We start from the raw sequence: 47,815 nt of genomic DNA, 5'->3' as shown, positions 1-47,815 counted from the left end.
GCTGTGAGTTCAATGGGTCGATGCAACGCTATCCTTAATCAAGGGGGACGTTGCCATGAAACGAAGAACTCGGATTAACTACACGCCAGAGCAGAAGGCGATTATCTGGGACAGATATAAGCAAGGCGATTCCCTGCATGATATCGCCAGAATGTTCGACAGATATCATTCATCTATTATGCCCACTATCCACCAGACAGGCGGCTACCGTCCTTCCGTGCGAAAGCGGCACCGATTAGCGCTTTCGCTTGATGAAAGAGAGGAGATATCCAGAGGACTGGTAGCAAAACTCAGTATCAGAGACATCGCTGCCAAATTATCAAGAGCGCCCTCAACGATTAGCCGCGAGGTCAGGAGGCACGGAGGTGCCAAACAATACCGTGCAGCAAAAGCCGATGCTGCTGCGTGGGGAAATGCGCTGAGACCAAAACCTTGCAAGCTAATTGAAAGCCCCACATTGTGTAAAATCATTGCAGAGAAGATGCATCAGGACTGGTCGCCGGAACAGATCGCCGGTTGGCTGAAACGCTGTTATCCGGATAATCAGGAAATGCATGTGTCACACGAAACGATATATAAAACGCTTTTTATACAAACCCGGGGGGCATTAAAAAAAGAACTGCAGCAATGTCTCAGAAGTGGAAGAGCGGTTCGTAGATCCAGAATGTCATCGCTTAAAGGGAAAGGGTTAGGATCAAAACACTGACATGGGATCGGGGGGCTGAAATGACCAGCCACACCCGATTTACTGTAGCGACAGACATTCAGATTTATTTCTGTGATCCTCAATCTCCCTGGCAACGCGGCTCAAATGAAAATACAAACAGATTACTCAGACAGTATTTTCCAAAAGGAACTGACTTATCAGTGCACAGCCAACAAAGACTAAACAGTGTCGCCAGACAGCTCAACGAGAGGCCGAGAAAAACGCTGGACTATGAATCACCCGCAGAGCGGTTCAATCAATGTGTTGCATCCATCGGTTGAACTCACAGCACAAAGCGGACAACCTGAGATGTTCAGGTTTAGAGTCAGAGGGTTTGGCTACATACTCACGATTGAACGGGGCTCTGCTACCCACTTATCCAGTTTATCAGCCCATTCCTGCATCATCACTTTACGCTCATCAAGATAGGTCGCATGGTTGTATGTGCGACGAACATTGTTGGTATCTGCGTGCGCAAGTTGGGCTTCAATAGCATCAGGCCGATAGTCCATCTCGTTTAAACGAGTACTTCCTGTGGTTCGGGTTGCATGTGGGCTATAAGTTCCACTCCAACCGAGGCTTTTAAGTAGCTGACGTAGAGAGTGGGATGTCATCGGGCCTAGCGGATTATCTCTGCCCGGGAAAAGGTGCTGCCGATGCCCGGTTAATCCTTGTAGCGTTTTGAGCATTTTGACAGCTTGAGAGGGAAGGGGAATAACATGTTCCCTACGAGCTTTCATGCGCGTTGCCGGAATGGTCCACAGTGCGTTACAAAGATCGAATTCCGCCCATTCTGCCTCGGTGACTTCGGCTGGTCGCGCCAGCGTCCACCACATTAGCCACATGCAATAGTTAACCTGGTATGAGCCACGACTATTGTCAAAACAGCTTAATAACTTCCCGATTTGCTGAGGATTTAATGCCTGTTTGTGCTGTGTCTTGTTGGCCGGAAGGGCCTTACGCACAGGCCAGACAGGATCGCTATCAGCTCTAAGCTTAGCTACTGCCAACTCGAAAACTGATGAAATGGTTCGACGGGCTTCAGCGGCAACTGTCGGTGCTCCTCGTTTAGCAGTTTCCTGAAGAATTTTAAGAATGTGGTGTGGGGTTATTTCCCTGATAGGAAGTTTGCCGATGGCGGGAAAGACGACTCGTTCCAGCATATCAAGGCGGCGCGCTTTGGTGATTTCTGCCCAGTCTTTCATCTGCAACCACTCTTTGGCGATCAGCTCAAAGGTGTTAGATGCGTCGTTGACCTTGCGGATCTTATCTAATTGCCTGGCCTGTGCCGGGTTTATCCCATCTGCAACTTGCTTACGTGCTTGCTCGCATTTCTCGCGCGCCTCAGCGAGTTTTACCGCAGGATACTCACCCAGTGCAAACATGCTCGATTTGCCGTTGAACTTAAATCGATAACGCCACGCTTTTTTGCCGTTGGGTTTTACCTCGAGATACAGCCCATTGAAATCATTGAGCCGGTAAAGCTTTTCTTTAGATTTTGCTGTGCGGCATTGAGTATCAGTGAGCATAACGATTCCTTGTATATTTCTTATACCGTTATTGTACTCACCTGGAATGAAGATGGAAGTTAATTGTACTCACATTTGTACTCACTTTTAACTGCGCTTCCACGATATCACCTGAGACGCCATGAAACGAAAAATCCACGTAATTACGTGGATTTTATAGTTTTTTTGTTTTTTCATGAGATTCAATGAAACCGCATGAGACAACAAAACTTATTTAGACGTTGAACAGGAAGTTCATCACGTCGCCATCTTTAACGATGTAATCTTTGCCTTCTGCACGCATCTTGCCCGCTTCTTTCGCACCTTGCTCACCTTTGTAGGTGATGAAGTCTTCGTAAGCGATGGTTTGTGCGCGGATAAAGCCTTTTTCGAAGTCGGTGTGGATTTTACCGGCAGCCTGTGGAGCGGTTGCGCCAACAGGGATAGTCCATGCGCGTACTTCCTTCACGCCTGCGGTGAAGTAAGTTTGCAGATTCAGCAGCTCATAACCGGCGCGAATAACGCGGTTCAGACCGGGTTCTTCCAGGCCCAACTCTGCCATAAATTCGTCACGATCCGCATCGTCGAGTTCAGCGATATCGGATTCAACCGCTGCGCATACGGCAACAACCACCGATCCTTCGCCAGCGGCGATTTCACGTACCTTGTCCAGGTATGGGTTGTTCTCAAAACCATCTTCGTTGACGTTGGCGATATACATGGTTGGCTTCAGCGTCAGGAAGCTCAGGTATTTGATGGCGGCCTTGTCTTCATCGCTCAGGGTTTTCAGCGCGCGCAGCATGCCCGCGTTTTCAAGCTGTGGCAGACATTTTTCCAGCGCGGCCAGTTCAGCCTTCGCATCTTTATCGCCGCCTTTGGCTTTTTTCTGCACGCGATGAATAGCGCGTTCGCAGGTGTCGAGGTCGGAAAGCGCAAGCTCGGTATTGATAACCTCGATATCGTCAGCCGGGTCCACTTTGTTATTCACGTGGATAATATTGTCGTTCTCGAAACAACGCACCACGTGGCCGATTGCTTCGGTCTCGCGGATATTGGTCAGGAACTGGTTGCCCAGGCCTTCGCCTTTAGACGCGCCTTTTACCAGGCCCGCGATATCCACAAATTCCATGGTGGTTGGCAGAATGCGCTGAGGTTTTACGATTTCGGCAAGCTTGTCCAGTCGCGGGTCCGGCATTGGCACCACGCCGGTGTTCGGCTCAATGGTACAAAACGGGAAGTTAGCGGCTTCGATTCCCGCTTTGGTGAGCGCGTTGAACAGGGTGGATTTACCGACGTTCGGCAAGCCGACGATACCGCATTTGAATCCCATGGTTTAAATCACCTTAATTGCTTGATAATCAATGAGTTGCTATTAACTCAATGAAAAAAGTAGATAACTTTGCCTATTATACACGTAAACCGTTTATAAGGGGCGTGGAAATAGGCTCAGGCGGCCCTTGCAGGCGTTACTGCGCCTTAAAAGCATGCAGGCGGTTAGTGGCTTTAGTCAGCCCTTCTTTAAGCCAGACTTCCGTGCAGCGTGCCGCTTCGTCTACTGCTTCATCGATCAGTTTTTGTTCGCTGGCCGGCGGCTTGCCGAGTACAAAGCCAACAACTTTACTTTTATCACCCGGATGACCAATGCCGACGCGTAAGCGGTGAAAGTTAGGGTTATTGCCCAGCTTGCTGATGATGTCTTTCAAACCGTTGTGTCCGCCGTGGCCGCCGCCGAGTTTAAACTTTGCCACTCCCGGCGGCAAATCAAGCTCGTCGTGCGCAACCAGCATCTCCTCCGGTGCGATACGGAAGAAGGTTGCCATGGCGCTTACGGCTTTGCCGCTCAGGTTCATAAACGTGGTCGGCACCAGCAGGCGAACATCCTCACCGGCAAGGTTAATGCGTGCGGTATAACCGAAGAATTTCGCTTCTTCTTTTAGCGACTGATTATGGCGTTCGGCCAGTAAGTCAACATACCAGGCCCCGGCGTTATGGCGAGTTGCCGCATATTCCGCACCCGGATTGGCCAGGCCGACGATCAATTTAATACTCACGTTTTCTTTCCTGAAAGCAGACTCAAGCCGCGTAGTTTACTGCGCTGCCGGCGTGATGACAAAGCGCAATGCGTCAGTAGTCAAACTATTGAATAATTCAATAGCGAGACCATTAGAATTTCATGGTATTCAGCGGGTTATTTGTAAACTTTTGTCATACTTTCATTCGTAATTGTGACCGCTGGCGCACATACTTGCGGATGGTGTTGTCTATACTTTACACACAAGGAGAGGGGGTATTCCCCGCTAACCCTGAACCATCCGGAGGTGACAGATGAAACGCAAAAACGCTTCGCTACTCGGTAATATGCTTATGGGGTTGGGGCTGATAGTCATGGTGGTTGGCGTGGGTTATTCCATTCTGAACCAGTTGCCGCAGTTCAATCTCCCGCAGTTTTTTGCTCACGGCGCCGTGCTGAGCATTTTTGTAGGTGCCGTGTTATGGCTTGCCGGAGCGCGTGTCGGCGGCCACGAGCAGGTTTGTGACCGCTACTGGTGGGTACGCCACTATGACAAACGCTGCCGTCGCGACGATCGCCATGGTCACAGTTAAACGGTAAACAAATCTATAAAAACTCCGTCATTTGATGGAGCTTTTTTGTTTCAGGCCGCAAGCGCGGCCTGAACATCAGGGAAAAAAGCCAGGCGGCCGGCTATCGGCTTTATGCCTGCACGAGCGAGCGTTCGCAACGGCTGGAACTCCAGATTCGTAACGCGTAGCTCACACCCTTGCGGTAGTTTTTCCACAAAGCGTCCAAACGCATCAAGCCCGCCGGCATCCAGCACCGGAACGGCATCCCATTGCAGAATAATGATGTGATTTTGCTCTATGCGCTGACATAAGTCGGTAAACAGCCCGTCCGCTGCGGCAAAGAATAGCGGGCCGGTAACGCGAAACGCCAGTACACCTTCCGGCGTGGTGATATTCAGCGGAGCTAGCCTTGTCATTCTTGCTATGCGGCGCATAAACAGCAGCGAAGCCAGCACGATCCCCACGCTAATGGCGATCACCATATCGAACAGCACGGTCAGCGACATACATATCAGCATCACGATGATGTCATCTTTCGGCGCGCGCCTGAGCAGATTGATAACTTTGTGCGCCTCGCTCATGTTCCACGCGACCATCAGCAGCAGCGCGGCCATGGCGGAAAGCGGCAGCCAGGAGAGCAACGGCGCCAGCACCAGCAGCGCCATGATCACCAGCAGGGAGTGAATAATGGCTGCCACCGGCGAGGTTGCGCCAGCACGCACGTTCGCCGCCGAGCGGGCAATGGCTGCCGTGGCGGTAATGCCGCCAAAGAAGGGCGCGATGAGATTACCCAGCCCCTGGCCGATAAGCTCGCCGTTAGCGTTGTGCCTGGTGCCGGTCATACCGTCAAGAACGACGGCGCAAAGCAGGGATTCAATCGCGCCAAGCATTGCCATGGAAAACGCGGCCGGCAGGAGGGCGGAGAGAGAATCCCAGCTCAGGGTAAAGCTTGCATCAGGAAGCTCCCAGGGCAGCATCAGTTGAGGCAGCAGTTGCGGAATGCCGTTGCCCTGGGTTCCATCCGCCAGCACGTAGTGAAAACGCGAGCCGATGGTGGCGACATCACCGCCGCTTAAATACACAACACCCATAACGGCACAGCCCGCAAGCAGCGCGGGTAAATGCCCCGGCAGGCGAATCCCCAGACGTGGCCAGAGAATCAAAACGGCAAGCGTCACGATGCCGATAACCGCATCGCCAAAATTCAGCGTCGGCATGGCCATCGCCAGCGCGGCAACCTTGTTCAGGTAGTGTTCCGGCACGTGCTCAAGCCGCAGGCCAAAGAAATCCTTCACCTGCATGGTGGCGATAGTGATCCCGATTCCCGAGGTAAAGCCGAGCGTCACGGGCAGCGGGATATATTCGATCAGACGGCCAAAACGCGCCAGACCAAAGAAGATAAGAAACAGGCCGGACATGAGCGTGGCGATCAGCAAACCGGCAAGGCCAAACTGTTGTGCAACGGGATAAAGGATGACCACAAAAGCCGCGGTTGGCCCGGAAACGCTGTAGCGCGAACCGCCGCTTAGCGCAATTACAATCCCTGCAACTGCTGCCGTGTAGAGCCCATATTGCGGCGCAACGCCGCTGCCGATAGCCAGAGCCATCGCCAGAGGAATGGCGATAATGCCTACGGTAATTCCCGCAATGGCGTCGCGGGTAAAACGGGAAAGGGTATATTTTTCGCGCCAGCAGGCGTCTGTCAGGGCACGAAAAGGCATAACGGTAGAAGAAGATACGTTTTTCACATTGATTCCATCCGTGAGCGCATCATCTGTCATTAATGGCAGGTGAAGGAGGCCGTGCTAAAAATAAATTCTGCAAACGAAAAAACCCGCCGCAGCGGGTCTTTTAAGCGAATTCGATTAATGCTCGAACATCGCAGAGATTGATTCTTCGTTACTGATACGGCGAATTGCTTCGGCCAGCATCCCGGACAGGGTCAGGGTGCGGACGTTTGGCAGCGCTTTAATTTCATCAGACAGCGGGATGGTATCGCAAACGATAACTTCGTCGATAACTGAGTTACGCAGGTTATGAACCGCGTTACCGGAGAAGATCGGGTGGGTTGCGTAGGCGAAGACACGTTTAGCACCGCGTTCTTTCAGCGCTTCCGCTGCTTTACACAGGGTGCCGCCGGTGTCGATCATATCGTCAACCAGCACGCAGTCACGGCCGGATACATCACCAATGATATGCATAACCTGAGAAACGTTAGCGCGTGGGCGACGTTTGTCGATGATGGCCATATCGGTGTCGTTCAGCAGCTTAGCAATAGCGCGGGCACGGACCACGCCGCCGATGTCCGGGGAAACCACGATTGGGTTTTCCAGGCCGATTTGCAGCATATCTTCCAGCAGGATTGGGCTACCGAAAACGTTGTCTACCGGCACATCGAAGAAGCCCTGAATCTGTTCTGCGTGCAGGTCCACGGTGAGAACACGGTCAACCCCAACGCTTGAGAGGAAGTCAGCAACTACTTTCGCGGTGATCGGCACACGGGCAGAACGCACACGACGGTCCTGACGAGCATAACCAAAGTAAGGGATAACAGCGGTAATACGACCTGCAGAAGCGCGGCGCAGGGCGTCGACCATAACAACGAGTTCCATCAGGTTGTCATTGGTTGGTGCACAGGTGGACTGGATGATGAAAATATCACCACCGCGTACGTTTTCGTTGATTTGTACGCTTACTTCACCGTCGCTAAAACGTCCGACGGCGGCGTCACCAAGAGAGGTGTACAGGCGGTTGGCAATACGTTGTGCTAGTTCCGGGGTGGCGTTACCAGCAAAAAGCTTCATATCAGGCACGAGAAAAACCTCAGGCATGCGTCCAGTGGCGGATGGCTGCTACCGCAACAGTGCGGATGGCGGGTGGGGCAACACCCATCCAGGCGGTGTTTAAAGAGCTTGATGCAACGTCTGAAACAAGGTGACGTTGTCACCAATGCTCAGCTTGCCCGGAAAGGGCCAGATGCAGCGGGGAGAGATTAACGCCTCGCGCTACAAAGCCATGCAACCATTCCGGGGCTTGCTCAAGCACCTGGCGGGCTTCGGACTCGGTGTTAAATTCAGCAAACACGCAAGCGCCGGTGCCGGTCAGGCGCGACGGCGCGTATTCTAACAGCCAGGAAAGCAGCTCATCAACCTTACGAAAACGTTTTCTTGCGATAACCTCACAATCATTTCTAAATTCACAATCCAGCAACGTCTGAATCGTGCGGGGCGGGGTATCCCTTTGTAGCTCAGGATCTTTAAAAATAACCGGCGTCGGAATGCTTATGCCCGGATGCGCAACCAGATACCATTTTTCTTCCGGTTCCACCGGCGTGAGAATTTCTCCTATCCCTTGCGCAAAGGCTGAGTGGCCGCGAACAAAAACCGGAACATCAGCGCCCAGCGTAACGCCAAGGGCGGCAAGCCGGTCTTCACTCAACCCGGTTTGCCAGAGGTGATTGAGCGCAACCAGCGCCGTCGCCGCGTTCGAAGAACCTCCGCCGAGCCCTCCGCCCATTGGTAAACGCTTTTCTACGCGTAAATCAGCGCCTGCGCCAGCTGGCAGCGTGCCCAGTCGCTGCGCTTCGTCCATCAGTAAACGCGCAGCCCGGACTATCAGATTTTCATCGTCTGGCACACCTTCAACCGGCGTCAGGAGCTGAAGCACGCCGTCCTGGCGCGGCGCAATAATGAGGGTGTCGCCATAATCAAGAAACTGAAACAACGTCTGTAGATTATGGTAGCCGTCTGCCCGACGGCCGGTGATATACAGAAAAAGGTTCAGTTTTGCGGGAGACGGCCAGCGGGTAATCATTATTTAACCGTCCAGTTATCCATTTTCAGCTTGATACGCTGGTCACCTTCGCGCAGTTCCATATTAGACGGCAGGGCGGGCTGCACTTTGTCGTTGTAGTCGCTGTACACCACTTTCCAGGTTTTGCCGTTCTGAGTGTAATTTACTTCGCTCAGGCGATACTGATTATCGAGCTTATAGTCGGTGGCTTCGCCCGGCAGGCCAAGTATCCACTGGCGCAGGCTGTTTAATGGAATAGGCATACCTGTCAGGCGGCCAATCATATCTTCTGCATCCTGCGCTTCGTAACGTTTACCGTTGCGATCGACCAGCTGCACTTTACCCGGCTGTGCGTTCAGCTCAAGCTCGGTACTGCCAAGGGGATTAGTCAGCAATAAACGGTATCTGTCCGGCGCGGTTTGTTGCCAGTTAAAACGCGCATATACTTTTTGACTATCGGAGAGATAAGCAAAAGCGCCACGCGTCTGGTACTGGGTGATTTTTTGCACTTGTTGCTGGTGTTGTAACCACTGCGGCGAGTCCGGACTTTTGCCAGGACCGGTCGGTTGATTGACAGCGCACCCGGCCAGAACCAGGCTTGCGAGTGGCAGAAGGCGCATCAGACGGGCTTTAGGCATGATCATAGCGGCAGTGAATCCTTAGAAATCGTTATAGTGGTTAACCGTTTATGCTAGCGGTGCCCCGGCAGGGCGTCTACGGTCAAGTTGTCTTAAATCACAAATTGACCTGATACTCTGTAAGAGGTGGCTCTCTTTTATTGACCGCGCGCATCCTGTATGATGCGCGCAGAAATCCTTATCAACATCGGTATTACTCAGACCGCTCAATGACCCTGTTAGCATTAGGCATCAACCACAAAACTGCTCCAGTATCGCTGCGAGAACGCGTAACGTTTTCGCCGGACACGCTCGACCAGGCTTTGGGTAGCCTGCTGGAACAGCCTATGGTGCAGGGCGGCGTAGTGCTTTCTACCTGCAACCGCACCGAACTGTACCTTAGCGTTGAAGAGCAGGACAACCTGCACGAACGGCTGGTGCGCTGGCTGTGCGACTACCACAACCTTAAAGAAGAGGAAGTGCGTAACAGCCTCTACTGGCATCATGATAACGACGCCGTAAGCCATTTAATGCGCGTTGCCAGCGGTCTGGATTCACTGGTGCTTGGCGAGCCGCAAATTCTGGGCCAGGTCAAGAAAGCGTTCGCCGACTCGCAAAAAGGGCATTCGCTTTCCAGCGAACTGGAACGCATGTTCCAGAAATCTTTCTCGGTGGCGAAACGGGTTCGTACGGAAACGGATATCGGTGCCAGCGCCGTCTCGGTGGCGTTTGCCGCCTGTACGCTGGCGCGCCAGATCTTTGAATCCCTCTCCGGTGTGACCGTGCTGCTCGTTGGCGCTGGCGAAACTATTGAACTCGTCGCCCGTCATTTGCGCGAACACAACGTGCAGAAAATGATTATTGCCAACCGTACCCGCGAGCGAGCGCAGGCGCTGGCTGATGAAGTCGGAGCCGAAGTCATCGGTCTTGGCGATATCGACAGCCGCCTGAAAGACGCCGATATCATCATCAGTTCCACCGCCAGCCCTTTGCCAATTATTGGAAAAGGCCTGGTAGAACGCGCCCTGAAAGCGCGTCGTAACCAACCTATGCTGCTGGTGGATATTGCCGTGCCGCGCGATGTGGAACCGGAAGTGGGTAAGCTCGCTAACGCCTATCTCTACAGCGTAGACGACCTGCAGGCCATCATTCAGAACAACCTCGCGCAGCGTAAAGCCGCAGCGGCGGAGGCTGAAACCATCGTGGCGCAGGAATGCAGCGAATTTATGGCCTGGATGCGCGCCCAAAGCGCAACCGAAACTATCCGCGATTATCGCAGCCAGGCGGAGCTTATTCGCGACGATCTGGCTGGCAAAGCACTCGCCGCGCTTTCTCAGGGTGCTGACGCCGAAACCGTCCTTCAGGATCTGGCCTGGAAATTAACCAATCGCCTGATCCATGCCCCAACCAAATCGCTTACGCAGGCTGCCCGTGACGGGGATGACGAACGCCTGCAGATCCTGCGCAACAGCCTCGGGCTGGATTAGCACAACAACTCTTATTACAAGGTGATACACCACCCATGAAGCCTTCTATTGTTGCCAAACTGGAAGCCTTGCAGGAGCGCCATGAAGAAGTTCAGGCCCTGCTTGGCGATGCAGCCACTATCGCCGATCAGGATCGTTTTCGCGCGCTTTCCCGCGAATATGCTCAGCTGAGCGATGTCTCACGCTGCTTCCTGCAGTGGCGCCAGGTGCAGGAAGATATTGAAACCGCACAGAGCATGCTCAACGATCCGGAAATGCGCGAAATGGCGCAGGAAGAGCTGAATCAGGCAAAAAGCGACAGCGAAGAATTAGAACAGCAGTTACAGGTTCTGCTGCTGCCTAAAGATCCGGATGACGAACGCAACGCCTTCGTTGAAGTACGCGCAGGAACAGGCGGTGACGAAGCGGCGCTGTTTGCCGGGGATTTGTTCCGCATGTACAGCCGCTATGCGGAATCCCGCCGCTGGAAGGTTGACATCATAAGCGCTAACGAAGGCGAACATGGTGGTTATAAGGAAGTGATTGCCAGGATCAGCGGCGACGGTGTCTATGGCCGCCTGAAGTTCGAGTCCGGCGGCCACCGCGTGCAGCGCGTCCCGGCGACCGAATCTCAGGGTCGCATTCACACCTCAGCCTGTACCGTCGCGGTGATGCCGGAAATTCCGGAAGCAGAGCTGCCGGATATCAACCCGGGCGATTTGCGCATCGATACCTTCCGCTCCTCCGGTGCGGGCGGTCAGCACGTTAACACCACCGACTCGGCTATTCGTATTACCCACCTGCCAACCGGCATCGTAGTGGAGTGTCAGGACGAGCGTTCGCAGCATAAAAACAAAGCGAAGGCGTTATCCGTACTGGGTTCGCGTATTCGTGCGGCCGAAATGGCGAAGCGCCAGCAGGAAGAGGCGTCCACTCGTCGCAACCTGCTGGGCAGCGGCGACCGTTCGGACCGTAACCGTACCTACAATTTCCCACAGGGCCGCGTCACCGATCATCGTATCAACATTACGCTGTATCGCCTCGACGAAGTAATGGAAGGCAAGATCGACGGGCTGATTGAGCCCATCGTGCAGGAATACCAGGCCGACCAGCTGGCGGCGCTGTCCGAGCAGGATTAATGGATTTCCAGCACTGGTTACAACAGGGAATAGCCCGACTTCAGGAGAGCGAAAGTCCGCGTCGCGATGTGGAGATCCTGCTGGCGTTTGTTACCGGCAAAGCGCGAACCTTTATCCTCGCGTTTGGTGAAACCGAACTTACGGCGCAGCAGTTGCAGCAGGCAGAAGCGCTGCTGGCTCGTCGTGTGCGCGGTGAACCGATTGCTCATCTTGTCGGCGAGCGCGAGTTCTGGTCGCTGCCGCTGCGCGTCTCTCCGGTAACGCTCATTCCGCGTCCTGATACCGAATGTCTGGTAGAACAGGCGCTGGCGCGCATGCCTGCCGCGCCGTGTTCCGTGCTGGATTTAGGCACCGGGACGGGCGCTATCGCGCTGGCTATTGCAAGCGAGCGCCCGGACTGCGAAATTACCGCGCTGGATCTTATTCCTGAAGCCGTAGAACTTGCCCGCAATAATGCCGATCGGCTTGGCATTACCAATGTTAGGGTCTTGCAAAGTCACTGGTTTAGTGTGCTCAATACTCAGCGTTTTTCGCTTATTGTCAGCAATCCGCCTTATATTGACCGCGAGGACCCGCATCTGGCTCAGGGTGACGTGCGTTTTGAGCCGCTGAGCGCGCTGGTTGCTGATAATGCCGGGCTGGCGGATATACGCACGCTGACTGAAACGGCGTGGCGGTTTCTTGAACCCGGCGGCTGGTTGCTTCTGGAGCACGGCTGGCAGCAGGCGCAGCAGGTGCAGCAGCTATTCATCGCAGCCGGTTTTAGTGAGGTTCAGACCTGTCAGGATTACGGCGGCAACGATCGTCTGACTCTGGGACGCTATTTCTAACGATAAGGAACGCAACGGTTGGCAACTTACTTTGCAGTCAAACACTTGCATATTTTGACAGTCTTCATTTCCGTGAGCCTGTTTATTTTACGTTACTGGTGGCAGTACCGTGATTCTGCCCTGTCACACAAGCGCTGGGTACGCATCGTACCGCATGTGAACGACACCCTTCTGCTGGGCAGCGGCATCGCACTGGTAATGATTACGCATTTTTATCCGTTTACGCCGCAGGGCGCATGGCTGACGGAAAAACTATTTGGCGTTATCATCTACATCGTTTTGGGTTTTATCGTGCTGGGCCGACGCCCGCGCAGCCAACAGGTACGGTGGTTTGCCTTTCTGTTGGCGCTGGTGGTGCTCTACATCATCATTAAACTCGCCACCACAAAAATACCGTTATTGGGGTTTGTATGAGGTCGTTAGCCGATTTCGAATTTAATCAGGCGCCGCTGTGCGAAGGCATGATTTTAGTTTCGCAGCTGATACGCGAAGATTTTCCGGAAGCGGAAGTGCGCGTGCAGCTTGAACGGCTGGTCAGCCAGGCTCGTGAAGATATCTGCGCAGCCGATTGTTCCGATCGGCAGTTAGAGAAGCTGCTTGAGCTGTTTTACGGCGAATGGGGATTTAAAGACGCCGGCGGCGTATATCGTCTGTCGGACGCTCTGTGGCTGGATAACGTGCTGAAAAAACGCCAGGGCAGCGCCGTTTCCCTGGGCGCGATTTTACTGTGGATTGCCGAACGCCTGGATATTCCTTTAATGCCGGTCATCTTCCCGACGCAGCTTATTCTGCGCGGCGACTGGATGGACGGGGAAATGTGGCTCATTAATCCCTTTAATGGCGACACCCTCGACGAGCATACGCTTGACGTATGGCTGAAGGGCAATATCAACCCAACCGCCGAGCTTTTTGAAGAAGACCTCGACGAGTCGGACAATGCCGAGGTTATCCGTAAACTGCTGGACACGCTAAAATCCGCATTGATGGAAGAGCGGCAGATGGAGCTGGCACTGCGCGCCAGCGAAGCCTTGCTCCAGTTTAATCCGGAAGATCCGTACGAAATCCGCGATCGTGGTCTTATCTATGCGCAGCTTGATTGCGAGCACGTGGCGCTCAACGATCTAAGCTATTTTGTTGAGCAGTGCCCGGAAGATCCGATTAGCGAAATGATTAAAGCGCAAATTAACTCGATTTCGCATAAGCAGATTATCCTGCATTAATGCATAATTTTTGATTCACACCCGATAAGGCGATCTGAAAGATGGAACAAAAAGTGGTTAGCATTGGCGATATCAACGTCGCAAACGACCTGCCGTTTGTGCTGTTTGGCGGCATGAACGTGCTGGAATCACGCGATCTCGCGATGCGTATCTGCGAGCATTACGTCACCGTTACGCAGAAGCTGGGCATCCCTTACGTGTTCAAGGCATCGTTTGATAAAGCCAACCGTTCATCCATTCACTCTTACCGCGGTCCAGGTCTTGAAGAAGGGATGAAGATTTTCCAGGAGCTGAAGCAAACCTTCGGCGTGAAAATCATCACCGACGTTCATGAAGCAAGCCAGGCGCAGCCTGTTGCCGACGTGGTAGACGTGATTCAGCTGCCAGCCTTCCTCGCCCGTCAGACCGATCTGGTTGAAGCGATGGCGAAAACAGGCGCTGTTATCAACGTGAAAAAACCGCAGTTCGTAAGCCCGGGCCAGATGGGTAACATCGTTGATAAATTCCATGAAGGCGGCAACGACCAGATTATTCTGTGCGACCGTGGGGCAAACTTCGGTTACGACAACCTGGTTGTCGACATGCTGGGCTTCAGCGTGATGAAACAGGTTTCTAACGGTGCGCCGGTCATCTTTGATGTAACCCACGCCCTGCAATGCCGCGACCCGTTTGGCGCTGCGTCCAGCGGTCGTCGTGCTCAGGTTACCGAGCTGGCTCGCGCCGGTATGGCGACCGGCCTTGCGGGTCTGTTTATTGAAGCGCACCCGGACCCGGACAACGCGCGCTGCGACGGCCCGTCCGCTTTACCGCTGGCAAAACTTGAGCCATTCCTGAAACAGATCAAAGCGATCGACGATCTGGTGAAAGGCTTCGAGCCGCTGGATACCAGCCACTAAGCTTTTTTATCCGTTCAATGCCAAAAGCCCTTATCCTGCGATAAGGGCTTTTTTACATCTGGTGGGCATCAGGCAAATATCGTCATCAGGTAAGCGGCGAACAGCGCGAGGTGCGCGGTGCCGTTAAGCACGTTGGTGCGCCCGGTTGAGAACGAAATCTGGCACAGCATCAGCGAGGTGAGCATGACCACCATTTCCGGTTTGCCAAGGCCGAAAATCAGCTCATTACCCGTCAGCATCGCAATCAGCGTCACCGCAGGAACCGTCAAAGAAATTGTCGCCAGCACCGAGCCGAAGAACAGGTTCATGGCGCGCTGCACCTGGTTGTTCAGCACCGCTTTCAGCGCGCCCAGTCCTTCCGGAGAGAGAATCAGCAGCGCGACAAGGAAGCCCGTAAACTGTGCCGGTGCATTAAGCGTGCTCAGCAACGACTCCAGCGGGCTGGCATTCATTTTCGTCACGACAATAACGGCAACCAGGTGCACAAGCAGCCAGATAGCATGCCATGTGCTGCTGTGTGCGGATGGCTTACCGTGATGCGGATTATCGTCATCCGCTTCATCTTCGTGCTCGTAGACGAACAGGCTCTGGTGCGTTTTGGTCTGGATCAACAGGAATACGCCATACATCGCAGCGGAAATGCCGGCCACCATCAGCGACTGGCCAACGCTGAAGTTGCCCCCCGGCAGGGCGGTAGGAAACACCAGGACAATCACCGCCAGCGGGAACAGCGCTATCAGATATTGTTTAATGCCAAACAGATTCATGTACTGGGTGGCGAATTTACGCCCGCCCAGCAGCAGCGAGAAACCTACCAGGCCGCCGGTAACAATCATAATAATGGAGTAAAGCGTATCGCGCATCAGCGTGGGCGCGGCATCGCCGGTAGCCATGAGCGCGGAGATTAAACTGACTTCAAGGATAACAACGGAAAGGCTGAGAATTAAAGACCCGTAAGGTTCACCTAAACGGTGTGCCAGCACATCGGCGTGGCGTACTACGCTAAAGGCGCTGCTTAAAATAGCCACTAACGCCAGAATGTTAATCCCGACTACCACCGGCAACGACTGGCTGGAACCCCATACCGCCAGTATGGCCAGCGCCAGCAGCGGGAAAATAAGAGAACTCTCCTTATGGCGGGTTTTCACCGCCTCATACTGTGTTTTTGGCATTACGATTCTCCATGTGCACAAGTGACAAGCTGTTTCATTGTGGTGATTGCAATTTTTAACCCTAACAAAATAGCAAAAAATGGCTTATTAACGGAAATATTTACTTACTTTTACGGCTTTTGCAGATTTACGACGTTAATGACGTAATAATAAAACTTACTGTTTTTTATAATCGTAAAAACAACTAGTTATGATTTTTTAAATTTAAACTTTACGAATTATTGGCGGCGCTGGACGCTTTGTTTCACACTTAAGAGTCATCTATTAAGGAGATTAATCTATGCCTTATAAAAGCAAAAGCGCCCTGCCGGACAGCGTGAAAAATGTTCTGCCTGCCCATGCGCAGGACATCTACAAAGAGGCGTTCAACAGCGCCTGGGATGAGTATAAGGATAAAGAGGAACGTAAAGGCGATGCCAGCCGGGAAGAGACGGCTCACAAGGTCGCCTGGGCCGCCGTGAAGCATCAGTACCAGAAGGGCGATGATGATAAATGGCATAAAAAATAGCCGCCGTAGCGCAACGCTATCCCACTAAACCTGGTTACCTTTGCCTGGTCTGGCAAGTGAAGTGACGTTTTACTTTTTTGTAATAGTCACCATACTTGCCAGCGCCTCGCTAATTGCTTATCGTCACCGGTATGCTGCTTTATAAGTGAGCAGTTAACAAGCCGGGAAGGCGCAGTTGGCGTAGTCACAAGGAAGTACGCGGTGGTGGAGGTGCAGGATGTTAACGCGCGATTTTTTAATGAGTGCGGATTGTAAAACGGCTTTTGGTTCTATCGAAGAATCTTTATTGTGGACGCCCGAACAGCGTTCAGCTTCTCTTGCGGCGACCCTTGCTTGTCGTCCCGATCCCAGCCCGGTCTGGCTATTTGGCTACGGCTCTTTGATGTGGAACCCGGCCTTCGAATTTGATGAATCAGCCCCAGGCACGCTGGTGGGCTGGCACCGGGCGTTCTGCCTGCGGCTTACCGCCGGGCGCGGCACGGCCTGTCAGCCCGGGAGAATGCTCGCGCTTAAAGAAGGCGGGCGCACAACCGGTCTTGCCTATCGCCTGCCCGAAGCGTTGCTTGAAGAAGAGCTGACGCTGGTGTGGAAGCGCGAAATGATAACCGGCTGCTACCTGCCCACCTGGTGCAGGCTGGAGCTCGACGATGGCCGCAGCGTTAACGCGTTAGTATTCATCATGGATCCCCGCCATCCGCTGTACGAGGCCGATACCCGCGCACAAACCATTGCGCCGCTTATCGCTGCCGCCAGCGGCCCGCTGGGCACCAACGCGCAGTATCTCTTCTCGCTCGAAACCGCGCTGAAAAAACACGGCATGCGTGACGACTGCCTTGATGAGCTGGTAAGCCATGTACGGGCCAGTCTGCAAAAGCCGGAAGAGGGCGGAAGCTTCCAGCCTGAATTTACATGATAAAAACAAACCCGCCTCGGCGGGTTTCAGGTTGCTGATAAAGAAGGAAAAAGCGTGGTTTTTCCTTCTTTGTGGTTCTTTACCGAAAATCAACTTATTGATTTTGCTGTTAATTTTAGGGTGACATTTTTCAGAACTTCGTAAGCTATGAGGTTTGTCATCAGTCTCAAACCCGCCGAGGCGGGTTTGCTCATTAAATACGAAAATGCCCCGCCGTTTCCGCCAGTTCGCCAGCCTGGCTTTGTAACGCCCCCGCTGCTGCGGCAGATTGCACCACCAGCTCCGCATTCTGCTGTACCATATTATCGAGATGCGTCACCGCGTGGTTAATCTCCTGAATACCTTTCATCTGCTCGCTGGTGGATATCGTGATTTCGCGCATGATGCCGGAAACGCTGCCCACGCTGGTGACGATTTCATGCATTGCCTCCCCAGCCTGACGGACATACTTCGAACCGTTCGACACGCTTTGCGTCGTGGAATCGATCAGCGTTTTGATCTCTTTCGCGGCCTGCGCGCTACGGCTTGCGAGGTTACGTACTTCTCCGGCAACCACGGCAAATCCACGGCCCTGTTCACCCGCGCGTGCGGCCTCAACCGACGCGTTCAGCGCCAGGATATTGGTCTGGAAAGCAATGCCGTCGATAACGCCAGTAATATCGCCAATTTTCCCCGAGGCGGTTTCGATGGCCTCCATGGTGGCGATAACCTGCGAAACCACGCGTCCACCGCGTTCTGCGGCTTCGCTGGCGCTGGTGGTCTGAATGTTAGCCTGTACCGCGGCGTCGGTAGAGTTAGCAACCGAGGCGGTAATCTGCTCCACGGCGCTGGCGGTTTCACGCAGGCTGGAAGCGGCTCGCTCGGTACGCCCTGACAGATCCTGATTTCCTGCGGCAATCTCATTAGCGGCGACTTTTACCGACGCGCTGGCATCACGCAGCTGCGCCATTACCACCGACAATTTATCGCTGAAGGCGTTAAAAGCATGGGCAATTTGCGCCACCTCATCGTTTCCCGCTTCCGGAAGACGCTGGGACAAATCGTTAGTGCCTGAGCTGATGGCGTGCATCGCATCACGAATGGTGCTCAGCCGTTTCAGTACGCTTGCCACCAGTAAATGCACCACCGCACCCGAGATAAGCACCAGCGCGACCAGCGCGATGGCCGACGCCTTCAGCAACGTATGCATAGCGGATGTGGCATCGTCATTATCCAGCGCGACAATCAGGAACCAGTGCGTGCCGGGAACAGGCGTGGCAAGCAGCTGTTTGGTTTTATTGTTCATGCTGCCCGCTGCCCGGTGGCTATCCGCCAGCAACTGGTCAAAGCTGGTGCCCGTGACAGCGTCACTAAAAGGTTTGCGGGTTAACGCCGGATCTAATGCCGCGATAACCGAGCCGTCGCCGTCAACCAGCATCCCGCTGCTGTTGGCCGTTGGGTGAATGCTGCGCACGTTAGCGACCACGCTGTCCATCGCCACATCCCCCGCGACAACCGCTTTCAGCTCACCGTTTTCGGACACCGGTACTGCAAAAGTCACTACCAGTTTCCCCGTTCCGGCGTCGACATACGGCGCGGTCACGATGGGAGCATTCTCTTTTAAAACCTGTTGATACCACGGGCGAACCGTTGGGTCATAGTCGGCGGGAACGCCGGTTGGGTCGGAAAACTTTGCCGTCTTGCTGGCATAGCCGACATAGACGTTGGTAAAGCCGCCTGCGGCAGCAAGCTGGCGGAAAACGGGCACCGGATCGTCCGTTAACGCCACGTTCTTCAAAGAACTAACGATCGCCATTTTGCCGTTCACCCAGTCGGTGATGGCAACAGCATGGCTTTCACTGGTGCTTTTCAGCGACGCCTCAATAGATTGCTGATTGTCTGCGTGCGTAACCCGATAGTTAATAATGGTGTTGAGAAGAAGGGCGACAGTCAAACAGCCTGCCGTCACACAAATAATGCGAGCGCGTATTGACCTGAACATGATGTTTTCCTGCTGTGTTATTTGCGGAAGCTATCGGCAAACACAGCAGGAAACTTGATAGGGCAGGGCAAGGTATAAGTAAAAGATATTACTGCGGGGCGATTATCAGAATGTTAAGACTTTATCGGCGTTCAGCGTCCACTCCGCCAGTTCGACCAGCGTGCCGATAGCAACGCCGTCAACCAGCGGCAGCGCCGTCATGCCGCGCCCGTCGGTGCAGGTTTTGCATAATTTCACCGCTACGTCCTGAGCGGTGAGAATCTCCAGCATCTGCTGAATGTTGTATCCCTCGGCCGGTTTCTGGCCGCGCAATCCCGCGGTGACCGCATCGGACATTAAAAAGAGTTTTAGCTCCGGCCGCTGCGGCTGCTCCAGCAGCGCAATGGCCAGGCGCAGGCTGTTGAACAGAGACTCGCTGCCGTAAGCAGCCCCGTTGGCAATAATCACTATTTTCTGCATTTTCTCTCCTTTGTGCCAGAAGGCACGACTTTTGCTTAAGCCAAAGATATCACTTTGCTGTTCAGGAGCGTTTTATGATCCCCACATCCCGCGACTTTCTGCTGGCCGCCCGCGCCCGTGGACGTGAACAGCTGCAGCACATCCTGCAAATCGGACAGCTTACCGAACGGGTAGCCAGGCTTGTCCATATGCTACAACGCGAGCGCGGGGCTTCCAACATCTGGCTTTGTTCTGCGGGCAGCCTGTTCGGGGACGAGAGGCAGGGCTGCGCACAGGATGTCGATCGCGAAACGGCGCTTTTCAGGCAGGCCATCGCCCGACCGGACTACCTGCCGGGCAGCGTGCTGTTCGTCAGCCTCGCCTGCGCGTTGCACTACCTTGAGCGTTTACCTGAGCTGCGCGAAAAAATCTCCGTGCGGAAAATTACCCCGCCTGAAGCGATGGAGCAGTTCAACTGTACGCTGCGCCATTTGCTCAGCATCGTACCCGAAACCAGCAATGCCGTGGATGACGCTGGCGTAGCCCGCTCGCTGGCAGCGCTGTTTAGTTTCATGCAGGGCAAGGAGTTCGCGGGCCAGGAGCGGGCGATTGGCGCGCTTGGCTTCACGCAGGGGACATTCAGCGACGCACTGCGTCAGCAGCTTGTGGATCGCATAGACAGCCAGCAACGTTGCTTTGAAACCTTTTGCTGCATGGTTGATGCGCCGCTGCGTCAGCACTATCAGTCCAGCGGTGAGCCTTGTCGTGAGACGGAACAGCTCAGGCGGCTGGCGTGTACGCGTTCGGACGTCGAAGGGATGCAGGCGGATCGTGCGCTGCGCTGGTTTACCTTATTGACTGCCAGAATCGATGCGCTAAGAGAGGTCGAAGAAAAGCTGATCGGGGCTGTAATAGCACAGACGCAGCAGGCGCTCGGGCAGTTATTACAAGCAACGCCGCTTAGTGAAACCGAAATAGTGAGCTGGGTGGCAGGGCATGCCAGCGACGACAACGAACGTTATCTCGATCGCCACCTCCTGCCGCTGGTACGTCAGCAGGCGCAACAGCTGGAAACGATGGCGCAGCAGCTGGCTTCGCTTCAGGCGACGCTTGAAGAGCGCAAGGTCATCGAGAAAGCCAAAGCGTTGCTGATTCGCCATCAGGGTTACAGCGAGGAACAGGCCTGGCAGACGCTGCGGAAAATGGCGATGAAGCAGAATAAACGGATGGTTGAAGTGGCCGGCGCGATGATAACCGTTGCCGATATCTGGCAAACATCTGCAAAGGAGTAGCTGCACAGCCAGCGGGCAAAGCGTGCGTATTTATGGTGCGTATCACTCTCTTTTGAAATCTATTACCCCTGTTTCAGGCACTTTCTAAACTGGCACGCGGGTTGCATTGTTTCTTACTGAGTTAATTTCCATTTCTCCAGATTGCGCCAATGGCGGTGCGAGACTGGCAGGACAAAGGCGTCCTTCAATGTGCTGATCCACATTGATGGGCGCTTTTTTTTACTTTTTTCAGGAGGAAGCTGATGAGTGAGCAAACCATAGCCCTCTCGCGCCGCCGGTTGTTACAGGCGGGTGCCGTACTGGGCGGCGCATATTTGCTGCCGGGGATAATGAATGCCGCCTGGGCTGCGGGAAGCGACAAGCCGGAGCAGGTCACGGTGAAAGTCGGTTTTATTCCGCTGACCGACTGCGCCTCCATCGTGATGGCGTCCGTCAAAGGTTTTGACAAGAAATACGGCATCACGATTGTACCGAGTAAAGAAGCAAGCTGGGCGGCAGTGCGCGACAAAATGGTCTCCGGCGAGCTGGACGCGGCCCATGTGCTCTATGGCCTGGTTTACGGGCTGGAGATGGGTATCGCGGGCAAACAGCAGTCTATGGCTAACCTGATGACGCTCAACAACAACGGCCAGGGGATCTCACTCTCGACGGATCTGGCAAAACAGGGGGTGACCGATGCGCCAGGTCTGAAAAAGCTGGTCGCAAGCCATGAGCCGGGAACCTTTACCTTCGCTCATACCTTCCCGACCGGCACCCACGCTATGTGGCTTTACTACTGGCTGGCGAATGCGGGGATCCACCCGTTCAACGATGTGCGCACCGTGGTCGTGCCGCCGCCGCAGATGGTAATGAACATGCGCATCGGCAACATGGTTGGCTTTTGCGTGGGCGAGCCGTGGAACCAGCGCGCCATTAACGATGGCATTGGCTATACGGCGGCAACCTCTCAGTCCATCTGGCCGGATCATCCTGAAAAAATCCTCGGTACACGCAGCGCCTGGGTCGAGCAAAACCCGAATACCGCCCGCGCGTTAGTTGCGGCAATTCTTGAAGCCTCGCGCTGGATTGATGCGAGCGAGGATAACCGTCGGGAAACGGCCAGCGTGCTGGCCGGGCGGGCATATCTCAATACCAAAGTCGACTACCTCACCGGGCGCATGCTTGGGCAGTACGACAACGGCCTCGGCAAAAAATGGCAGGAGAGTCACGGCATGCAGTTTTTCCGCGATGGCGAAGTGACCTTCCCGTGGCTTTCCGACGGCATGTGGTTCCTGACGCAGCACCGCCGTTGGGGACTGCTCGACCACGACCCGGACTATCTCGCTGTCGCCCAGCGTATTAACCGTATTGATGTCTACCGTCAGGCCGCCGCCGCCGTGGGCGACGTTGCCTTACCCGCAAACCACATGCGCAGCAGCACGCTTATGGATGGCACTACCTGGAACGGCAGCGATCCTGCCGCCTACGCCGCAAGTTTCGCCGTTAAACGTTAAGGGGAAATCATGGATCTACAGGCCCAGAAAACCTCAGCCGCCGAGCTGAATACCCCGGTTGGGGAAGTGATTGTATTGCCGCCTGTCGCGGTGCGTCGTCGCCGTCCGCTTTGGCGGCAGTTAAGTCTGAGCATCTTCCAGCACCTCGTGCCTGCGCTGCTCGGCATGGGGTTGCTGCTCGTGGTCTGGCAAATCGCCGCGTTAAACAGCAAAGGTTTTCCAACGCCGCTTAGCACGCTGGATTCCGCCATTACTCTTTTTGCGGACCCGTTCTACAACGCCGGGCCGAACGACCAGGGTATCGGCTGGAACGTCCTCGCTTCACTTCAGCGCGTTGCCGTGGGGTTTGGCCTGGCGGCTATCGTCGGCATCCCGGCTGGCTTTTTGATTGGCCGTTTCACCTTTCTCGCCCGCATGTTTAATCCGCTTGTCGCACTTTTGCGCCCGGTCAGCCCGCTGGCCTGGCTGCCGATTGGCCTGCTGCTGTTTCAGAAGGCGGAACCGGCTTCTGGCTGGACGATCTTCATCTGCTCCATCTGGCCGATGGTCATCAACACCGCCGAAGGGGTGAGGCGCATCCCGGAAGATTATCTCAATGTGGCGCGCGTGCTGAAGCTCTCCGAATGGACGGTAATGCGCCGCATTCTGTTTCCGGCCGTGCTGCCGGCGGTACTGACCGGCGTACGCCTGTCGATTGGTATCGCCTGGCTGGTCATCGTCGCGGCGGAAATGCTCACCGGCGGCCTGGGCATCGGCTTTTGGATCTGGAACGAGTGGAACAACCTCAACGTCGAAAACATCCTGATTGCGATTGTGATTATCGGCGTCGTGGGGCTGCTGCTGGAGCAGGGTTTAATGTTGCTGGCGTGTCGTTTTAGCTGGCAGGACAAATAAGGGGAAAACCATGAAGAAAATTATTCAGCTTCAGAACGTCAGCCAGCGTTTCTCCACCGCCAGCGGCGAGTTTTTAGCGCTCAGCAACGTTAGCTTTGATATTGCGCAAGGGGAAACCATCAGCCTGATCGGTCACTCCGGCTGCGGCAAATCAACGCTGCTCAACCTGATTGCGGGCATCACGCTGCCCTCTGAAGGCGGGCTGCTGTGCGATAACAAGGAGATCGCAGGGCCAGGCCCGGAGCGGGCTGTTGTGTTCCAGAACCACTCATTGCTGCCGTGGATGACCTGCTTTGAAAACGTGGCGCTGGCGGTGGATCAGGTCTTTCGCCATACCATGAACCGCGCCGGGCGCCGCGAGTGGATTATTCACAATCTGGAGCGCGTGCAGATGGGCCATGCGATTGATAAACGGCCCGGAGAAATCTCTGGCGGCATGAAACAGCGCGTAGGTATCGCCCGCGCGCTGGCGATGAAGCCGAAAGTGCTGCTGATGGATGAGCCGTTCGGCGCGCTGGATGCGCTGACCCGCGCTCATCTGCAGGACGCCGTGATGCATATCCAGCAGGAGCTGCACACCACCATTGTGCTTATCACCCACGACGTGGACGAGGCGGTGCTGCTTTCCGATCGCGTGCTGATGATGACCAACGGCCCGGCGGCAACGGTTGGCGAAACGCTGCATGTTGATTTGCCGCGCCCGCGTAACCGCGTTGAGCTGGCCGAAGAGAGTCGCTATCACCATCTGCGCCAGCAGGTGCTGCGCTTCCTGTACGAAAAGCAGCCAAAGGCTGCCTGAGGAGGCGGGCATGCAGCGACGACTGATCGTTATTGGCAATGGTATGGCGGCAATACGCCTCGTTGAGCGTCTGGTGGCGCATGCCGCTGGCCGCTTTGCTATCACCGTTTTCGGCGAAGAGCCGACGCTCAGCTACAACCGCATTCTGCTCTCGCCGGTGCTGGCGGGGGAAAAATCGGCTGCCGCCACGCGGTTACACGACGCCGCCTGGTACATTTCCCACGGCGTTGAGCTGCTGACGGGTGAAGCGGTGCTGGCTGTTGATAGCTCAGGCAAAACCGTGCGCACAGCTAAACGCACGATGGAGTACGACGAGCTGGTGTTCGCAACCGGATCGCTGCCGTTTATTCCGCCCATCGACGGGCACCGGCTTCCTCACGTTCACGGTTTTCGCACGCTGGCAGATGTGGATGCGATCCTCAGCGGCAAAGGCGATGCCGTGGTGCTCGGCGGTGGCTTGCTTGGCGTGGAAGCCGCCGCCGCGCTGCATGCACGCGGCGTTCGTGTCACGCTTGTTCATCGCAAGGCATGGCTGATGGATATTCAGCTTAATCAGCAGGCGGGCGGGCTCCTGGAACAATCCCTGACCGGGCGCGGTATCGCCTGCCAGTTAAATTGCAGCATTGACCGCATTGATGCGGACAGCGTCATGCTGAGCAACGGCAATGTGCTGCCCGCAGGACGAGTGATTATCGCTACAGGCGTGAAGCCAAATATCGCGCTGGCCCGGCAGGCGGGTATTCCGTGCCAGCAAGGCATCACCGTAGACGCACAGCTGCGCAGCAATGTCCCGCATGTTAGCGCGTTGGGTGAATGCTGCGAAATCGACGGGCAAACCTGGGGGCTGGTAGCGCCTTGCCTGCAACAGGCAGATGTTTTAGCCGCTCGCCTGGCCTGCGTTGCCACAACGGATTTCCGTTATGAGGATCGCGGAACTCGCCTCAAGGTCAGCGGTATTCCGCTCTTTTCGGCAGGCGATCTTAGCGAACAGGCAGGCACTCGCGTTCTCACCGCCTTCGACCCGCTTTCCCGGCATTACCGCTGCCTGCATTTACGCGACGATCGGCTGGTGGGCGCTCTGCTGATGGGCGATATCCAGTCGGCAAACCCTCTGACCAACACCTTACTCAGCGCGGCACCCGTCACGTCCGCCGTGCTGTTTGATGAATTCCACTCTGATGAGCAGCCGCTGGCTGCCGGAAATGACGACATGACAAAATCAACGCTGGTAGTGATTGGGCACGGCATGGTCGGGCACCACTTTCTGGAGCAGTGCGTGGCGCTGGGGCTGCATAAAAGCTTTCACATCGTGGTTTTTGGTGAAGAACAGCATCCGGCATACGATCGCGTTCATCTCTCGGAATATTTTGCCGGACGCAGCGCGGAATCGCTCTCCATGGTGCAGGGAGACTTCTTTAACGAATATGGCATTGAGCTGCGCTGTAACAGCAAAGTTGTGGCGATAGATCGCCAGCAGCGCGTGGTGCGCGACAGTAACGGGCACGAAACTTACTGGGATAAACTGGTGCTCGCCACCGGCTCGTTCCCGTTTGTGCCGCCGGTGCCGGGCAACGATCTGCCGGGCTGTTTTGTTTACCGCACGCTGGACGATCTGGATGCCATCGCGGAACGCGCGCGCGACAGCAAACGCGGAGTAGTCATCGGCGGCGGCCTGCTGGGGCTGGAGGCGGCGAACGCGCTAAAACAGCTCGGCCTGGAAACGCACGTGGTTGAGTTCGCCCCAAATTTGATGGCGGTGCAACTGGATAACGCCGGGGCGTCTATGCTGCGCGAGAAGATCGCTGAAATTGGCGTGCAGGTGCATACCAGCAAAGCCACAACGGCCATCACCGAAGCGGAAGGTTTACAGCTCAATTTTGCCGACGGGGAAGCACTGCAAACTGATTTAATCGTCTTCTCCGCCGGGATCCGCCCTCAGGACGCGCTGGCGCGCGCAAGCGATCTTACACCTGGAGAACGCGGCGGCATCGTTATCAACGACCATTGCCAGACCAGCGATAGCGCAATTTTTGCCATCGGTGAATGCGCCCTGTGGCAAGGGAAAATCTTTGGCCTGGTCGCGCCGGGTTATCAAATGGCGCGCGTGGCGGCAGCGACGCTTGCCGGGCAGGAAGCAGCGTTCCATGGCGCGGATATGAGCACCAAACTTAAACTGCTTGGCGTCGAAGTGGCTTCCTTCGGCGATGCACATGGCCGCACGCCCGGTAGCCAGAGCTATCAGTGGACCAACGGACCGCGGCAAATCTATAAAAAGATTGTCGTCTCGGCGGATAACAAAACGCTGCTCGGCGGCGTGCTGGTAGGCGACAGCAGCGAATATACCCAGCTTCTGCAAATGATGCTTAACGGCATGGCGCTTCCGCCGCAGCCGGAAAGCCTGATCTTGCCTGTATCCGCAGGCGGCGCGCCAAAAGGGCTGGGCGTGGCGGCGCTGCCGGACAGCGCGCAGATTTGCTCCTGCCATAACGTCAGCAAAGCTGATATCTGCGCGGCCGTGAGCGGCGGTGCGGGAGACATAGGGGCGATTAAAGCCTGCACCAAAGCGGCGACCGGCTGCGGCGGCTGTTCAGCGCTGGTCAAACAGGTGATCGAGTACCAGCTGCAGGAGCAGGGCGTGGAGGTGAAAAAGGATATCTGCGAACACTTTCCGTACTCGCGGCAGGAGATCTATCACCTGGTGCGCGTCAACCACATTCGCACATTTGAGCAGCTTATCAACCGTTACGGCCGCGGGCACGGCTGCGAAATCTGTAAGCCGCTTGCGGCTTCCGTGCTGGCATCGTGCTGGAACGAATATTTGCTCAAACCCGCGCATCTGCCGCTTCAGGATACCAACGACCGCTATTTCGCTAACATCCAGAAAGATGGCACTTATTCGGTTGTGCCGCGCGTCGCCGCCGGAGAAATCACGCCGGACGGCCTGATCGCCATCGGTCAGGTGGCAAAACGCTACCGGTTGTACAGCAAAATTACCGGCGGACAGCGTATCGATCTTTTCGGCGCACGGCTGGAACAGCTTCCTGCCATCTGGGAAGAACTGGTGGCAGCCGGTTTTGAAACCGGTCACGCCTATGGAAAATCGCTGCGCACGGTGAAATCCTGCGTGGGTTCAACCTGGTGTCGCTATGGCGTGCAGGATTCGACGGGCCTCGCCATTGAGCTGGAGAATCGCTACAAGGGCCTGCGTTCGCCGCACAAAATCAAAATGGCGGTTTCCGGCTGCACCCGTGAATGTGCGGAAGCCCAGAGCAAAGACGTTGGGGTGATTGCTACCGACAAAGGCTGGAATCTGTACGTGTGCGGCAACGGCGGCATGAAACCGCGTCATGCCGATCTGTTTGCCAGCGATCTTGACCGTGAAACGCTGATCCGTACTATCGACCGTTTTCTGATGTTCTATATCCGCACCGCGGACCGCCTGCAGCGTACCAGCACCTGGCTGGATAATCTGGAAGGCGGACTTGAATACCTGCGTGAAGTGGTGCTTAACGACAGCCTTGGCCTTGGCGACGAGCTGGAAAAAGAGATGGCGGGCGTGGTGGAGACTTACCAGTGCGAATGGCAAACCACGCTCAACAGCCCGGATCGTCTGGCGCTGTTCCGCTCTTATGTGAATAGCGAACAGCCGGACGAAGCCGTGCAGCGCCAGACATTACGCGGACAGCTACAGCCGGTTTCCGCAGTCGTTCATCAGCAAGCTGACACGCCTGCAAAACCCTGGCAGGCAGTATGCGATATCAGCGCTATCCCGCCCCAGGCGGGGATTGGCGCACGTTTAGGGGAACAGCAAATCGCCCTGTTTCGCTTCGGTGACGCTATTTACGCGCTGGATAATCTGGAGCCGGGCAGCGACGCCAACGTACTCTCCCGTGGCATCGTTGGAGATGCGTCCGGTGAGCCAGTCGTCATTTCGCCGCTCTACAAACATCGTATTCGCCTGCGTGACGGGCGCGGCCAGGACGGCGAGCTGGCGGTTCGTGCCTGGCCGGTGAAAGTGGAGCAGGGCACCGTGTGGGTGGGGAGTCAGGCGCTGATACTGCGTGCGGAGGCGTCATGAATGCCGCGGTGCGCTCTACCTGCCCCTACTGCGGCGTAGGATGCGGCGTGGAGGCCCGGCAAACGGAAACCGGGCGTTATGACATCACCGGGGATAAACGGCATCCTGCGAACTTTGGGCGGCTGTGTGTGAAAGGCGCGGCGCTTGGGGAAACCTTAGGCCTGCAAGGCCGTCTGCTCTACCCGGAAATCGAAGGTGAGCGCGTGGAATGGGATGCAGCGCTTGCGCATACCGCTCAGCGATTACGGACAATCATTGATGAGCATGGCCCGCAGGCCGTGGCATTCTATGCCTCCGGGCAACTGCTGACCGAAGATTATTACGCCGCAAATAAACTGATGAAGGGATTTATCGGTTCGGCCAATATCGATACCAATTCGCGCCTGTGTATGTCGTCGGCAGTGGTGGGGTACAAGCGCGCTTTCGGTGCCGATGCGGTACCGTGCAGCTATGAAGACCTTGAGCAGACGGATCTGGTGGTGCTGGTGGGATCTAACGCGGCGTGGGCGCATCCGGTACTGTATCAGCGTCTGGTGCAGGCAAAACAGCAGCGTCCGCAGATGAAAGTGGTGGTTATCGATCCGAGGCGCACCGCCACCTGTGATATCGCCGATCTGCATCTCGCTTTACGTCCGGGCAGCGATGCGGGGCTGTTTGTCGGACTGCTGAATTATCTTCATTTACAGCAGCCGCTGGCAGCAGAGCAGTTCGACGGGCAGATGGCAGCGCTTGCCATAGCAAGCGGCTGGTCAATGGCGAAATGCGCCGATTTTTGCCAGCTTGAAGCCGAGGCGGTGCAGACATTCTGGCAGTGGTTCAGCCAGGCCGATCGCGCCATGACGCTCTACACCATGGGGATAAACCAGTCGTCGAGCGGCAGCGATAAGTGCAGCGCCATCATCAATGTGCATCTGGCGAGCGGCAAACTGGGGCGAGCCGGATGTGGCCCCTTTTCGCTGACCGGACAGCCAAATGCGATGGGCGGGCGCGAAGTGGGCGGACTTGCGAACCAGCTTGCCTGTCATATGAATTTTGAACCGGCAGATATCGCAAGGCTTGGGCGCTTCTGGGGCAGCGAGCGGATAGCCGAAACGCCGGGATTAATGGCGGTGGAACTGTTCGCAGCGATTGGCCGCGGTGAAGTCAAAGCCGTATGGATCATGGGCACCAATCCGGTTGTGTCGCTTCCTGACGCCGCTCGTGTGGAACAGGCGCTTGCAAAATGTCCGCTGGTGATTGTCTCAGATGTGGCCCTGCATACCGATACCGGTCGCTATGCAAACGTGCGTTTCCCCGTACTCTCCTGGGGAGAGAAAAACGGTACGGTAACGAACTCCGAGCGGCGTATTTCCAGGCAACGCTCATTTTTGTCCGTGCCAGGCGAGGCGCGTGCCGACTGGTGGATAATCTCACAAATCGCCCGGCGCCTGGGCTTCGGCGAGGCGTTTGGCTGGCAGCATCCACAGGAGATCTTCTGCGAGCATGCGGCGCTATCGGGATACGAAAATGATGGTTTGCGGGCGTTTGATATCAGCGGGCTGGCAAACCTGAGCCGCGAGCAATATGACGCGCTGGAACCTGTGCGCTGGCCTGTCACGACGAAGGGAGAGAGGGCGTTTAAAAGCTGGCGGGCAAGTGGCAAATTCCAGCTTGTGCCGGTTGAGCCTGAGTTACCGCAAGCCGTGGCCGATCGCTGTTATCCGCTTATTCTCAATACCGGACGCATCCGCGATCAGTGGCACACCATGACACGCACCGGCGGCGTGCCGCGGTTAATGCAGCACATCAACATGCCGTTTCTCGAAATCCACCCTTATGATGCGCAACGCTACGGTATTCAGGATGCTGCGCTGGTGCGAATTGCCTCGCGGCGAGGGGGAATGGTGGCCCGGGCGCAGGTTAGCGTGATTCAGCAGGCGGGCAGCGTTTTTGTGCCGATGCACTGGAGCCAACGGTTTGCCCGTAAGGGACAGATCAATAGCCTGGTGGCAGACGTGTGCGACCCGCACTCCGGACAGCCGGAAAGCAAGCAAACGGCGGTGCGTATTCAGCGCTGGCAGCCTGCGTGGCAGGGGGAAATTTTCGCCCGCGATCCCATCGCTTTTGCAGCGGATATTCAGTGGTGGCGTCAGGCATCGCCTGAGGTAGAGCATTTTTTGTGCGCCGCAGATAGCCCATCTGTCGCCTGGCTTGAGACGCTGGCCGCAGGGCGTGGCTGGCAGCTGCAGACGGCTTGCGGAGACGGCCAGTTTTACCATCTGCTGGCATGGCGAGAAGGAGAGCTACAGCTGGCTTTTTATGCCGGAAAAAGCCGGCCGGAGATTAACCATAGCGCCGTGTTGGCGGCGTTTGCAAACGGCTCGCTGACGCCTGCTGAACGACATCTTTTACTGGCGGGGAAAGCACCCGGCGCGGTAATCGATGCGGGGAAAACGATCTGTAGCTGCTTTGGCGTGGGCGAAAAAACTATCCTCGCGGCAATCGCTACGGGGTGTCAGTCCGTAGCGATGCTGGGGGAGAAACTTCAGTGTGGGACAAACTGCGGCTCCTGCATTCCTGAACTGCGGGCGTTACTGACCAAAGCGGCCAATTAAACCGGCTGCCGCCAGCGCATGATCTTTAAGTTTTGCCAGCAGCTGCTCGCGGGTCAACCCTTCAGGCAGGGCGTCCGCACGTAAATCGGTGGCGATCAGCGTCCAGGTATAATGATGCGCGCCGCTGCCCGGTGGCGGGCAAGGGCCATAATAAGTCAGAGTGCCGGGAGTATTTCTACCGCCGGTGAAACCTTTACCATCGCGTAGCTCGTTGGCGGCAAATCCCGTCATGCTTGCGGGAATGTTATAAGCGACAAGGTGGGTCACGCCGAGGCCTTTAGCGCCTTCGGGATCCTGGATTATCAACGCGTAGCTTTGCGTTGCGGCAGGAGCGTTGCTCCACACCACCGCAGGAGAAAAGTTTTTACCGGTACAGTTAGGATTTTCCTTCGCATTCCCGGCATACTTTTTATTCAGCATAGCGTTATCAGCAAAATCGGGAGACTGAAGCATAAACAGCCCTTCGGCCTGGGCCGCAAAACAGCCGAACAGAAAAACGGCGGATAACCAGCGTAGCGAGGTTTTCATAGTTGCATGCTCAAAAGGCAGGAGCTTTAAGCGTAGCGCTGAAATTAAGAAATGCGATATGTTATAATTTCCCAATGTTAAGAAAATCCGTGCCGCTGTTTACCCTCTCTTATGCACTCCTCTGTACCGGAGGGACTGCCGGTACCCGCCAGACCTTTATCGAGCAAACTTCCACTCCCGTTACCGCCACGCCGAACGAGCTGCCCAATATGGGACTCGCCCCGGAAACGGACGCCGCAGCAAAACACATTGCCGAGGTGGCGAAGCAATTTGGCGAGGCCAGCATGACTGATAACGGACTGGATACCGGCGAGCAGGCGCGTCTTTTCGCTTTTACCAGCCTGCGCGATGTGCTGACCGATAAAGTGACTAACGAGGCGGAATCGCTGCTCTCTCCGTGGGGCAACGCCAGTTTAAATCTGAAGGTAGATGAGCACGGTAACTGGAACGGCAGCAGCGGGTCGATGTTTACGCCGTGGGCCGACAACAATCGCTATCTGACCTGGAGCCAGCTGGGTTTCACCCAGCAGGACGACGGGCTGGTGGGAAATATCGGTGCCGGGCAGCGCTGGGTGGCGGGAAAATGGCTGCTGGGTTACAACACGTTTTATGATAATCAGTTTGCCAGCCGCCTCCAGCGCGCCGGATTTGGTGCCGAGGCGTGGGGAGATTACCTGCGCCTGTCGGCTAATTATTATCAGCCGCTCAATGACTGGCAGGGTGAAACGGAAACGCTGGAACAGCGCCTGGCGCGGGGTTATGACGTTACCGCTCAGGCATGGCTGCCGTTTTATCGTCACATTAATACCAGCGTCAGTCTGGAACAATATTTCGGCGATCGCGTGGATCTGTTCGACAGCGGCACGGGCTACCGTAACCCGGTCGCGGTGACCATGGGACTGAATTACACGCCGGTTCCGCTTGTCACACTAACCGCGCAGCATAAACAGGGCGAAAGCGGCGTGGCGCAGGAAAATCTTGGCTTAAAACTCAATTACCGTTTTGGCGTGCCGTTGGGGAAGCAGCTTTCCGCAGGCGAAGTGGCAACGACCAGCTCACTGCGCGGCAGCCGCTATGACAACGTCGAACGCAGCAACTTACCGGTGATGGAGTATCGTCAGCGTAAAACGCTATCCGTATTCCTGGCGACGCCGCCCTGGGAGTTGCATCCCGGCGAAACGGTGCAGCTTAAGCTTCAGGTGCGGGCCAGCCACAAGATCCGCCAGATTACCTGGCAGGGTGATACCCAAGCGCTTAGCCTGACGCCTCCGCCAAATAACCGCAGCGCGGATGGCTGGAGCGTGATCGTGCCGGCAAGGCGAGAGGGAGCAGCAAACGTCTGGCGGCTTTCGGTGACGATTGAGGATGAGAAAGGACAAAAAGCGACGTCGAACTGGATTACCCTGAAACAGGCGGAGCCGCTGCTGGCGAATCCGGCAGAGGATCCACGTTACGATCTGCTACCGGAAGCGGCCACGTTACCTTAGAAGATGCGTTCCTGATGCACCCACACCGCCGCCTCAACGCGGGATTTGAGCTTCATTTTTTTCAGCAGGTGTTTCACATGTACTTTAACGGTGCTTTCGGTGATATCCAGACGGCGGGCGATCATTTTGTTCGGCAGGCCCTGGGCGATAAGCTTCAGAATATCGCGCTCGCGTGGCGTTAACTGATTCACATCACGATCGGTCGTTGCGCGGTTGGCGCGCAGGCTCGCCGCCAGCACCGGCGTTAACGCTTCGCTTAGCACCATTTCACCGGCTGCCGCCTGCTGCAGCGCTTTAAGCAGATCTTCCGGCTCCATATCTTTTAGCAGATAGCCGTCGGCCCCACGTTTCAGAGCGGTAACCACATCTTCTTCGTGATTCGATACGCTAAAGACGACTATGCGCCCGGAGAGCGGTTTTTCACGCAGGCAGTCGAGCGTTTCCAGGCCATTCATGCCGGGCATATTTAAATCGAGCAGAATCAGATCCGGATCCAGAGATTCCGCAAGCTGAACGCCCTGAGCGCCGTCTCCGGCTTCACCGACAACCGCCAGCTCCGGCGCCATGCTGATTAACTGTTTGACGCCGCTCCGCAGCATCGGATGATCGTCTATCAGCAATATGGTTGCTGCTTCCGGGTTAGGGCTACTCATTGTTTACTCCTGTGGCAGAAGACAAATGCGCTTCGGGCATAAAACTGACGACCACTTCAGTGCCGCCACCTGCACGAGTCCGTATCTGGCAATCCCCTTTCAGGCTTTGCGCACGGTCTCGCATAATAATCAGGCCGTAATGGTTTCGCCGCTCTCCGTCATCCGGAATACCGCGACCGTTGTCCCATACGGTGAGTTTAACCTGCTTCTCCTGGCGCACGACATGCACGCCGCACGCTGAGGCTTGGGCATGTTTGAGGCTGTTGTTTAACGCTTCGCGGGCAATTTGCACCAGATGAATAGCCTGATGCGATGGCACCAGGCGTGGCGGTAGCTGGTAGTCCAGCGCCACCGCAAAACCGAGTTTTTCACTGAATTCCAGGCAGCTTGCTTCAAGGGCTGGCCGTAATCCTGGCTCAATCAGTTGCAGGCGGAAGGTGGTCAGTAACTCGCGCAGCTGTCGCCATGAGGTATTCAGCTCGCTACGCATCTGCGCCAGTAAATCCCGGCTTTGCTCAGGCAAGCTTTCGCCCTGCATTTGCAGGCAGCTGACCTGCATTTTCAGACAGGAGAGCGACTGGGCAATGGAGTCGTGTAGTTCGCGAGCGATGGCGGAACGCTCTTCCATCACGACCAGTTGCTGCTGATGCTCATACTGTCTTTCCAGCGCGAGCGTCGCGGTAAGCTGTTCAATCAGGGTTGAGATCAACTGCTGTTGGTCAACCGTGAGGCTGCTGCCCACCGGCAGTTGCGCCAGCACCAGACCATAATGAATATGGTTATCGGTTAATCGCCACTTCAGCGCGGTAGCTTCAACCGGCTCAGGCGCCTGTTCGCGCGGGCAGAGATGGCAGCCCCGTGCCTCGCAGCTGCTGTCCGGTTGATAGGTATATTCGTCGTAGTTTTCTTCGTCTTCGTATTCATAGACGCGCAGTTCGATGTCGCGCAGCGGCGTAAGCTTTTGCAGTTCGCTTAACACCGGTGAAAGCCTTTGGCATAGCGGGGCCTGGGAATGAAGGCGACGGTTTGCCTGGTAGAGGAAAGAGAGGATCTGATTCTTTTGCTCAAGGCCGGCTGTTTTTTCCCGCACGCGTTGTTCAAGCCCGGCGTAACTTTCGGCCAGTTCCGCAGACATGCTGTTGAACGCCATGCCGAGCATCGCCATTTCGTTGCGACCGCTGATATTCACCCGATGGGTGAACTCTTTATGCCTGATAGCAAAAGCCATATTCAGCAACTGTCGCCAGGGGCGAAGCAGGCGCTTGCGTAGCCAGACGACGGTAAATAGCAGCAGCAGCCCCATTAACGCCACCATGCCCTGTTGCAGGAGAATGACGCGATGAAGGCGAAGCTCTGTGGTTTTGTCGAACGAACTCACCAGCTGGTCAATGCGGCCTACAAATTGCGCAATGTGCGGCGTTACCTGCTGCGCATTTTTAGCGTTTTTCATCGCTGGCCCGAGCGTATTGCGCCAGTAATGCTGGATTTCGCTTAGCTGCACCTGTTGGCCATCACGGCGCGCCGCCTGTTGTAAATCCTCGCTCCAGGTGGTTTTCTCCATTTCGTTGAACAGGACGTTGTCTTTTTCGCTAAGCGGAATGGCAGCCAGCAGGCGATAGCTTTGCATGCGCAGCGATCCGGCCTTATTAATGGCGTGAGCGTTACCCTGAATTCCCTGTGCAAGCAAGCTGGCAAGGCTCATTCCCACAATACCTAACGCCGCCAGCAACAGCAAAATAAGCGCGAGCTGGTTGACCAGGGTTAAAGGGGAAAACAGGCGTTTCAACATAAACGAGCGCGCTCCGGATACGGCTTTATTGTAAAAACAGTGGGTCATTCTCAGCTATCCTCTGGAGTATACCCATACCTCCTGGTGGTTACCCCTTAATTTCCGTAGGTGGCATAATCCCCGTAAATTGTAAGCGTAACCCGCGTCAGCCTTGTGAAAAATCACGCTTTTTTTACACGACATCTTTACTCACAAAGAATCATGGTTAAATTCTGACCGCTATTTTGTTCGGTTATCCCTTGATTTGCATCAAATTAGAAACAGCAATACCTCCTAATGTGACCGCAATTACTCACACAAACCTTGAGGTGTTTATGTCTCAGTCATCCGCCAACGTGCAGAAATCAGGGGCGTTAATCACGGACTGGCGTCCTGATGAGCCGGAATTCTGGCAAATTCGCGGTCATCGCATTGCCAGCCGTAATCTGTGGATCTCGGTTCCGAGCCTCCTGCTGGCGTTTTGCGTCTGGATGTTGTTCAGTGCTGTTGCGGTCAATCTTAATAAAGTCGGCTTTAACTTTACGACCGATCAGCTGTTTATGCTGACGGCGTTGCCTTCAGTCTCCGGCGCGCTGCTGCGCGTGCCTTACTCTTTCATGGTGCCAATTTTTGGCGGCCGCCGCTGGACCGCTTTTAGCACCGGCATTCTGATTATTCCCTGCGTCTGGCTGGGCTTTGCGGTGCAGGACACCAGTACGCCATTTAGCACGTTTATCACTATTTCCCTGCTGTGCGGCTTCGCCGGCGCGAACTTTGCCTCCAGCATGGCAAATATCAGCTTCTTCTTCCCTAAATCAAAACAGGGCGGGGCGCTGGGGATTAACGGCGGGATGGGTAATCTCGGCGTGAGCGTAATGCAGCTCATTGCCCCGCTGGTGATTTCGCTGTCCATGTTTGCCGCATTTGGCGGCACCGGCGTGGCTCAGGCAGATGGCACCATGCTGTTCCTTGAAAACGCCGCGTGGATTTGGGTGCCTTTCCTTGCGGTTTTCACCCTTGCTGCCTGGTTTGGCATGCACGATCTGTCCGCGTCAAAAGCTTCTTTGCGTGCACAGCTACCGGTACTTAAACGCGCTCACCTGTGGATTATGGGGCTGCTGTACCTGGCAACCTTCGGCTCGTTTATCGGTTTCTCTGCCGGTTTCGCGATGCTGTCAAAAACCCAGTTCCCGGAGGTGCAAATCCTGCATTTCGCCTTCTTCGGTCCGCTGGTGGGTGCGCTGGCGCGTTCTGCCGGCGGCGCCATTTCTGACCGCTGGGGCGGCACGAAAGTCTCGCTGATTAACTTTGTCTTTATGGCTGTGTTCAGCGTGCTGCTGTTCACCACGCTGCCGCACAATGGCGTGGGCGGAAACTTCATCGCCTTCTTCGGCGTCTTCCTGATGCTGTTCCTGACGGCCGGTCTGGGCAGCGGGTCTACCTTCCAGATGATCTCCGTTATCTTCCGTAAGCTCACTATGGAACGCGTGAAGGCTGAAGGCGGTACGCCGGAGCAGGCGATGCGAGAAGCGGCAACGGACACCGCAGCGGCGCTGGGTTTTATCTCGGCGATTGGTGCAGTAGGCGGGTTCTTTATTCCTAAGGCATTCGGGACTTCGCTGACGCTGACCGGTTCGCCGGCAGGCGCGATGAAAGTCTTTGTGGTGTTTTACATAGTTTGCGTGGTGATTACCTGGGCCGTCTATGGCCGTAAATCATCCCGCTAACCGATTGACCTTTTGGTTATCCCTTGCGCAGCTTCGGCTGCGCTTTTTTCAGCTGTTAATTAGTTACAACATACTAAAAGGAGGGCGGCATCCGTTTTAAAGGCGGTGTCTGCAGGGGGAATGCCACATCTACCCCTTAATACCTCCACCGCAGTTTTTTCTACTCACTGCAAATCGAAATTCAAAATAACGTTATTAAAAACAATGGGTTATCTTTATGAGACGGTATACCCTTTGGTGGTATATGGCACAGTTTGTCCGACAAATAGCCTCTACACAGTTGATCGTTATCAATTATCCCGCCATATGAGCGCGTTACCGTGCCTGCAAATCAGCAATGTCGATTTCATAAGATAGAGCCTCCAGGCTCCACATCAGGAGAACTCCGATGAGCAAGTTTCTTGACCGGTTTCGTTACTTCAAACAGAAGGGCGACACCTTTGCCGATGGGCATGGCCAGCTGCTCGATACCAACCGCGATTGGGAAGAAGGCTACCGCCAACGTTGGCAGCACGACAAAGTCGTGCGCTCCACCCACGGCGTAAACTGCACCGGCTCCTGTAGCTGGAAGATTTATGTAAAAAGCGGCCTGGTCACCTGGGAAACCCAGCAAACCGACTACCCGCGTACTCGCCCTGATATGCCAAACCATGAGCCACGCGGCTGCCCTCGCGGCGCCAGCTACTCCTGGTATCTCTACAGCGCTAACCGCCTGAAATATCCGCTGATGCGCAAGCGTCTGATTAAGCTGTGGCGCGAAGCGAAAACCCAGCATGCCGATCCGGTTAACGCCTGGGCCTCTATCATCAACGACCCGGAAAAAGCAAAAAGCTATAAACAAGCCCGCGGTCGCGGTGGCTTTGTCCGCTCAAGCTGGCAGGAAGTGAACGAGCTGATTGCAGCGGCAAACGTCTTTACCGCAAAAACTTTCGGCCCGGACCGTATCGCTGGTTTCTCGCCGATTCCTGCTATGTCGATGGTTTCCTATGCTTCCGGCGCGCGTTACCTTTCCCTGATTGGCGGCGCCTGCCTGAGCTTCTACGACTGGTACTGCGATTTACCACCCGCGTCGCCAATGACCTGGGGCGAGCAAACCGACGTGCCGGAATCCGCTGACTGGTACAACTCCAGCTACATTATCGCCTGGGGTTCAAACGTCCCGCAGACTCGTACACCGGATGCTCACTTCTTTACAGAGGTGCGTTACAAAGGCACCAAGACCGTTGCGGTGACGCCAGATTACGCTGAAATCGCCAAGCTGTGCGATCAGTGGCTGGCCCCGAAACAGGGCACCGACGCTGCAATGGCGCTGGCGATGGGCCACGTTATGCTGCGCGAGTTCCATCTGGACAACCCAAGCCAGTACTTTACCGATTACGTGCGTCGTTACACCGACATGCCAATGCTGGTGATGCTCGAAGAGCGTGACGGTTTTTATGCTGCCGGCCGTATGCTGCGCGCATCCGATCTGGTGGATGGTCTGGGTCAGGAAAACAACCCGCAGTGGAAAACCGTTGCCGTGGATAACCAGAGCGGCGATCTGCTGGCGCCGACAGGCTCCATCGGCTACCGCTGGGGCGAGAAGGGCAAATGGAACCTGGAGCAGCGCGACGGCACCAGCGGTGAAGAAACCGAGCTGCGTCTGAGCCTGCTTGGCAGCCATGATGAAGTGGCCGACGTTGGCTTCCCGTACTTCGGCGGTGAAAGCAGCGAACACTTCAGCAACGTTAAGCTTGATAATGTGCTGATGCATAAGCTGCCGGTAAAACGCATTCAGCTGGCCGATGGCGCAAGCGCGTTAGTGACCACCGTTTACGATCTGACCCTGGCGAACTATGGCCTGGAGCGTGGTCTGCACGATGAAAACTGTGCGACCAGCTACGATGATGTGAAAGCTTATACTCCGGCGTGGGCCGAGCAGATCACCGGCGTTTCCCGTCAGAATATCGTCCGTATCGCCCGCGAATTCGCAGATAACGCGGATAAAACGCATGGCCGTTCGATGATCATCGTCGGTGCCGGTATGAACCACTGGTTCCACATGGACATGAACTACCGCGGCCTGATCAACATGCTGATCTTCTGCGGCTGCGTCGGGCAGAGCGGCGGCGGCTGGGCACACTACGTGGGCCAGGAAAAACTGCGTCCGCAAACCGGCTGGACACCGCTGGCGTTTGCCCTTGACTGGCAGCGTCCGCCGCGTCATATGAACAGCACCTCGTTCTTCTATAACCACTCCAGCCAGTGGCGTTACGAGTCGTTAACGGCGGAAGAGCTGCTTTCTCCTCTGGCGGATAAATCCCGCTACAGCGGTCATCTGATTGACTTTAACGTGCGCGCCGAGCGCATGGGCTGGCTGCCATCCGCCCCGCAGTTAAATACCAACCCGCTGACCATTGCGGCCCAGGCGAAAGCGGCTGGCATGTCCCCGGCGGATTACACCGTACAGCAGTTGAAAAGCGGCGACCTTCGTTTTGCGGCGGAGCAGCCGGATGCGGGTAATAACCACCCGCGTAACCTGTTCGTCTGGCGTTCAAACCTGCTGGGTTCTTCCGGTAAGGGCCATGAATACATGCTTAAGTATCTGCTGGGTACTGAGAATGGTATTCAGGGTAAGGACCTGGGCCGTGAAGGCGGCGTAATGCCGGAAGAAGTCGAGTGGGTAGACAACGGCCTCGACGGCAAGCTGGATCTGGTGGTGACGCTGGACTTCCGTCTGTCGAGCACCTGTCTGTATTCCGATATCGTCCTGCCTACCGCGACCTGGTATGAGAAAGACGATATGAATACTTCGGATATGCATCCGTTTATTCACCCGCTTTCTGCGGCCGTCGACCCGGCCTGGGAGTCGAAGAGCGACTGGGAAATCTATAAAGCCATCGCGAAGAAATTCTCTGAGGTGTGCGTCGGTCATCTGGGCAAAGAAACCGACGTGGTGACGCTGCCGATTCAGCATGACTCCGCCGCAGAGCTGGCGCAGCCGTTTGGCGTGATGGACTGGAAAAAAGGCGAATGCGACCTGATTCCTGGTAAAACCGCTCCGCATCTGATGGTGGTAGAGCGTGACTATCCGGCAACTTACGAGCGCTTCACCTCTATCGGCCCGCTGATGGAAACCATCGGCAACGGCGGCAAAGGTATCTCCTGGAACACCCAGGCCGAAATGGATCTGCTGCGTAAGCTGAATTACACCAAGGCAGAAGGCCCGGCGAAAGGCCAGCCGATGATCAACTCGGCGATCGATGCCGCAGAAATGATCCTCACGCTTGCGCCGGAAACCAACGGCCAGGTGGCGGTGAAAGCCTGGGCCGCGCTCAGCGAATTTACCGGTCGCGACCATACGCACCTGGCTCATCCTAAAGAAGAAGAGAAAATTCGCTTCCGCGATATCCAGGCCCAGCCGCGCAAAATTATCTCCAGCCCGACCTGGTCCGGCCTTGAAGATGAGCACGTTTCTTATAACGCCTGCTACACCAACGTACACGAGCTGATCCCGTGGCGCACGCTGTCTGGTCGCCAGCAGCTGTATCAGGATCATCAGTGGATGCGCGACTTCGGCGAAAGCCTGCTGGTTTACCGCCCGCCGATTGATACCCGCTCGGTGAAAGGCGTGATGGGTAAAAAATCCAACGGTAACCCGGAAAAAGCGCTGAACTTCCTGACGCCGCACCAGAAATGGGGCATTCACTCAACCTACAGCGATAACCTGCTGATGCTGACGCTGTCGCGCGGCGGGCCGATTGTGTGGATGAGTGAAACCGATGCCAAAGATTTGGGCATCGAAGATAACGACTGGATTGAAGTGTTCAACAAAAACGGCGCGCTGACCGCGCGTGCGGTAGTCAGTCAACGTGTGCCGGAAGGCATGACGATGATGTACCACGCCCAGGAACGTATCGTGAACCTGCCGGGTTCTGAAATCACCGGCCAGCGCGGCGGGATTCATAACTCGGTCACCCGTATCAGTCCGAAACCAACGCATATGATCGGCGGCTACGCGCAGTTGGCCTACGGCTTTAACTACTACGGCACGGTGGGTTCAAACCGCGATGAGTTCGTCGTGGTGCGTAAGATGAAAAATATTGACTGGTTAGACGGTGAAGGTAATGACCAGAAACAGGAGAGCGTAAAATGAAAATTCGTTCACAAGTCGGCATGGTGCTGAATCTTGATAAGTGCATCGGCTGTCACACCTGTTCTGTGACCTGTAAAAACGTCTGGACCAGCCGCGAAGGGATGGAGTACGCGTGGTTTAACAACGTGGAAACCAAACCGGGTATCGGCTATCCGAACGACTGGGAAAACCAGGAGAAATGGAAGGGCGGCTGGATCCGTAAAATCAACGGCAAACTACAGCCGCGCATGGGCAACCGCGCCATGCTGCTGGGTAAAATTTTCGCTAACCCGCATCTGCCGGGTATCGATGATTACTACGAGCCGTTTGACTATGACTATCAGCATCTGCATAACGCGCCGGAAGGCAAGCATCAGCCGATAGCGCGTCCGCGCTCGCTGATCACCGGTCAGCGGATGAATAAAATCGAAGCAGGTCCGAACTGGGAAGAGATTCTCGGCGGCGAATTTGAAAAGCGCGCCAAAGATCAGAACTTCGAGAATATGCAGAAGGCGATGTACGGCCAGTTCGAAAATACCTTCATGATGTACCTGCCGCGCCTGTGCGAACACTGCCTTAACCCGGCCTGTGTGGCAACCTGCCCGAGCGGTGCCATCTATAAGCGTGAAGAAGATGGCATTGTGCTTATCGACCAGGATAAATGCCGCGGCTGGCGTATGTGCGTTACCGGCTGCCCGTACAAAAAGATCTACTTCAACTGGAAAACCGGCAAATCTGAGAAGTGCATTTTCTGCTATCCGCGTATCGAAGCGGGTATGCCGACAGTGTGTTCCGAAACCTGCGTAGGGCGTATTCGTTACCTCGGCGTGGTCCTTTACGATGCGGATGCCATTGAAGAAGCGGCAAGCACCGAGCACGAGAAAGACCTCTATGAGCGTCAACTGGGCGTGTTCCTTAATCCGAACGACCCGGCCGTTATCGAACAGGCCTTGAAAGATGGCGTTCCACAAAGCGTTATTGATGCCGCTCAGAAGTCGCCGGTTTACAAAATGGCCATTGACTGGAAGCTGGCTCTGCCGCTGCACCCGGAATACCGCACGCTGCCGATGGTCTGGTATGTGCCGCCGTTGTCGCCAATTCAGTCTGCGGCCGACGCGGGCCAGTTGCCGCACACCGGTATTCTGCCGGACATAGAAAGCCTGCGTATTCCGGTTGAATATCTGGCAAACCTGTTGACCGCGGGCGATACCGCACCGGTGATTAGCGCGCTCAAACGTATTATGGCGATGCGTCACTATAAACGTGCTGAAACCGTAGACGGCGTCCACGATATCAGCGCCCTGGAAGAGGTTGGGCTGAGCGAAGCCCAGGCGCAGGAAATGTATCGCTATCTGGCTATTGCCAACTACGAGGATCGCTTTGTTATTCCAACCAGCCACCGCGAGCTGGCGGCGGATGCGTTCCCTGAGCGTAACGGCTGTGGTTTCAGCTTTGGCGACGGCTGTCACGGCAGCGACAGCAAATTCAATCTGTTCAATAGCAAACGCATTGACGCTATTGATGTATCCAATAAAACGGAGCCGCGCGCATGATTGAACTACTGATTGTTTCACGCCTGCTTGAGTATCCGGATGCTGCCCTGTGGCAGCATCAACAGGAGCTACGCGATGCGCTGACAGAAGGTGACGCGTTAAGTGTGCGCCAGGCTGCTTTGCTTGATGACTTTATCACCAGGCTGTGTAGCCGGGATCTGCTGGATGCGCAGGCAGGCTATAGCGAGTTGTTCGACCGCGGTCGTGCAACGTCTCTGCTGCTGTTTGAACACGTTCACGGTGAATCACGCGATCGCGGTCAGGCGATGGTTAATCTGATGGGGCAGTACGAGCAGGCCGGTATGGAAATCGACAGCCGCGAGCTGCCGGATCACCTGCCGCTGTATCTTGAATACCTGTCGCAGCGAACCGCTGGGGAAGCGCGTGGTGGCCTGCAGGATGTCGCGCCGATTCTGGCCTTGCTGAGCGCGCGTCTGAAACAGCGTGAAAGTGATTATGCCGCGCTGTTTGATGTGCTGCTTGGCCTGTCGGAAAGCGACGTTGCGGTTGACAGCGTAAGCAAACAAATCGCCAACGAAGCCCGCGACGATACGCCACAGGCGCTGGATGCGGTATGGGAAGAAGAACAGGTTAAGTTTATTGCCGACCAGGGCTGCGGTGAGTCTGAAATTACCAGCCATCAGCGTCGTTTTGCCGGAGCTGTGGCTCCGCAGTATCTGAATATTGGAGGAGAGTGATAATGCATTTTCTGAATGTGTTCTTCTATGACATCTATCCGTACCTTTGCGGTACGGTATTCCTGCTGGGCAGCTGGCTGCGCTATGACTACGGCCAGTATACGTGGAAAGCAGGCTCCAGCCAGATGCTCGACAGGAAAGGCATGAACCTGGCGTCAAACCTGTTCCATATCGGGATTCTGGGAATTTTTGCCGGCCATTTACTCGGTATGCTGACCCCGCACTGGATGTACGAGTCATTCTTACCGGTTGATGTGAAGCAGAAAATGGCGATGATTGCCGGTGGCGCCTGTGGCGTGCTGACGCTGGTGGGCGGTTTGCTGCTGCTTAAACGTCGCCTGTTCAATCCACGTATCCGCGCGACGTCTACCGTCGCCGATATTCTTATCTTAAGCCTGCTGATGATTCAGTGCGCGCTGGGTCTGATTACCATTCCTTTCTCAGCGCAGCATATGGACGGCAGCGAGATGATGAAGCTGGTAGGCTGGGCGCAGTCGGTTGTGACCTTCCAGGGCGGCGCATCTGCGCATCTGGACGGCGTGGCGTTTATCTTCCGCATGCACCTGGTGCTGGGTATGACGCTGTTCTTACTGTTTCCGTTCACCCGCCTGGTGCATATATGGAGCGCGCCGGTAGAATATCTGACGCGCAGGTATCAGGTTGTTCGCGCTCGTCGCTGAATACTTAATAATTGATGACGAATACCCGGCTTTGGTCGGGTATTTTTTTGCGTGTGCGCCGCGCGGGTGACGCTCACGCTCACGCTTACCCGCCCTACAAAACCTGAACCGATGGATTGCAGGGTAGGTAAGCGAATAATCAATGCACGGTTATGCGTAGGGGGCATAATCGAATGCGCCATCCATCGAAAAGTTGGACAGGTTAGGTAGGTTACATCCTTTCCTGATGGGAATATGGAATATGTGCGATTCGAAAAGTTGAGAGTTACTAAAAGATTGTGGCGAAAAGGGTGACCGCGCAGCGCGCGTTCTCACTGACGTGAGTCGAACCTTAATCGAAGCTTCTCATCCTTCCCCATCGGGAATATATGGAAGATTGTGCGTGTTTGAATGTCTGGGGTAACTAAAAGATGGTGGCGGGGGAAGGATAAACGTTGCTGGCGCCCGTTCTCTCGCACTGGCTCGAGTCGAACCTTAATCGAAGCTTCTCGTCCCTCCCCATCGGGAATATGAAAGATTGTGCGATTTGAATGTCTGGGGTAACTAAAAGATGGTGGCGGGGGAAGGATAAACGTTGCTGGCGCCCGTTCTCTCGCACTGGCTCGAGTCGAACCTTAATCGAAGCTTCTCGTCCTTCCCCATCGGGAATATGAAAGATCGTGCGATTTGAATGTCTGGGGTAACTAAAAGATGGTGGCGGGGGAAGGATAAACGTTGCTGGCGCCCGTTCTCTCGCACTGGCTCGAGTCGAACCTTAGTCGAAGCTTCTCGTCCTTCCCCAACGGGAATATGGAAGATTGTGCGCGTTTGGCGTGCCTGGATTTGCTTTGCAATATGGTGGCGGGGGAAGGATTCGAACCTTCGAAGTCGATGACGGCAGATTTACAGTCTGCTCCCTTTGGCCGCTCGGGAACCCCGCCAGGGGTATTTCATTTTGGGATAAACCAGACTGGAGCTGGTTATCAGAACGAAGTGGGAAGGATGATCGTTGCTAAAGCAACGTTGTCTCACTGCGTTCGACTCGAACCTTAATCGAAGCTTCTCATCCTTCCCATGTATGTTCTGGAAGAGAGTTGCTCGTCTGATGATTAGTACGAGTTTGTAGATGGTGGTGGGGGAAGGATTCGAACCTTCGAAGTCGATGACGGCAGATTTACAGTCTGCTCCCTTTGGCCGCTCGGGAACCCCACCACGGGGTATAGATATTTAAGTCAAAAACCAGCTTACTAATTACTGCCACTTTGGCGGTGGGAGGATAAACGTTGCTGTCGCCACGTTCTCTCGCATCGCTCGAGTCAAACCTTCGAAGTCGATGACGGCAGATTTACAGTCAGCTCCCTGATGATCGCTCGGGAACTCCACCACGGGGCCTACCCTTTACTGGTCTGCTTCCTTAGCTGGAGGCGGGGCGCATCATATCAAATGAAGCGTCGCTGTAAAGCTTTCGCTGTAAGAAAATGAATCGTTTGCCGTTTTTTTACGCGTAACGTTGTAAAGCTAAACGATTCATCCGCGGGTAATTACAAAATAATAGTGCGGTTGCCGTAAACAAACACGCGCTGGGCCAGCACCTGATACAGGGCACGGCTCAGAACATTTTTTTCCACGTCGCGGCCTGCGCGCATCATATCTTCTGCGGTATAGGTGTGATCCACGTGAATCACGTCCTGCATGATGATCGGGCCTTCATCCAGATTGTCATTCACGTAGTGCGCAGTGGCACCGATAATCTTCACGCCGCGCTCATACGCCTGGTGATAAGGGCGTGCGCCGATAAATGCCGGCAGGAACGAGTGGTGAATATTGATTATCTGATTCGGGAAGCGTGACACGAACGAAGGGGTAAGCACGCGCATGTATTTCGCCAGTACTACATAGTCTGGTTCGTAAGCGGCAATGGCGTCTGCCATCTGCGTATCGTGTTCCTCGCGAGTCATGCCTTCATGACTGACAAGCTGGAAGGGGATATCGAAGCGTTCTACCAGCGTGCGTAACGTGTCGTGATTGCCGATAACGGCAGCTATTTCAACGTCCAGACCGCCGTAGGTGGCTTTCATCAGCAGATCGCCCAGACAGTGGGCTTCTTTGGTAACCAGAATAACGATGCGGCGATGACCTGCTGGCGTCAGTTCGCGCACGGAGCCTTCGGGCAACGCTCCGTCCAGGTCGGCAAGCAGGGTGGTGTCGTTAAAGATCCCTTCAAGTTCGGTGCGCATGAAAAAGCGGCCGGTGCGGTGATCGACGAACTCGTTGTTTTGCACGATATTTAATTCGTGCTTGTAACAGATGTTGGTGATTTTGGCGATCAGACCCTTTGCGTCAGGGCAGATAGTGCGAAGTACTTTTCGTTGCAGTGCTTGCATCGCTTGGTAAATCCTGTGAACGGTGTTTGCTAAATAAGAGTGTGGTTACGGCCCGGAAGCTTACCGCCCACAACATTTTTTAAATTTTTTCCCCGAGCCGCATGGGCAAGGGTCGTTACGACCCAACTGAGGGCGCGTACCGTCGATATAATACCACCGACCAGATTCTTTTAAAAAACGGGAACGTTCGATAACGGCGCTTTCACGGCCTTGATCTGCAAAACGCGCTACAAAACTAACATATCCTTCGTTACTGCTCAGGCCATTAGCCTCTTCAAAGATGGTTAAACCGAGCCACTGCGTGCCGGTAAAACTGGCAGAAATATCAGCTCGTAGCGTTTCATGGCGCGCTTCCGGATGCCATGTTGCAAGCAGATATTCCGCGTCCTGCATCACATATGCACAATAGCGTGAACGCATAAGCTGTGCCGGTGTCATAGGCAGGCTGTCGCCGCGTAGGTAAGGCTGGCAACATAGGCTATACTCCAAACCGCTGCCACAGGGACAAAGTTGCGCCACAGTAACTCCTTAAAAAGTAATCGGCGTGATGACGCCAGGCAGCGCTATGTTAACTGAGCATTGGCGAAGGCGCCACGGGATGCAAATCCTGAAGAGATTGACCGAGGCGGAATGAGACAGGTAAAAATCGGCCTGGCGTTAGGGTCGGGAGCAGCAAAAGGTTGGGCACATATTGGCGTGATCAATGCGTTAAAGCGGGCAGGTATACAGATTGATATCGTTGCGGGTTGTTCGGTAGGGGCGCTGGTTGGCGCTGCTTACGCCTGCGATCGGTTATCCGTCATGGAACATTGGGTAAGATCGTTTGGCTATTGGGACGTTTTACGTCTGATGGACCTTTCCTGGCGTCGCGGAGGTTTACTGCGCGGCGAAAGAGTTTTTAACAACGTTCGCAAAATTATCCCCGAAGAATCAATCGAAGGTTGCCATCTGCGCTTTGGATCCGTGGCGTGTAATCTGAGTACCGGTCGTGAACTTTGGTTTACCGACGGCGATCTGCATCAGGCTGTACGCGCCTCGTGCAGTATGCCGGGCCTTCTTTCACCGGTGAGCTATAACGGCTACTGGCTGGTGGATGGCGCGGTGGTGAATCCAGTTCCTGTCTCGCTAACGCGTGCGCTTGGCGCGGATATCGTTATCGCTGTAGATTTGCAGCATGACGCCCATCTGATGCAACAGGATTTACTGTCCATAAATGTAAGCGGGTCGATAAAAGAAGACGTTGGGCAATCCACCACCTGGCACGGTCGTCTGCGTGAGCAACTGGGAAAAATGAAAACCCGGCGAGCCTTCACGTCGCCGACGGC

The 47,815-nt window shown here is 55.3% G+C and carries 37 protein-coding genes, 2 tRNA genes, 1 other RNA gene and 1 pseudogene (1 of these 41 cut by a window edge); 23 read left to right on the top strand and 18 right to left on the bottom strand.

The annotated features are described in order from the left end of the window. Positions 1-55 precede the first annotated feature (55 nt). Positions 56-987 (top strand): annotated as a pseudogene (locus E2L00_RS04370) (IS30 family transposase). A 57-nt stretch (positions 988-1,044) separates the two neighbouring features. On the opposite strand, the gene E2L00_RS04365 reads toward E2L00_RS04370, so the two are convergent. From E2L00_RS04365 to pth, 3 genes are all read right to left on the bottom strand, one after another. Further along, positions 1,045-2,235 carry a tyrosine-type recombinase/integrase gene (locus E2L00_RS04365; RefSeq protein ID WP_167607460.1) on the bottom strand — a complete coding sequence of 397 codons (1,191 nt, stop codon included), beginning with the start codon at positions 2,233-2,235 and terminating at the stop codon, positions 1,045-1,047. 214 nt (positions 2,236-2,449) lie between these two features. Beyond that, entirely contained in the window at positions 2,450-3,544 is a 1,095-nt protein-coding gene (ychF, locus tag E2L00_RS04360) for a redox-regulated ATPase YchF (protein ID WP_167607457.1), read from the bottom strand. A gap of 136 nt (positions 3,545-3,680) precedes the next feature. Beyond that, positions 3,681-4,265, bottom strand: coding sequence for an aminoacyl-tRNA hydrolase (gene pth, locus E2L00_RS04355; RefSeq protein WP_167607454.1), 585 nt, complete (start codon positions 4,263-4,265; stop codon positions 3,681-3,683). Between the two features lie 274 nt (positions 4,266-4,539). Here pth and ychH point away from each other — a divergent pair, with 274 nt between their 5' ends. Then, the gene (gene ychH, locus E2L00_RS04350) at positions 4,540-4,818 is read left to right on the top strand and encodes a stress-induced protein YchH (RefSeq protein WP_167607451.1); all 279 of its coding nucleotides are present in this window, start codon (positions 4,540-4,542) and stop codon (positions 4,816-4,818) included. Between the two features lie 50 nt (positions 4,819-4,868). Here the strand turns inward: ychH and dauA are convergent, their stop codons facing one another. The 4 genes from dauA to lolB all read right to left on the bottom strand — a co-directional run bounded on the left by dauA (position 4,869) and on the right by lolB (position 9,233). Next, positions 4,869-6,545: a C4-dicarboxylic acid transporter DauA gene (gene dauA, locus E2L00_RS04345; protein ID WP_167607448.1), complete on the bottom strand. Its 1,677-nt coding sequence runs from the start codon at positions 6,543-6,545 to the stop codon at positions 4,869-4,871. A gap of 117 nt (positions 6,546-6,662) precedes the next feature. Next, positions 6,663-7,610 (bottom strand): ribose-phosphate diphosphokinase, encoded by a 948-nt coding sequence (prs, locus tag E2L00_RS04340; protein WP_008454180.1) that lies wholly within the window; start codon positions 7,608-7,610, stop codon positions 6,663-6,665. A 130-nt stretch (positions 7,611-7,740) separates the two neighbouring features. After that, positions 7,741-8,607, bottom strand: coding sequence for a 4-(cytidine 5'-diphospho)-2-C-methyl-D-erythritol kinase (gene ispE / locus E2L00_RS04335; protein WP_167607585.1), 867 nt, complete (start codon positions 8,605-8,607; stop codon positions 7,741-7,743). Between the two features lie 2 nt (positions 8,608-8,609). Continuing rightward, on the bottom strand, positions 8,610-9,233 hold the full coding sequence (gene lolB, locus E2L00_RS04330; RefSeq protein WP_167607445.1) for a lipoprotein insertase outer membrane protein LolB: 624 nt from the start codon (positions 9,231-9,233) through the stop codon (positions 8,610-8,612). 203 nt (positions 9,234-9,436) lie between these two features. Here lolB and hemA point away from each other — a divergent pair, with 203 nt between their 5' ends. From hemA to kdsA, 6 genes are read left to right on the top strand one after another with little or no spacing between them, the layout of a single operon-like run. Beyond that, on the top strand, positions 9,437-10,693 hold the full coding sequence (gene hemA / locus E2L00_RS04325) for a glutamyl-tRNA reductase (RefSeq protein WP_167607443.1): 1,257 nt from the start codon (positions 9,437-9,439) through the stop codon (positions 10,691-10,693). Between the two features lie 35 nt (positions 10,694-10,728). Beyond that, positions 10,729-11,811, top strand: a complete 1,083-nt coding sequence (prfA, locus tag E2L00_RS04320) for a peptide chain release factor 1 (protein ID WP_167607441.1) — start codon at positions 10,729-10,731, stop codon at positions 11,809-11,811. Continuing rightward, positions 11,811-12,641, top strand: coding sequence for a peptide chain release factor N(5)-glutamine methyltransferase (gene prmC / locus E2L00_RS04315; protein WP_167607439.1), 831 nt, complete (start codon positions 11,811-11,813; stop codon positions 12,639-12,641). The genes prfA and prmC overlap by 1 nt, the downstream gene beginning before the upstream one ends. 18 nt (positions 12,642-12,659) lie before the next feature. After that, positions 12,660-13,055 (top strand): invasion regulator SirB2, encoded by a 396-nt coding sequence (gene sirB2, locus E2L00_RS04310; RefSeq protein WP_167607436.1) that lies wholly within the window; start codon positions 12,660-12,662, stop codon positions 13,053-13,055. Further along, positions 13,052-13,861, top strand: coding sequence for an invasion regulator SirB1 (sirB1, locus tag E2L00_RS04305; protein ID WP_167607433.1), 810 nt, complete (start codon positions 13,052-13,054; stop codon positions 13,859-13,861). Before sirB2 ends, sirB1 begins: the two co-directional genes overlap by 4 nt. Positions 13,862-13,902: 41 nt before the next feature. Next, on the top strand, positions 13,903-14,757 hold the full coding sequence (kdsA, locus tag E2L00_RS04300) for a 3-deoxy-8-phosphooctulonate synthase (protein WP_167607430.1): 855 nt from the start codon (positions 13,903-13,905) through the stop codon (positions 14,755-14,757). A gap of 68 nt (positions 14,758-14,825) precedes the next feature. Here kdsA and chaA read toward each other — a convergent pair whose 3' ends face one another. Then, positions 14,826-15,929: a sodium-potassium/proton antiporter ChaA gene (gene chaA / locus E2L00_RS04295; protein WP_167607427.1), complete on the bottom strand. Its 1,104-nt coding sequence runs from the start codon at positions 15,927-15,929 to the stop codon at positions 14,826-14,828. A 280-nt stretch (positions 15,930-16,209) separates the two neighbouring features. Between chaA and chaB the strand changes: the two genes are divergently transcribed. Continuing rightward, positions 16,210-16,437: a putative cation transport regulator ChaB gene (gene chaB / locus E2L00_RS04290; protein WP_167607424.1), complete on the top strand. Its 228-nt coding sequence runs from the start codon at positions 16,210-16,212 to the stop codon at positions 16,435-16,437. 217 nt (positions 16,438-16,654) lie between these two features. Beyond that, a complete protein-coding gene (locus E2L00_RS04285; protein ID WP_167607421.1) occupies positions 16,655-17,350 on the top strand; it encodes a gamma-glutamylcyclotransferase in 696 nt (231 codons plus the stop codon). A gap of 193 nt (positions 17,351-17,543) precedes the next feature. Here E2L00_RS04285 and E2L00_RS04280 read toward each other — a convergent pair whose 3' ends face one another. Then, positions 17,544-19,331: a methyl-accepting chemotaxis protein gene (locus E2L00_RS04280; protein ID WP_167607419.1), complete on the bottom strand. Its 1,788-nt coding sequence runs from the start codon at positions 19,329-19,331 to the stop codon at positions 17,544-17,546. 105 nt (positions 19,332-19,436) lie between these two features. Then, on the bottom strand, positions 19,437-19,790 hold the full coding sequence (locus E2L00_RS04275; RefSeq protein WP_167607416.1) for a DsrE/DsrF/TusD sulfur relay family protein: 354 nt from the start codon (positions 19,788-19,790) through the stop codon (positions 19,437-19,439). A gap of 74 nt (positions 19,791-19,864) precedes the next feature. On the opposite strand from E2L00_RS04275, the gene E2L00_RS04270 reads away from it, so the two are divergent. The 6 genes from E2L00_RS04270 (at position 19,865) to E2L00_RS04245 (ending at position 30,919) form a co-directional block, all read left to right on the top strand. After that, positions 19,865-21,061 carry a nitrate regulatory protein gene (locus tag E2L00_RS04270; RefSeq protein WP_167607413.1) on the top strand — a complete coding sequence of 399 codons (1,197 nt, stop codon included), beginning with the start codon at positions 19,865-19,867 and terminating at the stop codon, positions 21,059-21,061. Positions 21,062-21,303: 242 nt separating this feature from the next. Then, positions 21,304-22,554, top strand: a complete 1,251-nt coding sequence (locus tag E2L00_RS04265) for a CmpA/NrtA family ABC transporter substrate-binding protein (protein ID WP_167607410.1) — start codon at positions 21,304-21,306, stop codon at positions 22,552-22,554. Positions 22,555-22,563: 9 nt separating this feature from the next. After that, on the top strand, positions 22,564-23,448 hold the full coding sequence (ntrB, locus tag E2L00_RS04260; protein ID WP_167607407.1) for a nitrate ABC transporter permease: 885 nt from the start codon (positions 22,564-22,566) through the stop codon (positions 23,446-23,448). Positions 23,449-23,458: 10 nt separating this feature from the next. Then, positions 23,459-24,247: an ABC transporter ATP-binding protein gene (locus E2L00_RS04255; protein WP_167607404.1), complete on the top strand. Its 789-nt coding sequence runs from the start codon at positions 23,459-23,461 to the stop codon at positions 24,245-24,247. Between the two features lie 10 nt (positions 24,248-24,257). Continuing rightward, positions 24,258-28,325 (top strand): nitrite reductase large subunit NirB, encoded by a 4,068-nt coding sequence (gene nirB / locus E2L00_RS04250; RefSeq protein ID WP_167607401.1) that lies wholly within the window; start codon positions 24,258-24,260, stop codon positions 28,323-28,325. Continuing rightward, positions 28,322-30,919 (top strand): nitrate reductase, encoded by a 2,598-nt coding sequence (locus E2L00_RS04245; RefSeq protein WP_167607398.1) that lies wholly within the window; start codon positions 28,322-28,324, stop codon positions 30,917-30,919. The genes nirB and E2L00_RS04245 overlap by 4 nt, the downstream gene beginning before the upstream one ends. On the opposite strand, the gene E2L00_RS04240 is transcribed toward E2L00_RS04245, so the two are convergent. Then, the gene (locus tag E2L00_RS04240) at positions 30,896-31,447 is read right to left on the bottom strand and encodes a YbhB/YbcL family Raf kinase inhibitor-like protein (RefSeq protein WP_167607396.1); all 552 of its coding nucleotides are present in this window, start codon (positions 31,445-31,447) and stop codon (positions 30,896-30,898) included. The genes E2L00_RS04245 and E2L00_RS04240 overlap by 24 nt on opposite strands. 74 nt (positions 31,448-31,521) lie before the next feature. Here E2L00_RS04240 and E2L00_RS04235 point away from each other — a divergent pair, with 74 nt between their 5' ends. Further along, positions 31,522-32,934: a YchO/YchP family invasin gene (locus E2L00_RS04235; RefSeq protein WP_167607393.1), complete on the top strand. Its 1,413-nt coding sequence runs from the start codon at positions 31,522-31,524 to the stop codon at positions 32,932-32,934. Here E2L00_RS04235 and narL read toward each other — a convergent pair. Further along, positions 32,931-33,587 (bottom strand): two-component system response regulator NarL, encoded by a 657-nt coding sequence (narL, locus tag E2L00_RS04230; protein ID WP_167607390.1) that lies wholly within the window; start codon positions 33,585-33,587, stop codon positions 32,931-32,933. The two genes, E2L00_RS04235 and narL, sit on opposite strands and share 4 nt — an antisense overlap. Further along, positions 33,580-35,376 (bottom strand): nitrate/nitrite two-component system sensor histidine kinase NarX, encoded by a 1,797-nt coding sequence (gene narX, locus E2L00_RS04225; protein ID WP_167607582.1) that lies wholly within the window; start codon positions 35,374-35,376, stop codon positions 33,580-33,582. Before narX ends, narL begins: the two co-directional genes overlap by 8 nt. 314 nt (positions 35,377-35,690) lie before the next feature. Between narX and E2L00_RS04220 the strand changes: the two genes are divergently transcribed. From E2L00_RS04220 to narI, 5 genes are all read left to right on the top strand, one after another. Further along, on the top strand, positions 35,691-37,082 hold the full coding sequence (locus tag E2L00_RS04220) for a NarK family nitrate/nitrite MFS transporter (RefSeq protein WP_167607387.1): 1,392 nt from the start codon (positions 35,691-35,693) through the stop codon (positions 37,080-37,082). Positions 37,083-37,470: 388 nt separating this feature from the next. Further along, positions 37,471-41,217: a nitrate reductase subunit alpha gene (locus E2L00_RS04215; protein ID WP_167607384.1), complete on the top strand. Its 3,747-nt coding sequence runs from the start codon at positions 37,471-37,473 to the stop codon at positions 41,215-41,217. After that, positions 41,214-42,749 carry a nitrate reductase subunit beta gene (gene narH / locus E2L00_RS04210; protein WP_167607381.1) on the top strand — a complete coding sequence of 512 codons (1,536 nt, stop codon included), beginning with the start codon at positions 41,214-41,216 and terminating at the stop codon, positions 42,747-42,749. The genes E2L00_RS04215 and narH overlap by 4 nt, the downstream gene beginning before the upstream one ends. Next, positions 42,746-43,447: a nitrate reductase molybdenum cofactor assembly chaperone gene (narJ, locus tag E2L00_RS04205; RefSeq protein WP_167607379.1), complete on the top strand. Its 702-nt coding sequence runs from the start codon at positions 42,746-42,748 to the stop codon at positions 43,445-43,447. The genes narH and narJ overlap by 4 nt, the downstream gene beginning before the upstream one ends. Positions 43,448-43,449: 2 nt before the next feature. After that, positions 43,450-44,127 carry a respiratory nitrate reductase subunit gamma gene (narI, locus tag E2L00_RS04200; RefSeq protein WP_167607377.1) on the top strand — a complete coding sequence of 226 codons (678 nt, stop codon included), beginning with the start codon at positions 43,450-43,452 and terminating at the stop codon, positions 44,125-44,127. Positions 44,128-44,678: 551 nt separating this feature from the next. Here narI and E2L00_RS22065 read toward each other — a convergent pair. The 5 genes from E2L00_RS22065 to E2L00_RS04180 form a co-directional block, all read right to left on the bottom strand. Continuing rightward, positions 44,679-44,780: non-coding RNA, RtT sRNA (locus E2L00_RS22065), on the bottom strand. Positions 44,781-44,962: 182 nt separating this feature from the next. Then, positions 44,963-45,047, bottom strand: a tRNA-Tyr gene (locus E2L00_RS04195). A gap of 186 nt (positions 45,048-45,233) precedes the next feature. Beyond that, a tRNA-Tyr gene (locus E2L00_RS04190) sits at positions 45,234-45,318 on the bottom strand. 329 nt (positions 45,319-45,647) lie between these two features. Then, positions 45,648-46,490 carry a formyltetrahydrofolate deformylase gene (gene purU, locus E2L00_RS04185; protein ID WP_167607375.1) on the bottom strand — a complete coding sequence of 281 codons (843 nt, stop codon included), beginning with the start codon at positions 46,488-46,490 and terminating at the stop codon, positions 45,648-45,650. A 60-nt stretch (positions 46,491-46,550) separates the two neighbouring features. Then, the gene (locus E2L00_RS04180) at positions 46,551-47,009 is read right to left on the bottom strand and encodes a YchJ family protein (protein ID WP_167607373.1); all 459 of its coding nucleotides are present in this window, start codon (positions 47,007-47,009) and stop codon (positions 46,551-46,553) included. A gap of 111 nt (positions 47,010-47,120) precedes the next feature. On the opposite strand from E2L00_RS04180, the gene rssA reads away from it, so the two are divergent. After that, positions 47,121-47,815 carry the 5' portion of a patatin-like phospholipase RssA gene (gene rssA, locus E2L00_RS04175; RefSeq protein WP_167607370.1) on the top strand. The gene runs 214 nt beyond the window's last position, so 695 of the gene's 909 nt are visible here — the first part of the coding sequence; its start codon is at positions 47,121-47,123; its stop codon lies off the right edge, out of view.

The organism is Cedecea colo (assembly GCF_011808225.1).
GTDB lineage: Bacteria > Pseudomonadota > Gammaproteobacteria > Enterobacterales > Enterobacteriaceae > Dryocola > Dryocola colo.
The sequence above is the reverse complement of the archived record's forward strand: the minus strand, read 5'-3'. Positions and strand labels throughout refer to the sequence as shown.

Bases quoted from the DNA above. Each gene is read 5' to 3' on its own strand.
- E2L00_RS04365 (WP_167607460.1), bottom strand. From the start codon at position 2,235: ATGCTCACTGATACTCAATGCCGCACAGCAAAATCTAAAGAAAAGCTT.
- ychF (WP_167607457.1), bottom strand. From the start codon at position 3,544: ATGGGATTCAAATGCGGTATCGTCGGCTTGCCGAACGTCGGTAAATCC.
- ychH (WP_167607451.1), top strand. From the start codon at position 4,540: ATGAAACGCAAAAACGCTTCGCTACTCGGTAATATGCTTATGGGGTTG.
- lolB (WP_167607445.1), bottom strand. From the start codon at position 9,233: ATGATCATGCCTAAAGCCCGTCTGATGCGCCTTCTGCCACTCGCAAGC.
- hemA (WP_167607443.1), top strand. From the start codon at position 9,437: ATGACCCTGTTAGCATTAGGCATCAACCACAAAACTGCTCCAGTATCG.
- prfA (WP_167607441.1), top strand. From the start codon at position 10,729: ATGAAGCCTTCTATTGTTGCCAAACTGGAAGCCTTGCAGGAGCGCCAT.
- prmC (WP_167607439.1), top strand. From the start codon at position 11,811: ATGGATTTCCAGCACTGGTTACAACAGGGAATAGCCCGACTTCAGGAG.
- sirB1 (WP_167607433.1), top strand. From the start codon at position 13,052: ATGAGGTCGTTAGCCGATTTCGAATTTAATCAGGCGCCGCTGTGCGAA.
- kdsA (WP_167607430.1), top strand. From the start codon at position 13,903: ATGGAACAAAAAGTGGTTAGCATTGGCGATATCAACGTCGCAAACGAC.
- chaA (WP_167607427.1), bottom strand. From the start codon at position 15,929: ATGCCAAAAACACAGTATGAGGCGGTGAAAACCCGCCATAAGGAGAGT.
- chaB (WP_167607424.1), top strand. From the start codon at position 16,210: ATGCCTTATAAAAGCAAAAGCGCCCTGCCGGACAGCGTGAAAAATGTT.
- E2L00_RS04285 (WP_167607421.1), top strand. From the start codon at position 16,655: ATGTTAACGCGCGATTTTTTAATGAGTGCGGATTGTAAAACGGCTTTT.
- E2L00_RS04280 (WP_167607419.1), bottom strand. From the start codon at position 19,331: ATGTTCAGGTCAATACGCGCTCGCATTATTTGTGTGACGGCAGGCTGT.
- E2L00_RS04275 (WP_167607416.1), bottom strand. From the start codon at position 19,790: ATGCAGAAAATAGTGATTATTGCCAACGGGGCTGCTTACGGCAGCGAG.
- E2L00_RS04270 (WP_167607413.1), top strand. From the start codon at position 19,865: ATGATCCCCACATCCCGCGACTTTCTGCTGGCCGCCCGCGCCCGTGGA.
- E2L00_RS04265 (WP_167607410.1), top strand. From the start codon at position 21,304: ATGAGTGAGCAAACCATAGCCCTCTCGCGCCGCCGGTTGTTACAGGCG.
- ntrB (WP_167607407.1), top strand. From the start codon at position 22,564: ATGGATCTACAGGCCCAGAAAACCTCAGCCGCCGAGCTGAATACCCCG.
- E2L00_RS04255 (WP_167607404.1), top strand. From the start codon at position 23,459: ATGAAGAAAATTATTCAGCTTCAGAACGTCAGCCAGCGTTTCTCCACC.
- nirB (WP_167607401.1), top strand. From the start codon at position 24,258: ATGCAGCGACGACTGATCGTTATTGGCAATGGTATGGCGGCAATACGC.
- E2L00_RS04245 (WP_167607398.1), top strand. From the start codon at position 28,322: ATGAATGCCGCGGTGCGCTCTACCTGCCCCTACTGCGGCGTAGGATGC.
- E2L00_RS04240 (WP_167607396.1), bottom strand. From the start codon at position 31,447: ATGAAAACCTCGCTACGCTGGTTATCCGCCGTTTTTCTGTTCGGCTGT.
- E2L00_RS04235 (WP_167607393.1), top strand. From the start codon at position 31,522: ATGTTAAGAAAATCCGTGCCGCTGTTTACCCTCTCTTATGCACTCCTC.
- narL (WP_167607390.1), bottom strand. From the start codon at position 33,587: ATGAGTAGCCCTAACCCGGAAGCAGCAACCATATTGCTGATAGACGAT.
- narX (WP_167607582.1), bottom strand. From the start codon at position 35,376: ATGTTGAAACGCCTGTTTTCCCCTTTAACCCTGGTCAACCAGCTCGCG.
- E2L00_RS04220 (WP_167607387.1), top strand. From the start codon at position 35,691: ATGTCTCAGTCATCCGCCAACGTGCAGAAATCAGGGGCGTTAATCACG.
- E2L00_RS04215 (WP_167607384.1), top strand. From the start codon at position 37,471: ATGAGCAAGTTTCTTGACCGGTTTCGTTACTTCAAACAGAAGGGCGAC.
- narH (WP_167607381.1), top strand. From the start codon at position 41,214: ATGAAAATTCGTTCACAAGTCGGCATGGTGCTGAATCTTGATAAGTGC.
- narJ (WP_167607379.1), top strand. From the start codon at position 42,746: ATGATTGAACTACTGATTGTTTCACGCCTGCTTGAGTATCCGGATGCT.
- narI (WP_167607377.1), top strand. From the start codon at position 43,450: ATGCATTTTCTGAATGTGTTCTTCTATGACATCTATCCGTACCTTTGC.
- purU (WP_167607375.1), bottom strand. From the start codon at position 46,490: ATGCAAGCACTGCAACGAAAAGTACTTCGCACTATCTGCCCTGACGCA.